Source organism: Mesorhizobium sp. dw_380, from assembly GCF_018588885.1.
Lineage (GTDB): Bacteria > Pseudomonadota > Alphaproteobacteria > Rhizobiales > Rhizobiaceae > Mesorhizobium.
Genome location: NZ_JAFFIW010000012.1, coordinates 1 through 57,124, shown reverse-complemented (window position 1 = coordinate 57,124; position 57,124 = coordinate 1). Strand labels below are relative to the sequence as shown.

Here is a 57,124-nt window from a genome sequence, read left to right as displayed (position 1 = left end):
CCGAATCCGGTCGCGGCGTTGAACCAGCCGCCTGGCCGGTCGTGATCGTAATAGAGGTTGGCAGCGTAGACCGGCTGGGTCGAGTCGCCGACGATGATGGCGCCCGGCAAGGCGTCGCGGATCATCTCCACGGCATGCACCTGCGCTGCGTAGGCTGGGCTGAGTTCGGCGAGCGCCGCCTTCCGTGCCGCAGCCGCTCGCCCTTCACCGCCCGGCGCGGTCACATGGGCGGAGCCGATCGCGGCGAGCAGGGCTTCGATTGCCTCGGCGCAGTCGGCCTGGATGCCAACGGTCACCGGGCGCCGCGCAAGCTGGTCGGCGCCGATGTCGATGCGGATCAGGTTGGCTGGCAGGACAAAACCACCATCGCCATAGCCATCATAGTCTGTCGGGCCGAATTCGGTGCCGGCTGCAATCACCAGATCGGCGTCCGCCATCAGCGCCCGGACCGCCTTCAGGCTTGGGCTGGCCGGCACGCAGAGCGGACGGCGGTGCAGCAGGCCGCGCGCGTTGGTGGTCTCCACCACCGGCGCGCCCAGTTTTTCCGCCAGGCGCCGCAATGGCGCTTCTGCACGCTTGGCGCCACCACCCGCCAGGATCAGTGGGCGACGTGCGGCAGCGATAAGTTCGGCAGCATTGGCAATAGCCGCGCCGTCCGGCGTCGGCGACGCCGCGTTGCTCAGCAGGGCAGCGATGCCGTCCGCCGGCTTGACCATGACATCGGTCGGGATCTCGATATGCACCGGGCCCGGCCGTGACGATGAAAACAGGGCGAAGGCCTGCGCCAGCGCACCGGGCAATTCGCTGGCCTCGGTGACGCGCCGCGACAACAGCGCCACCTTTTCCATCATGCCGCGCTGGTCGGGCAGCTCATGCAGGTAGCCCAGCCCCTTGCCCAGCGTCGGCATGGCGTTGACGCCCGAGATGACCAGCATCGGCACCGAATCGGCGCGCGCCTGGCCCATGGCGGTGATGGTGTTGGTCAGCCCCGGTCCGGTGATGACGAAGGCTACACCCGGCCTGCCGCTGGCGCGGGCGTAGCCGTCAGCCATGAAGCCGGCGCCCTGTTCGTGGCGCGGCGTGACATGGCGGATTTTCGAGCGCGCCAGTCCACGGTAGAGCTCGACCGTGTGCACGCCGGGAATGCCGAAGACGGTATCGACGCCGTGGGCCTCGAGCAGCGTGATGAGGGCTTCGCCGATGGTCGGCCGCCCAGGGGTTGTCCCAGTGGTCATCCCGGTGGTCATCATTGGCGCAGCACCGGTCGTGTCAGGCAGGTGGGACCTCCCTCGCAAGCGATGCACAGCGCATCGGCCTCGAAGGTGGAGACCGTGCAGCCGGCCGCTTCCATGGCAGCCGCTGTCCTGGGAAAGCCGGCAACGGCGATCACCTGATGGGGCGCGGTCGGCAGCACGTTGAGGCTGAGCCCGTTGGAGGCCATGAACTCATCTGCATCGCCTTCGACCAGCTTGATGCCGCGCGTGCGCAGCATCTGGTAAAAAGGCGCCGGCAAGAGCGGCGAATAGACCAGGGCCAAATCGTCGGCTAGCGGGCTGATCACCGACATCAGATGAAGGCAGGCCTCCTCGCCATGCCACAGCGGCAGATCGAAGCCATAGACCTGTATGCCCTTGGGCGAGAGCAGGTTGGCGAGCTGCTGGATGCCGTCCTGGTTGGTGCGCACGCCTCGGCCGACGGCCAGCGTGCTGGCATCGACCCAGACGCAATCGCCGCCTTCGATCTGGCCGGGATGCTCTATGCGGCCGAGAACGGGAATATCCATACGCTTGTAGGCGGCCTCATGCAGGCCGGGCTCGGGCCGGCGCAGCGCCTTGCCCATGGACAGGATGATGGCGCCATGATCCGTCATCAGAGATGGATCATGCGTGAAGACGGAATCGGCCAGCCCGTCATCGGTATCGGTCAGCCATTCGATCTCGGCGCCCGAGGCTGCGACAAGCTGCGTCAAATGGTCGTGCTGGGCAGCCGCCCTTTGCGCTTCGAAGCCCGGACCATAGTGCCATTCCGCTGCGCCAGCATGGCGCATGGCGCTCGACGCGGACCGCATCAGCACGCGTTTGAGCGGCCCTGCCATGGACTGCGACCCGTATGTTTTGCCCACTAAATTCTCCCGAAACATGCCTGCCGCCACTAACCACTACAGCAAGCCGTGATCAATGGTCCAAAAACCATGGTTGACGGAGGCAAGCGGAACGGTCCATCTTGAGAATGGGAACTCTGTCAGTGACGGGTAATGGGTAAAATAATCCAGCAGCGATGGGCTCGACCGCTCCGCGGAGTGCCGAAGGGATGATGGCGCAGGGCGCTGCACCCGTCCTCAAACACACGGCGCAGGACGGCGCCGCCGAAGCCATCCATGTCGAGAACCTGCACAAGAAGTTCGGTGAACTGCATGTGCTGAAGGGCGTGTCGCTGTCGGCGCGCGACGGCGAGGTGATCGCCATCATCGGCGGCTCCGGCTCCGGCAAATCGACGCTGCTGCGCTGCATCAACTGTCTTGAGAACCCGACCAGCGGCATCATCCGCGTCAATGGGGAGGAGATCAAGCTGAAGGCGGACAGCCATGGCCACACGGTTCCGGCGGACCGCAAGCAGATCGAGCGCATCCGCTCCAAGCTCGGTATGGTGTTCCAGAATTTCAACCTGTGGAGCCACATGACGCTGATCGAGAACGTCATCGAGGTTCCGGTGCATGTGCTCGGCGTCAAGCGCGACGAGGCGATCGCCCAGGCCGAAAAGCTGCTGGCGCGCGTCGGGCTCGCTGAAAAGCGCGACGTCTATCCAGCCTACCTGTCAGGCGGCCAGCAGCAACGCGCCGCAATCGCGCGCGCGCTCGCCATCAATCCACGCGTCATGCTGTTCGACGAGCCGACCTCGGCGCTCGATCCGGAACTGGTCGGCGAGGTGCTGAAGGTCATCGGCGACCTGGCGCGCGAGGGCCGCACCATGGTGCTGGTCACGCACGAGATGAAGTTCGCCCGCGAGGTCGCGACCCACGTCGTCTATCTCTACAACGGGCTTGTCGAGGAAGAAGGCCCGCCGGAGCAGATCTTCGGCGCGCCGAAATCCGAAAGGCTCAAGCAGTTCATCCGCAACATCGGCTAGGGACAGGCCGGGACGGAAGAAAACCGGGAACCAACAACAAACTGGGAGTCGTGAAAATGAAGACTGTTCTGAAGACGTTCGCCGCAGCGCTGCTGCTCGGCGTCGCCGCCATGGGCGTGGCCAAGGCTGATCCGGTCAAGATCGGCGTCGCCGCCGAGCCCTATCCGCCCTTCACCTCGCCTGACGCCTCGGGCAAGTGGGTCGGCTGGGAGATCGAGTTCATCGACGCCGTGTGCGCCGAGGAGAAACTCGACTGCGTCATCACGCCTGTCGCCTGGGACGGCATCATCCCGGCGCTGACGACCAAGAAGATCGACCTCATTGTCTCGTCCATGTCGATCACCGACGAACGCAAGAAGACCATCGACTTCTCGGACAAGTACTACAACACGCCGACGGCAATCATCGGGCCGAAGGACCAGAAATTTGGCGCCACGCCCGAAGACCTCAAGGGCAAAGTGCTCGGCGTCCAGGTGTCGACCACCCATGCCGTCTATGCCAAGAAGCATTTCGGCCCCACGGCCGCCGAGATCAAGGAATACCAGACGCAGGACGAGGCCAACCAGGATCTGGCCGCCGGTCGCCTCGACGCCGTGCAGGCGGATTCGATCGCGCTCGACGCGTTCCTGAAATCGGACCAGGGCAAGGCCTGCTGCGACCTGAAGGGCATGGTGGCGCCAGATCTCGAAGTGCTAGGACCGGGCGTCGGTGCCGGCGTGCGCAAGGAAGACACCGCCCTGAAGGAAAAGATCAACGCTGGTATCAAGGCGATCCGCGCCAACGGCAAGTATGAAGAGATTTCGAAGAAATATTTCGATTTCGACATCTATGGCGCCGACACCCAGTCGAACTGACGCCCTGCGCACGGCCCCGGAGAGCATGAGCTGATGTCATGCTCTCCGGGACTGCCTTTTCCATGCACGCTTGCCGCCGGCCGCTGGCGCCGGCGGATTGAGCCAGCACTTCGGGGGCGAAGCTGATCGACGCATTCCTTTCGGCCTCGGCGGCCGGCATCATCGAACTTCTCTCGCCCTACCCGCCGGGCTGGGGCGGAACCCTTTTGCTGGGACTGCTCCATTCGATCGAAATTGCGCTCGGCGCCACCTGCCTTGGTCTCTTGATCGGGACCGGCGGCGCCTATGGCAAGCTCTATGGCGGTCCGGTGGTACGCGATCTGTTGGCCGTCTACACCACAATCGTGCGCGCCGTCCCCGAGCTGGTGCTGATCCTGCTGCTCTATTATGCCGGAACCGACCTGATCAACCAGGCGCTGACGGCAATAGGCTATCAGCGCATCGACATCAGCGGCCTTGCCGCGGGCATTGCCGTGCTCGGTTTCGTCCAGGGCGCCTATTCGACAGAAGTCATACGCGGCGCGATCCTGGCTATTCCGCAGGGCCAGATCGAAGCCGCCCGTGCCTACGGAATGTCCCCCAGCCTGATGCTGCGGCGCATCACCTTGCCGGCCATGCTGCCGTTTGCCATACCGGGCCTTGCCAATCTCTGGTTGATCGCCACCAAGGACACCGCACTGCTGGCGGTCGTCGGTTTCTATGAACTGGCGCTGGCGACGCGGCAGGCCGCGGGCGTGACCAAGGCCTATTTCACCTTCTTCTTCGCTGCGGGCGTGCTTTACCTGCTGCTGTCGCTGTTTTCCAACTTCCTGATCGGCCGCGTCGAGGCCTGGTCTCGACGCGGCATGCCTTCGCTCAAGGAAGCGCGCTGATGGCCAACGAGGCAGCCATCATCAACGTTGCCGCGCGAACGTCGCTGTGGCTGCAGCCGCACCGCATCGTGCTGATCCTGGTCGCGCTGGGGCTGGTTCTGGGCGCCATATTCTACATGCGTTGGGACTGGCTGCCGCAATATTACGAGATGGGCCTGCTCGGCATCTGGCGGTCGCTGTGGATCCTGGCCGTCACCTGCGTGCTGGGGTTCCTGCTCGCCGTGCCCTTGGGGCTGGCGCAGGCGACAGGCTCGTTCTGGTTCGCCGCGCCAGCCAAGGTCTTCTGCACCGTCATCAGGGGAACCCCCCTGCTGATCCAGCTGTGGCTGCTTTATTACGGCCTGGGATCTTTGTTCCCGCAATATCCGTGGATTCGCGAATCCTGGATGTGGCCGTATCTCAGACAAGCCTGGCCTTATGGCGTGCTGGCGCTGACCTTGTCATTCGCCGGCTATGAGGGCGAAGTGATGCGCGGCGCCTTTGCCGGCGTACCCAAGGGACAACTCGAGGCCGCTCGCGCGTTCGGCATGAGCCGCTGGAAGATTTTTCGACGCATCTGGCTGCCGCAAGCCTTCTACAGGGCGCTGCCGACCCTGACCGGAGAGACCGTGCTGCAGCTGAAATCGACGCCGCTGGTGGCAACCATCAGCGTCATCGACATCTTCGCCGTCTCGTCCAAGGTGCGGCAGGACACCTATCTCACCTATGAGCCCTTGCTGCTGCTGGCGCTGATCTACATGACGATCACCGGTATCCTGGTCTTCGCCTTCAGCAGGATCGAGGCGCGGATCCCGAACAAGGTCGGCTAGGTTTCAGTGAGTAGCGAATAGCGAGTAGTGAGTAGCGAACGGCTCGCTGCTATGCTTGTTCCCTATCCCCTACTGACTACTGACTACTCGCTATTCGCTACTCACTCAGGAATTCGCAGGACGGCCACGATGCAACTCAGTCTCGATCAGGCAAGAGGACTGTGCCGGATGGCGGCACTCGGCGCCGGCGCCAATGAGGAGGCGGCAGAGTCGCTTACCGCCTCGATCATCGCCGCGGAGGCGGAAGGGCTTTCGACCGTCGGGCTTTCGCATTTCATCGACTATCTCGAGGCCCTCGAGGCTGGGCGCATCGACGGCAATGCCGATCCGGTGATCACAAGGCCGGCTCTGGCCGTCTATCTTTCCGACGCACGCCGCGGGCTGGCGCATACCGGCTTCGACCGCACCGTCGACGACCTCGCCAAGGCGGCAAGGCTGTTCGGCGTTGCCATCTTCTCGCAGAAGAATGCCTATACGTGCGGCGCGCTGGGCTATTTCACCGGGCGGCTGGCGGCGCAGGGGCTGGTTTCGTTCGCCGCCACCAACGGGCCAGCCGTGCTGGCCGGCTCGGGCTCGGTCAAGCCGGTCTATTGCACCAACCCGATGTCGTTTGCCGCCCCCGCCGCCGACGGCGCGCCGCTGGTCATCGACCAGTCGTCGAGCGCCACCGCCTTCGTCAACATCCGCAAGGCGGCCGAGGACGGCCAGAAAATCCCCGAAGGCTGGGCGCTGGACGCCAGCGGCAATCCGACCACCGATCCGGCCGCCGCCATGAAAGGCGCCATGCTTGCCTTCGGCGGCCAGCGCGGCGCCAACATCGCGCTGATGGTCGAAGTGCTGGCGGCAGGCCTGTCTGGCGCCAACTGGTCGCTCGATGCGCCATGGTTCAGCGGCGGGCCGGACAGCCCGGGAACCGGCCTGTTCGTGCTGGCCGTCGAGCCCAAGCTGCTCGATCCGGATTTCGAACAGCGGATGAAGGACCAGCTCGATCGGCTGCGCCGCCGCTATGGCGTGCATGTGCCGGGCCGTGCCCGGGCCGAGGCGGCCGAGAAGGCGCAAGCGCGCGGCATCAGCGCGCCCAAGGCGGTGGTGCAGCGCATTTCCGAATTCGCCGAGCGCTATTCCGCCTGAAGAAATCGACGATTTTTGCCGCCTCGGTGAACCTTCTTGCGCGTTCCGACGACGAACAGCTGTCCGGGTCGGGTTTGCCCGGTCGGTGTCTTCTGTCGGATGCGTCCAGGGCTGGGGCGGGCGTCTCACGCCATGCCGATACCGTCTCAGGTCAGGCCGCCTCGTTGGACCCTGGTTTCGACACGAGCTTCACCCGGAAAACCCCGCTTCGGCGGGGTTTTCTGCGTTTCGTCTTTCACATACGACAAAACATGGTTGGCAAAGCGTCCTGACCGGCTGGAGTCAGTCCTTGTCCTGACGCAATTCCGGACGGAAAAACCGCTTCACATTTTTCCTGGAATTGCTCTCTTTGTCCTGACGCAATTCCGGACGGAAAACCGCTTCACACTTTTCCTGGAATTGCTCTCTTTGTCCTGACGCAATTCCCAAGGGAAAGCGCCATGCGCTTTTCCCGGGAAACCGCTTCACATTTTTCCTGGAATTGCTCTGAAAACCGGAGTGACGTGACGACGCGTCACCCTTTGCCTTTGGCGCAAAACGGACTATGAAACGGCTTCAGCCAAGCCATCTGGAACGTGCGCCGGAGCCCGCCATGACCGAAATCCTGCAGACCCCGAAGCTCGTCGTCGTCTTTGGCGGGTCAGGATTTGTCGGCCGCCATGTCGTGCGCGCGCTGGCCAAGCGCGGCTACCGCATCCGGGTCGCCTGCCGGCGGCCCGATCTTGCCGGCCATTTGCAGCCGCTCGGCAATGTCGGCCAGATCCAGCCGGTGCAGGCCAATGTGCGCGTGCGCTGGTCCGTCGACCGTGCCGTGCAAGGTGCCGACCATGTCGTCAATCTCGTCGCTATCCTGCATGAGAGCGGCCGGCAGAAATTCTCCGCCGTGCATGAATTCGGCGCCCGCGCCGTCGCCGAGGCCGCGCGCTCCGTTGGTGCCGGGCTCACCCATATTTCGGCGCTTGGCGCCGATCCGAACTCCGAATCGGACTACGCGCGCACCAAGGCGCTTGGCGAAAAGGCCGTACTGGAGACGATCGCGGATGCCGTGATCTTCAGGCCGTCGATCAATTTCGGGCCGGAAGACAGCTTCTTCAACCGCTTCGCCAACATGGCGCGCTATTCGCCGGTGCTGCCGCTGATCGGCGGCGGCCAGACCAAGTTCCAGCCGGTCTATGTCGGCGACGTCGCCGAGGCGGTGGCGCGCTCGGTCGACGGCAAGATCAATGGCGGCCAGATCTACGAGCTTGGCGGACCCAACGTGCTCACCTTCAAGGAGTGCATGGAGGAGCTGCTCACCGTGGTCGAGCGCAAGCGGCTGCTGGTCCCGGTGCCGTGGTGGGTGGCCAACATCCAGGCCTCGATCCTTGGCCTGTTGCCCAATCCGCTGCTGACCAAGGACCAGGTGTTGCTGCTGCGCGAGCACAACATCGTGTCGGAAGCCGCCGCCAAGGCCAACCGGACACTCACCGGGCTTGGCATCCAGCCGCAATCGATCGCGACGATCCTGCCGAGCTACCTCTGGCGTTTCCGCGCCGCCGGCCAGTTCCAGCAGCGCAAGCCCGCGGCATAATTTTACACAGGGATCTTGCCTCTCAACGATGGCGAGGCGTGGCCTGCATGGGCAACCCGCCTTGCGGCTGCGTCGTCAGCTTCTGCACTGGCCAAGGCTTGGTCTCGGCGGTGGTATCGAAGCGGAAACGCGACAAAAGGATGGCGAGCGCGATGATCGCCTCCTGCATGGCAAAGCTGGCGCCGATGCAGACACGCGGCCCGGCACCGAACGGCAGATACTGGAAACGGTCGATCTTTTCGCGGTTCCCCGGGTGGAAGCGCTCGGGCAGGAAGGCATCTGGCCTGTCCCACAGCTTCCTGTGGCGATGGACGACCCACGGCATGACAAGCACGGCCGCGTGCCTGGGGATATAAAGATCCTTCCACATTTCCGGCACGATCGGCTCGCGGTTGATCGATGGCGCCGGCGGATAGAGCCGGAGCGCCTCCTCGAAGGCGGCGCGTGTGAACGGCATGGCGTCGAGCCACTTCGTCGGATCGGGTTCGCGCGCCAGCACCTGGTCGATCTCCTGCTCGACCCTGTCGCGCTCCCATGGCGATTCGGCGAGGCAATAAAGCGTCCAGCCGAGCGCCCGCGCCGTCGTCTCATGGCCGGCGCCGATGAAGGTAATGATGTTGTCCTCGACTTCCGAGCGCGTCAGCCCCTCCGGGCCTTCGGCCTTGAGCAGCAGCGTCAGGAAATCCTGCGGCACGGCATCGGGATCGCGCCTGAATTTCTGTTCGCGCATCTTGACCGTATCGGTCACGATCTTGCGGAAATAGGCCATGGTCTTGCGGCCACGGATGCGGGTGAGCCGCGGCAGCCAGTCGGGCGCGCGCAACAGGTCGAGCGGATCGACGCGGCCCATCGTCTCGAACAGGCGGTCGATCTCGTTGGCGAAGCCGCCGGGCTCGCCTGCGATTTCGCCCGAGAACAGTGTCTCGGCCAGGATGTCATAGGTGAGCAATGTCATGTCATCGGCGATGTCCGATATGCCGCCCTGTTCGTAGCGGGTGACGAACTCCAGCGTGCGTTTCAGCATCGGCTGGCCAAAGCCGAAGATGTGGCGCGGCGTGAACATTGGCGCCATCGCCTTGCGCGACCGCTTCCAGACCTCACCCTCGGCGGTCAGCAGGCCATCGCGCAGGATTGGCCGCAGGATCTTCTGGCGCACCGTCGCCATCTTGTAGTTCTTGGCGTTGTCGACCAGCACATGGCGGATGAGGCCGGGATCGTTGGCGATGACCAGCGGTCCGCCGGCGCCGTTGGCCGAAATCCAGGGCTCGTTGTAGGTCGGCTCGCCCCACAGTTCGAGCGGGTTGCGGTAGACGATGCGGATCATCTCCAGCGTCGAAGGCGGCGACGTGCGCGGCTTCGGTGCGGGCGGAACGAAAGGGGCGGGCTGCGTGTCCATGAAATGCTCCGCTATCGCCTCCAATGTAGTGTCTGCCGGTCCGGGCGTCCATGTGGCCGAAAGGCAGGCCGGACCACGACAGCGGGAGACGCGAAGGCTGACAGTCCGTTCATCCGATCGTGACCGCTCCGACGGGTGTCCAACCTTGTCCACCGGGACGCGCTGCCGTAGTTGCCAACAGATACTGCCTGACAAAGGAGCCCGCCTTGAAGCACCAGTTGAACATCATCATCGGCAGCACGCGGCCCGGCCGCGCCGGCCCGATTTTCGCCGAATGGCTGGAGACGTTCGCGCGCGAGCACGGAAAATTCGAGCCGGTGCTGACTGACATCGCCGCGTTCAAGCTGCCGGTGCTAGACGAGCCGCATCATCCAAGGCTCGGCAATTATCAGAACGACCACACCAAGGCCTGGTCGAAGGCGATCGACGCCGCCGACGCCTTTGTCTTCGTGGCGCCGGAGTACAATTATTTCGCGGCGCCTGCGATCGTCAACGCGATCGACTACCTGCTTCGCGAGTGGAAATACAAGCCCGCCGGTATTTTCAGCTATGGCGGCGTCTCCGGCGGCTTGCGCGCGGCGCAGGCGCTGAAGCCGCTGTTGACTTCGGTGGGGATCATGCCGATCCCCGAGGGCGTCGCGCTGCCGATGTATCAGAAGCTGCTCGACGAGAACCGCGCTTTCAGCGCCAGCGAACAGGTGGTGGGCGGCACCAGGATCATGCTGGACGAGCTGTTGCGCTGGAGCGAAGCGTTGAAACCCATGCGCGCCGCCTGAAAACATGCGGCGTGCCGCGGTGCACGGCCATGATGAAGTTTCTCAAGGACCGTGTCGCCAAGGCGAAATAGAACTCGGCGAAGGCCTGTTGTGTCGAGCCGGCCCATTCGCTGGGAAATGCCTGCAAACCTTGGAAAAACCGCCTTTAGCGCCTATATCTATGACATATCAGACGCGCGATTCGGGGCCGATTTTTCGCGCTTTACAAGCGGCATCTAGACAACAGGTTTTCATGAGCGATCAGATCGAGAGCACCAACGGCGCCGAAGCCGAATACGGCGCCGATTCCATCAAGGTTTTGAAGGGGTTGGATGCTGTCCGCAAACGCCCCGGCATGTATATCGGCGACACAGACGACGGTTCGGGCCTGCATCACATGGTCTACGAGGTGGTCGACAACGCCATCGACGAGGCGCTGGCCGGCCACGCCGACCTCGTCACCGTGACGCTGAACCCGGATGGTTCTGTCACCGTCATCGACAATGGTCGCGGTATTCCCACCGATATTCATCCCAGCGAAGGCATTTCGGCGGCCGAAGTGATCATGACGCAGCTGCATGCCGGCGGCAAGTTCGACCAGAACTCGTACAAAGTGTCGGGCGGCCTGCATGGCGTCGGCGTCTCGGTCGTCAACGCCCTGTCGGCCTGGCTGAAGCTGAAAATCCGCCGCAACGGCCAGATCTTCGAGATGCGCTTCACGCACGGCAATGCCGACGCGCCGCTGCAGGCGACCGGCAGCTATGAGCAGAACAAGCAGCCAGGCACCTATGAAGGGCGCAGCGGCAGCGAGATCACGTTCTTTCCGTCGTCCGAGACCTTCACCATGGTCGAGTTCGACTTCGGCACGCTGGAGCACCGGCTGCGCGAGCTCGCCTTCCTCAATTCCGGCGTACGCATCGTGTTGACCGACGCCCGCCATGCCGACGTCGTGCGGCATGAACTGCACTATGATGGCGGATTGGAAGAGTTCGTCAGATATCTCGACCGGGTCAAGAAGCCGCTGATCGAGAAGCCGATTGCCATTAGGGCCGAGCGCGACGGCATCACCGTCGAAGTGGCGATGTGGTGGAACGACAGCTACCACGAAAACGTGCTGGCCTTCACCAACAACATCCCGCAGCGCGACGGCGGCACACATCTGGCCGGTTTCCGTGGCGCCTTGACGCGTCAGATCACCGGCTATGGCGATTCCTCGGGCCTGACCAAGAAGGAAAAGGTCTCGCTGATCGGCGACGATTGCCGCGAAGGGCTGACGGCGGTGCTTTCAGTCAAGGTTCCCGATCCGAAATTCTCCTCGCAGACCAAGGACAAGCTGGTTTCCTCGGAAGTGCGTCCGGTGGTCGAAGGGCTGGTCAACGAGGCGCTCGGCACATGGCTGGAAGAGCATCCGACCGAAGGCAAGGTGGTGGTCGAGAAGGTGATCCAGGCCGCGGCGGCACGTGAGGCCGCGCGCAAGGCGCGCGACATCACCCGCAAGACCTCGCTTGGCGTCACTTCGCTGCCCGGCAAGCTGGCCGACTGCCAGGAGCGCGATCCGGCAAAATCCGAAATCTTCATCGTCGAGGGTGACTCGGCAGGCGGCTCGGCCAAGGGCGGCCGCTCGCGCCAGAATCAAGCCATCTTGCCGCTGCGCGGCAAGATCCTCAATGTCGAGCGGGCCCGCTTCGACCGCATGCTCAGCTCCGACATGATCGGCACGCTGATCACCGCACTGGGCACCTCAATCGGCAAGGACGAGTTCAATGCCGACAAGCTGCGCTACCACAAGATCATCCTGATGACTGACGCCGACGTCGACGGCGCCCATATCAGAACCTTGCTGCTCACCTTCTTCTTCCGGCAGATGCCGGAGCTGATCGAGCGCGGCCATCTCTATATCGCCCAGCCGCCGCTCTACAAAGTGACTCGTGGCAAGAGTTCGCAATACATCAAGAATGAAAGCGCCTTCGAGGAATTCCTGATCGATTCAGGGTTGGAGGAAGCTTCACTTACGCTAGGTTCCGGCGAAGTGCGCACCGGGCAGGATCTGCACAATGCCGTCGACGACGCGCTGGCTGTACGCCAGCTCATCAACGGCCTGCATACGCGCTACAACCGCAACGTCGTCGAGCAGGCCGCGATTGCCGGCGGGCTCAACCCCGATGTCTTCAGCGATCTTGGCCGCGCCAACGCCATGGCGGAGCGGATTGCACAACGCCTCGACATCATCGCCGAGGACACCGAGCGCGGCTGGACCGGCCGCATGTCGACGTCGAACGAGGGCAGCGGCGGCTATGTATTCGAACGCACGGTGCGCAGCGTCAAGGAATACGCCCATCTCGACATGGCGCTGATCAATTCGGCCGACGCCCGCCAGCTCGACCGTTACGCGCAGCGCCTCAGCGACGTCTATGGGACGCCGCCGGTGCTGCGCCGCAAGGATGTGTCCGAAACCGTTTCGGGGCCGCTGGCGCTGCTCAACGCCGTCTTTGCGACCGGCCGCAAGGGCCTGACCATGCAGCGCTACAAGGGTCTCGGCGAGATGAATGCGGAGCAGCTCTGGGAAACCACACTCGATCCGAATGTGCGTTCGCTGCTGCAGGTCAAGGTCAATGATGCCACCGATGCCGACAGCCTGTTCTCGCGGCTGATGGGCGACGAGGTCGAGCCGAGGCGCGAATTCATCCAGGACAACGCGCTGTCAGTCGCCAATCTGGATATTTGAGGTCTCGGCAAGCTTTTTGAGACACTGGTGAGCCCGGGGGGCGCGCCAATCTCTGCTTGCACAATCAAATCATTGAGGAGCTGACTGAACGGAAGGCCTTCCGAGACATTGTGACGGCGCGACGAATAGGTTCTTTCTTAACCAGCCGCTGAACGCCGTCGTCCGTAGAAATGAGAGAGCCCGGCTTCGAAACCGGGCTCTTTTCTGTTTGTACGTCGAGACTTCTGCCGGCCGGATCAGTGATCCATGGCCTTGACGATTTCCTCGGTCATCTTCTTGGCGTCGCCGAGCAGCATCATGGTGCCGTCCTTGTAGAACAGCGTGTTGTCGATGCCGGCATAGCCGGAGCCGAGCGAACGCTTGACGAACAGGCAGGTGCGCGCCTTGTCGACGTCGAGGATCGGCATGCCGTAGATCGGCGACGACTTGTCGTCACGGGCCGACGGATTGGTGACGTCGTTGGCGCCGATGACATAGGCGACGTCGGCCTGCGCGAATTCGGAGTTGATGTCCTCGAGTTCGAAGACTTCGTCATAAGGCACGTTGGCCTCGGCCAAGAGCACGTTCATGTGGCCGGGCATGCGGCCGGCGACGGGGTGGATGGCGTATTTGACGTCGACGCCGTTGGCCTTGAGCTTGTCGGCCATCTCGCGCAGCGCGTGCTGCGCCTGGGCGACTGCCATGCCGTAGCCGGGCACGATGATGACTTTCTGGGCGTTCATCATCAGGTAGGCGGCGTCGTCGGCCGAACCCTGCTTGACCGTACGCTCGATGCCGTCATCCGCGGCAGCGGCCGTCTCGCCGCCGAAGCCGCCGAGGATGACCGAGATGAAGCTTCGGTTCATGCCCTTGCACATGATGTAGGACAGGATCGCGCCGGACGAGCCGACCAGCGCGCCGGTGATGATCAGCGCCAGGTTGCCGAGCGTGAAGCCAAGTGCGGCGGCCGCCCAGCCCGAATAGGAATTGAGCATCGAGACGACGACCGGCATGTCGGCGCCGCCGATCGGGATGATCAAGAGGATGCCGAGCACCAGCGAGGCGGCGACGATCAACCAGAAGACCAGCTTCGATTCCGTGGCGACCAGAAGCACGATCAGCACGATCAGTGCCACGCCGAGAGCGGCGTTGATGACGTGGCGGCCGCCGATCATGATCGGCTTGCCGGACATGCGGCCATCGAGCTTCAAAAAGGCGATGACCGAGCCGGTGAAGGTGATGGCGCCGATGGCGACGCCCAGGCTCATCTCGACCAGGGCCTGGGCATGGATGTCGCCTGCCGTGCCGATGCTGAAGCTTTCAGGCGCATAGATAGCCGCGGCGGCCACCATGACGGCAGCGAGGCCAACCAGCGAGTGGAAGGCGGCGACCAGCTGCGGCATCGAGGTCATGGCGATGCGGCGTGCGGTGACGGCGCCGACGCTGCCGCCAATGGCGAGGCCCAGCACGATCAGGCCGAAGCGACCGGCCGACGGGGTTGCCAGTGCCAGCGTGGTGGCGATGGCGATAGCCATGCCGATCATGCCGTAGAGATTGCCCTGGCGGCTGGTGGTCGGGTGCGACAGGCCGCGCAACGCCAGGATGAACAGGATGCCGGAAACGAGGTAGAGGAAGGATGCCAGATTGACGGTCACGTCACTTGTCCTTCTTCTTGTACATGGCCAGCATGCGCTGGGTGACGAGGAAGCCGCCGAAGATGTTGACCGACACCAGCATCAGCGCGACGAAGCCGAAGCCCGCGGCAATGCCGGAAGCCGCGATACCGACGGCGAGCAGCGCGCCGACGACGATGACCGAGGAGATGGCGTTGGTGACCGCCATCAGCGGCGTGTGCAGCGCAGGGGTCACCGACCAGACGACGTAGTAGCCGACGAAGATCGCCAGCGCGAAGATGGCGAATTGGAAGACGAAGGGATCGATGGCGCCGCCGGTCAGCGCGTGCGCCGCACCACCCGCCGCACCGGCACCAGCCGGAGCGTTGGCCAGGTTCTGCACCGCCAGTCTGACGGCAGCGCTCGCCTGGTCGAGCTGGTCGAGGGCTTTCTGCAGGGTCTGATCCATCACGCTGTGCCTTTCGACTTGGACGAGGGCGACTTGGAGGCGGGTGACGACGAGGGCGACGATTGGGACGAGGGCGACTTGGATGCGGCGGCTTTCTTCTTGGGCGCAGCCGGTTCGGCCGAAGCGACCATGGTCTTGGCTGGGATCGCGGCCGGCTCGACATGCGGCTGCTGGTCGGCCTTGGCGAAGGCGGGATGGACGATCTTGCCGCCGTCGGTCAGCATGGTCGCCTTGACCAGTTCGTCATCACGCTTGATGACGAGCGTCTTGGTCGTCTTGTCGACGAGTGTCTCGAGAAAGGCGAACAGGTTCCTGGCATAGAGCAGCGACGCCGACGCGGCGACGCGGCCCGGCACGTTCAGATGGCCGACGATCTTAACCCCATTGGCCGTGGTCACCACCTTGCCTGCTTCGGCGCCCTCGACATTGCCGCCGCGCTCGACCGCGAGGTCGACGATCACCGAGCCCGGCTTCATCGAGGCGACCATCGCCGCCGAGATAAGCTTGGGCGCCGGACGGCCGGGGATCAGCGCCGTGGTGATGACGATGTCCTGCTTGGCGATATGCTCTGATGTGAGGGCCGCCTGCTTGGCCTGATATTCCTTCGACATTTCCTTCGCGTAGCCGCCAGCCGTCTCGGCGGCCTTGAACTCCTCGTCCTCGACCGCCAGGAATTTTGCGCCGAGCGAGGCGACCTGCTCCTTGGCGGCGGGGCGGACATCGGTGGCGGTGACGACCGCGCCGAGACGGCGCGCGGTGGCGATCGCCTGCAGGCCGGCCACGCCGACACCCATGATGAAGACCCTTGCCGCCGGCACGGTTCCCGCCGCGGTCATCATCATCGGCAAGGCGCGATCATATTCCGAGGCGCCGTCGATCACCGCCTGATAGCCGGCAAGATTGGCCTGGCTGGACAAGACATCCATCGACTGCGCGCGGGTGATGCGCGGCATGAACTCCATCGAGAAGGCGATGACACCGGCCTTGGCAAGGGCCGCGACGGCTGCATCGTTGCCGTAGGGATCCATGATGGCGATCACGGCGGCGCCAGATTTGTAGCTCTTCAGCTCGACTTCATCAGGCCGGCGAACCTTCAGCACGACATCGGCCTTGGCGACATCCGCCGCCTTGCCGATGGCAGCCCCTGCCTTGGCGAACTCTTCGTCGGGGATACGCGACCGCGTGCCGGCGCCGGTTTCGACAACCACATCGAGGCCAAGCCCCGCCAACCGCTTGACCGTATCGGGCGAAGCCGCGACGCGCGGCTCGTTCGCATCAAGCTCACGAGGGATGAAAACCGTCTGCCCCACCGCATGATCCTTTCGGCTGGAACCTGTCTGCGCAAAAATGTCGGCCGGAGCATCCGGCAACGTCAAGGCAAGAGGGTTTTGGAAGGTCTACCGCAGAATGAAGGTGCCGACGGCCATGATCAGGATGAACAGGATGGTCGCCGAGAAGAAGCCGCCCGCGAAGAAGCCGAAAGCCATCGCCAGAAGCAGCGCGCCGCAGAAAAGCGATCCGTATTTGGCCAGCCTGAGAAAACCCGCATAGGTGCGGTCATGCTCGGCATAGTCCATCTTCGCGCCCAGCTCGACAGGACCGGTCGGCGAGTGATCAGCCATAGGAATACCCCTTCGAAGACATCGTTCAGGCACATAGCGAAAAGCCGGGCCGAGGGCAATGGCGCTATTGCCGCATCGCAGCCGACAACTGCCTCAAGGGAAAATTGAAACCGCAGGGCCGGCGAGGACGGCTTTGCGCCAGACTTGCTCGGCTCAACTGGCCAGATGCGGGAAAAGCCCGAGCAGCCCAACGACGATCAGATAAAGCGCGACGATGTAGTTCAGCAGCCGTGGCATGATGAGGATCAGCACGCCGGCGATCAGCGAGATAAGCGGCGTGAGCGCGATCTGGGTAATATGCATGTCGGGTCCTCTGGCAGATCCGTTGGCATGACGACAAAGACGAAGCGGCGGCCCTCCGCCGTCATCAGAACGCGGATCCGGCCGGAAGGCTCCAGAGCTTCGTGAAAATCGCGGAGCCTCAGGCGGCGTCGCGATAATATTTCGCTGTCGGCACGATGGACAAAGGCGTCAGCCGGTTGATGGCCGGATTGGCGAACATCAGCCGCTGTTCCGTGGGCGTCGACCTGAAGAATGGGAACCGTTCGAGCGTGAGACGCATATTTTCGCCGGCGGGGATTTCGAACAGGGCGATCCGGGTAAGAACGCCCGGAAATTCCTTAGCCTCGGTCCTCTGCACGGCATTGAAATAACGAGAATAAAAATTGGAATGCTCGACCTTGACCGGCGTCAGCACCGAGTCCTGGCCAAAATAGAGCGAGGCCACCATGGCAACCCTGAGTGTCAGGAACGGCAGCACTCCGGGCGCCGGTGCGGCGTCGGGATCGGTTGCAAACCGGGTTCCGTCGATAAAGGTTTCTCCGCGGGCAAGTCGCTCGATCAATATTTCCGGATAGGCATCGACGGAGGGCGAATTCGGGTGCTCGCTAGAAATGTAATGGAAGCGGATCGTGCTCACCAATTCGCCATAGCAATAGACACCGAACCGGTAGGAATTGGGCAGGTTGTCCCAGCGATCCTCGAACATCCCGCTGGCGAGCGGGCCGCACATGCCTGAGCGCAGATAGGATTTATAGCGGAGCCGGTAAATCGCCTCCAAATCCTCGCCTCCGGTAATAAGGCGATAATCGACATGCTCCAGCAGTTGCATCATCGATCGGTTCAGCACCGAATCCCCGGCTGCCCTGACCGCGCCAGACGCATTCCTTGCAGCCCCTGCAGCATTCATTATCTATCCTCGAAATTCCGCCTACGGATAGGCTATTCGAGTCAAAATGAGACACAAGCAGAAATTTAGATGTTGTTGATTTACCTTCTGTTAACCTTAACAGCCGGGAACGCGTCCGAGAATATCTTGGTCAGCAAGAACACTCGCAACGCGATGGGGATCGTTGGCCTCTGAGAATGCGTTCTTTGTGAGCGCACCAGGCGGACTTCGAAACTACGGCACTAACCGGGCTGTCCGTTTGCCGGTGAGACGCAGGTCCGCGGCGAATGGCCAGGTGGCAGTCGACATCGTCTCGATGCCCGACGCACTAAGCGCGGCACCGAAGAGGAAGCCTTGCACGAGATCCGGTTTGACCTGCAAGGCCAGGATCTTGAGCTGCTCAAAGGTCTCGACGCCTTCGACGGTCACGGAAAGTCCCAGCGGGCGCGACAGGTTGACGATGCCCTTGAGCAGCTCCAGCGAACGGCTGTTCTGGGTGACGTCCATCAGGAACGAGCGGTCGATCTTGATCTTGTCGAGCGGCAGCTTGTGCAGGTAGCTCAGACTCGAATAGCCGGTGCCGAAATCGTCGAGTGCGATGCGCACACCGAGCTGCTTCAGCTCCTCGATATATTGGCGCGTCAGCGACTTGTCGTCGAGCAGCGCCGTTTCGGTGACCTCGATCTCCAGACGGCCGGCGGCAAGGCCGGAACTCGCCAGTGCATCGCGAACCTTCTGGACGACATCACGGCTGCGGAAGTCCTTGGCAGAGAGGTTGACCGAGACACTGGTCTGGTCAGGCCATTTGGCGCATTCGGCGCACGCTGCCTGCAGCACGAAGGTGCTGATTTCGGAAATGATGCCCATTTCCTCGGCCAGCGGAATGAAGATGCTGGGTGAGATCGGTCCGAGATCGGGATGGTCCCATCGGCACAGCGCCTCGCAACTGGCGATGCGCATGGTGTTCATCGCCACGATCGGCTGGTAGACCACCCGCAGGCTCTCGCTGTCCACCGCGCTGCGCAGATCCGCCTTCATCAGTTGGCGGTTGCGGAACGCAGCGTCCATGGCCGCCTCGAACAGCCGCCAGCCATTCTTGCCAAGCTCCTTGGCCTTGTAGAGTGCCAGGTCCGCCTTGACGATCATGGCGTCGACATCGCTGTCCCCGACCCGCGACAGCACCGCGCCGCCACTGGCCTGAATGCGCAGCCCGTGGCCGGCGACGTCGACTTCCCCCTGCAAGGCGGCAAAGATTTCGTCGATCTGGATGGTCAGATGGCTCTCGTCCTCGATGCGGTCGAAGAAGACCATGAACTCGTCGCCGCCGAAGCGGCTGACGGTGATGCCTTGCCCGGCGACGGCGGCAAGACGCTCGGCGACCGCATAGATCAACCCGTCGCCGATCGGATGCCCAAGCGTGTCGTTGACGCTCTTGAAATCATCGAGGTCGAGCACGGCCAGGCCGCAGAGACGGTCACGGTCGCCGGACGCCATCGCCTCGCCGACCAGTTCGTGGAAGTAGGCACGGTTGGGCAGGCCGGTGAGATTGTCGTAGCGCGCCATGAATCGGATCTTCTCTTCCGCCTCGACGCGCGCCGTCACATCCTCAAAGGTGATGACACCGAGTTCCTGGCTGCCTTCGCGGGCCGAGAATTCATAGTGCTGGCCGTTGGCCAGGGAAACCAGAACCTTGCGGTCGCGGCCCTCGCGCAAGGCGCGCGTCAGCTGAGCTTCGATGTAGCGGCAGTCCTTCGGCGCAAGCATGCTGCCGGCGACGCCGCGCATCAGGAGACCATGGATCGAGCGTCCGAGCAGCGCATCGGCCGACTTGAGTGACATCAGATGCGCGGCCTCGGCATTGGCGACCGCCACGCGACCGTCCGGACCAAGCATGACGAGGCCGTGCGACATGGTGTTGAGCGCGCGATCGAATCTGAGCGCGAGCTTCCTCGCTTCCTTGTGGCCGATGACCGCCGAGAAAAGCACGTCGCGGACGTGGTCGGCGCTGTTGATCGTGACGAACGTCAACGGGATGATCATCAACCCCAGAACGACCGAGGGCAAATCCATGCGCAGCAAGAGTGCAAGTGCTGCCGGACCAATGAAGGTCACGGAAAAAATCCTCACCATGAGCGGGGAGCCGTAATTCCGGCCAACCACCGTCACCAAGGTTGCGATGGCCAGCGACGTCGCGGCCAGTTCGGCAAAGGGATCGGGATACACATAGATCGATATGAAGCACAGCGCGCCCAAGCCGAGGCCCTGCATGCTGCCCTTGAGGATGTAGTTGCGCTCCCAGCGCTGCGCCTCCTGGACGTCGGCTATTACACGGCCCGCCTTCCGGAAGGCGCGAATGCCGAAATAACGGTAAAGGCAGATGGACAGCAGAACAAAAGAGAAACCCAGGAACAACGGGTTGTTCGTGCGCAAGTAGATCATGAATCCGAGGATCCAGTAGCACACGCCACCGATCACCAGCATGTGGGCGTTGTCGAACAACGACCGCACAAACTGGATATAAACATCCGCCGGGATGTTTTCGGTTTTTGTTCTGCCCATTCGTCGGCCCAACGCTAGGCCTCGTCATCCCACATCCGCCTTAAGAAAGGCTTAGAACAGCGGTTTTGGCTCGTTTGCCGAAGGCGCGAACAGGCAGGACAGACCGGGAAACCGAGTTTCAGGTAAACAAGGCCTCACTCGGCGGCCCGAAGTTCGAGCAGCGTCGGCGCCGCCGACAGGCGTTCGAGCAGTCTTTGGCGCTCGCCCGCGGCTGTTTCGGCGCTGGCCTGCCGGACATGGCCGTAGCCACGGATGAGCGCAGGGACCGAGACGAGAGCGATCGCCGCATCGGCCTTTTCTGGTGTAAGCGACTTGGCGACAAGCTCAAGATCGCCCTCATATTGTGCCAAAAGCTGCCGTTCCATGCGTCGTTCGGCGGTGTAGCCGAACAGGTCGAAGGCGGTGCCGCGCAGGCGCTTCATGGCCGCCAGCAGGCGAAAACCCTTCATCATCCAGGGGCCGAAGCTCGATTTCCTCGGTTTGCCGTCATTGCCGCGACGCCCCATGATCGGCGGCGCGAGATGGAATTCGAGTTTCTCGTAGCTCTGGAACTGCTTGCCAAGTTCGGCGGCGAAGGAGCCGTCGGTATAGAGCCGCGCCACCTCATATTCGTCCTTGATGGCCATCAGCTTGAACAGGTTTCTCGCCACCGCCTCGGTCACCGAGGTCGAGCCGGGAATGGCCTTCGTTTCGGCAGCGCGCAGCAGCGCCAGCCTGTCGGCATAGCGCTTGCCGTAGGCGGCGTTCTGGTAGGCGGTCAGGAAGGCGATGCGGCGGGCGATGATCTCGTCCAGCGTCTGCGTGACCGGGGCGGCCTGTCCCGCCTTGCCCGGCTGGGCGACGAGGCCGCGTACGAAATCCGGCTGGTGCGCCGCGCGGCGGCCCCAGCGAAAGGCGGAAATGTTCATCGCCACTGCTTCGCCGTTCAATTCTATAGCCTTTTCAACAGCCTCGGCCGAAAGCGGCAGGCCACCGTGCTGGAAGGCAAAGCCGAGCATGAACATGTTGGCGCCGAGCGAATTGCCGAACAAAGCGGTGGCGGTGCGGGTGGCGTCGAAGAAATGCGCCTTGTCGCCGGCAGCGGCGCGGATCGCCTTCTTCAGACGCTCGACCGGCAATGAGAAATCGGCCGAGCGGGCAAACTCGCCGGGCATGATCTCGGCGGTGTTGGCGAGGAAAATGGTATGGCCCTCGCGCACCGCGGTCAGCACCTTCTTGGCCCCCGAGACGACGAGATCGCAGCCAAGCACGAGATCGGCCTTCCCTGCAGAAACACGGATGGCATGGATGTCGTCCGGGGTGCGGGCGATGCGGACATGGGTGAACACCGAGCCGCCCTTCTGGGCAAGGCCGGCCATGTCGATCATGCCGCAGCCCTTGTCCTCGAGATGGGCTGCCATGCCGAGCACGGCGCCGACGGTGACGACGCCGGTGCCGCCGACGCCGTCGATGATCGCCGCCCAGCCCTCAGTGCCCAGCGGGAATTCGGCTGGTGTCGGCACGCCGTCGAGAGGATCGGACTTGCCGGCCAGGCCCTCGGCCTTGCGGATCTTGGCGCCGTGCACGGTGACGAAGGAGGGGCAGAAGCCGTTGACGCAGGAGAAATCCTTGTTGCAGCTCGACTGGTCGATCTTGCGCTTGCGGCCGAATTCGGTTTCGACAGGCTGGATGGAGACGCAGTTCGACTGCACGCCGCAATCGCCGCAGCCTTCGCAGACCAGCTCGTTGATGAAGACGCGCTTGTCGGGATCGGGAAAGGTACCGCGCTTGCGGCGCCGGCGTTTTTCGGCGGCGCAAGTCTGGTCATAGAGCAGGATCGAGACGCTCGTGACGTCGCGCAGCTCGCGCTGGACGAGATCGAGGTCGTCGCGGTGGTGGATGGTGGCGCCGGCCGGGAATTCGACCTTCCCTGCATATTTATCCGGCTCATCGGTGACGATGGCGATGCGGTCGACACCCTCCGCCCGCACCTGCCTGGCGATCATGTCGACGGTGAGGCCGCCCTCATGCGGCTGGCCGCCGGTCATGGCCACGGCGTCGTTGTAGAGGATCTTGTAGGTGATGTTGGCCTCGCTCGACAGCGCGAACCGGATCGCCAGCGTGCCGGAGTGGTTGTACGTGCCGTCACCGAGATTCTGGAAGATGTGGCCGCGCTTCGAGAATGGCGCCTGGCCGACCCATTGCGCGCCTTCGCCGCCCATGGCGGTGAAGCCGAGGGTGTTGCGGTCCATCCACAGAGCCATGAAATGGCAGCCTATGCCGGCGCCGGCGATCGAGCCATCCGGCACCTTGGTCGAGGAATTGTGGGGACAGCCGGAACAGAAGAAGGGCGTGCGCGAACCGATGTCGGTGGCGTCCGCCAGCATCGCCTGGAACTGGCGCAGCTTGCCCACCCGCGCCGAGATCTCCTCCGACGGACCGATGGTTTTGAGGATCCTCTCGCCAAGGGCAATCGCGATCTCGTTGGGGTCGAGCGCGCCCTTGGCCGGGAACAGCCAATCGCCGCGCTCGTCCTTCTTGCCGACGATGACCGGCTGCGTGGCGGTGCCGTAGAGGCTTTCGCGCAGCTGTACCTCGATCAGCGAGCGCTTCTCCTCGACGACGACGATGGTGTCGAGGCCGCGGGCAAAGTCGGCGATGTGATGCAGGTCGAGCGGCCAAGGGCAGCCGACCTTGAACAGCCGCACGCCGATGCGGTTGGCGGCCGCCTCGTCGACGCCGATATCCTCCAGCGCCTGGCGGACATCGAGATAGCTCTTGCCCAGCGTGATGATGCCGATCTTCGGGGTGCGGCCGCCCGAATAGACGATGCGGTTCAGCCCGTTGGCGTGGATGAAGGCCGAGGCCGCGGCACGCTTGTACTCGTGCAGCCGCTCCTCCTGGCCGAGCATGTCGATCTCGTGGCGGATGTTGAGGCCGCCCGGCGGCATGTCGAATTCCGGCACGACGATGTTGAGCCGTTCGAGCGAGGCATCGACCGAGGCCGTCGATTCGATGTTGTCCTTGACGCATTTGATCGCCGCCCAGGTGCCGGCGAAACGCGACATGGCAAAGCCGTACAGGCCGTAGTCGATGATCTCCTGGACACCGGCCGGGTTGAGGATCGGCACCATGGTGTCGACGAAGAGGAATTCGGTGGCGTGCGCATTGGTCGAGGATTCGGCCATATGGTCGTCGCCCATGAGCGCAAGCACACCGCCATGCTTCGACGAGCCGGCGAGATTGGCGTGGCGGAACACGTCTCCCGAACGATCGACGCCCGGACCCTTGCCGTACCAGACCGAAAAGACACCGTCATGGGTGCCCTCGCCCAGCAGTTCCGTCTGCTGCGATCCCCAGCAGGCGGTGGCGGCAAGCTCCTCGTTGAGGCCGGGCTGGAAGACGATGTCGGCCCCGGCGAGCTGCTTCTTCGCCTTCCACAGCTGCATGTCGAGGCCGCCAAGCGGCGAGCCGCGATAGCCGGAGACGAAGCCGGCCGTATTCAAGCCCGCGCGACGATCCCGCTCGCGCTGCATCAGGAGCATGCGGATGACCGCCTGCGCTCCGGACAGGAAGATGCGCTCCTTTCCAAGATCGAACTTGTCGTCGAGCGCGACATCATGCAGCGTCATCAGGCATTTCCTCTGCGAAGGCCGCGCAGGGCAGCAGCCAACGTCGGGATCGGATGACGCATCCTTTCTTCCCTTGCAAGGCAGGTCAAACAAAATCGAAGGGACCAGGCAACGCGCAACAAACGGACCGGCGGGCGCTGGACCGCGCACGAAACCGCGCACCGACAGTGCAACGGCGCACGAAAATTCCAGCCGAAATCGATACCCGTCGGCAGGTGTCAGCCGGCTTTCGAGCAGTCCGGCTTCGGCTCACCCGGCAGCTTGCCGTCGGGATGGCCGGCGAGGTCTGGATTGGCCGTATAGAGCTGGTCGATGACCAGCGGCCGATCGGGCAGGATCGACTGATCCTCCGTCGACATCAGCGTGGTGTCGATCTTCTGCAGGATCGCACCGTCGGGGCCCTTGATGCTGATGGCGATGGCATAGGGCTTGTTCTTGACGATACAGGTCAGCGCCGGGCTCTCCAGGCTGACCTTGTCGAGCTTCGGCCAGACCTTCTGCTCGACCACCAAAGGCGCCCCGCCGGCGGGATTCTGGAAGCTGGCAACCGCCACCTGCCCCTCGCCCATCGGCTGTAAGGGCCGAAGCGTCACGACATAGGTCGCCCGGGCCAGGCGGTAGTTGAAGACGAATATCTTGCCGGAAACCTCGAACAGCTTGCCTTCACCCCTGCCGGTGTCGCGACAGGCGCCGAGCGCGACGGCGGCAATCAGCATGGCGCCGGCGACCACCGAACGGGAAAATCCTCTAGGCATCCTTGACCTCATGGGCCGCCAAACGGCGGCGGCGATAGTGACGACTTGCCTTCTGCCGGTTGCCGCACACCGCCATATCGCACCAAAGACGGCTGGAATTGCGGCTTCTGTCGACGAACAGCCAGGTGCAGTTGGGGCAGATCCTGAGCCTCGCCACGGTGTCGTCGCGCAGCAGCGAAAGCGCCGAGACCGCGAGCGCCGCCTCGAAGGCGATCGGCCTCGCGGGATCACCGAACGGCCTTCCCGGCGCGCCGATCTCCGTCCGGCTGCCGGCCAGGCCCTGGGCGCAGGCCCGCAGGAATTCGGGCAGGTCGGCGGTGGCGACCGCGCCTTTCGACACCGCGCCGCGAAACAGCCGGTCGGTCGCCTCGCGGATCGACAGCACGACGGGCGCGATTGCCTCAGGCGAGGATACCTCCAGCCGCCTGTCACCGAGCTCGGCGGCCCGAAAGCCGCTCGCCGCATCGGCGAAGCGGGCGATTTCGGCCACATCGTCGAAACGGTCGAACGTGCGCTGCGGATCGCCGCGCAGCACGACGGTGTTCGCCGTGTCGAGCGCGAGCATGCCGCCAGTGAAGCGGTGCGGGGTCCAGGCAACTGTCATGCCCAAACCTAACCGATAAATCGCATTTGACAAGTTAGATTCCGGGATGCAAACCTTCTCAGGGATGCGGTCTCCGCGGCCTTTTTTGAACATGTCGTCGTCACAACCGTTGCTTCCGGACGGCATGATCCGAGGTTTGCATGCTCTATTTCTTCCAGCAGGTGCTGAACGGGCTGCATTCAGGTGCGCTCTATGCGCTGCTCGCCTTCGGCTACGTGCTGACCAACGGCATCCTGCACCGCACCAACCTCGCCTATGGCGCGCTGTTCGCCTTCTGCGGCCAGGCGATGATCCTGAGCGTCGCCTTCGGCTACCAGGTGCTGTGGCTGACGCTGTTGGCGTCGGTGCTGTTCGGCATCCTCGCGGCATTCCTCTATGCCGCGCTGATCAGCCATGTCCTGTCGCGGAGCGTCTTCGAACCGTTGGCCGACCGTTCGCCCAATGCCATCGTGGTGACGACCCTCGGCATCCTGCTCGTCCTGTCTGAAGCAAGCCGCATCGCTGCCGACACACATGATCTGTGGCTGCCGCCGATGCTGGCCCAGCCCATCGTTTTCGCCGAAGGCGCCGGCTTCAAGGCGACGCTGACGCTGATCCAGGTGCTCGACTGCGCGGTGGTGCTGGCGGCGGTGGCACTCGCCACCTCGGTGTTTGGCCGCTCCAACTTCGGCCGGGCCTGGCGCGCCGTCTCCGACGATCCCAGGGCCGCCGCCCTGTGCGGCGTCGACGTGCGCGGCGTGCTCAGGCGTGCGGTGCTGTTCGGCGGCTTCTGCGCCGCACTGGCCGGCGTTATGGCCAGCCTCTATTACGGCAATGTCAGCTTCGGGTCCGGCCTCGTCTATGGCCTGAAGATCCTGTTCGTGACGGCGGTCGGCGGCTATCTCTCGCCACCCCGGGCAGCACTCGGCGCCGCCGCCTTCGGCATGGCCGAATCACTGTGGGCCGGCTATTTCCCGGTCGAATGGCGCGATGCGTGGATGTATGTGCTCCTGGTGGCCATGCTGATCCTGATCGGCGCCGGCCGCGACACCGGCAAGGTCAATTGAGCCCATCAGACTTTGGTTGCATGACGCCGGGTCAGACCGTCAGCCTCCGGCGCTTGCTTTCATTTGATGCTGTTTGTTGCTTCCATGCTTGTTGACCCGTCAGTCCACGCGCGGCATACGGTTGGACCAAGCGGCGTGACGGAATAAGGGGAGCCGGCACGCCTCCGAAAAAGGGAGGAATGCATGGCAGGGCTTCTCGCTCTATCCAGGGCCATTGATCGCGCCAACGAACTCATCGGAAAATCGGTATCCTGGCTGATCCTGCTGGCGATCCTGGTGAGTGCGGCCAACGCCGTCATCCGCAAGATTTTCGATATCTCGTCGAACGCGTGGCTGGAGCTGCAATGGTATCTGTTCGGCGCCGCCTTCATGCTGGCGGCCGCCTATACGCTGAAACAGAACGAGCATATCCGCATCGATATCGTCTACGGGCTGTTTTCACGCCGCGTGCAGCATTGGATCGATCTCCTCGGCCACATCCTGTTCCTGATGCCGTTCGTGACGCTGATGGTGATCTATTTCGTTCCCTATGTGTCGCTGTCGTTTCGCAGCGGCGAGATGTCCAACAATTCCGGCGGGCTGATCATCTGGCCGGCCAAGGCCATCCTGCTGGTTGGCTTTTTCCTGCTCGCGCTGCAGGGGATTTCCGAAATCATCAAGAAGATCGCCATCATGCGCGGCATGATGGACGACCCCAATCCGTTCATATCGGCCCATGAGCAGGCCGAACTCGAAGCGAAGGCACTGGCCGACGAGGTGCGCTCGTGATGGAATTCATCGCCCAGAACATGGCGCCGATCATGTTCGCGTCGCTGATCATCTTCCTGCTGATCGGCTACCCCGTCGCCTTTTCGCTGGCCGCCAACGGCTTGATGTTTTTCTTCATCGGCGTGCTGCTCTCGCCCTATTCCGGCGGATCGATCAACCTCGCCTGGCCGCTTCTGCACGCACTGCCGGATAATTTCTACGGCAGCCGGGTGATGTCGAACGATACGCTGCTGGCCATTCCGTTCTTCACCTTCATGGGCATCGTGCTTGAACGATCGGGCATGGCCGAAGACCTGCTCGATACGATCGGCCAGCTGTTCGGGCCGATTCGCGGCGGCCTTGCCTATGCCGTGATCTTCGTTGGCGCCCTGCTTGCCGCCACGACCGGCGTGGTGGCGGCATCGGTCATCGCCATGGGATTGATCTCGCTGCCGATCATGCTGCGCTACGGCTATGACCGCCGGCTGGCGTCCGGCGTCATCGCGGCGTCGGGTACGCTCGCCCAGATCATCCCGCCATCGCTGGTGCTGATCGTGCTAGCCGACCAGCTCGGCCGCTCGGTCGGCGACATGTATGCGGGCGCGCTGATTCCGGGCCTCGTGCTCACCGGCCTCTACATGCTCTACATCCTGGTCATGTCGATCATCCGGCCGCATTCGATGCCGGCGCTGCCGCTCGAGGCCCGCACGCTCGGCCACGGCGTGCTGTCGCTGCTGGCGGCGCTGCTGGCGGCGGTCGCGATCTCCTATGCGGCATACCGCTATCTCGAGCCGGCGCATGGCGACAATGCCGACATCCTCGGCGCCTGCGTCGGCGTGATCCTGATCTACGCCGTGGCGATCGCCGACCAGCGCCTGAACTTCAACATGATGTCGAGGCTGGCGCAGCAGGTGATCATCGTGCTGATCCCACCGCTGGCGCTGATCTTCCTGGTGCTGGGCACCATCTTCCTTGGTATCGCCACGCCCACGGAGGGCGGCGCCATGGGCTCCGTCGGCGCACTGATCATGGCGGCGGCAAAAGGGCGGCTGTCGCTGGACGTGGTCAAACAGGCACTGGCCTCGACGACGCGGCTGTCGTCCTTCGTGCTGTTCATCCTGATCGGCGCGCGGGTGTTCTCGCTGACCTTCTACGGCGTCAACGGCCACATCTGGGTCGAACACCTTTTGATCTCTCTGCCGGGCGGCGAAGTCGGCTTCCTGATCGGCGTCAACATCCTCGTCTTCTTCCTCGCCTTCTTCCTCGATTTCTTCGAGCTGGCCTTCATCATCGTGCCGCTGCTGGCGCCGGCCGCCGATAAGCTCGGCATCGACCTGATCTGGTTCGGCGTGCTGCTCGGCGTCAACATGCAGACGAGTTTCATGCACCCGCCCTTTGGCTTCGCGCTGTTCTACCTGCGCTCGGTGGCCGCCCGCGTGCCCTATCTCGACCGCCTCACCGGCAAGAAGATCGCGCCGGTCACCACCGGGCAGATCTACTGGGGCGCCGTGCCCTTCGTCCTGATCCAGGTGATCATGATTGCCCTGACCATCGCCTTTCCGCAAATGGTGATGCACTACAAGGCCACGGCGATCGATTCCGGCACGATCGACTACACGGTGCCGGGTGTGCCTGGCATGTCGCCTCTTGGTGCACCGCCGGCCAACGGCACAGCACCGGCCAATGGTGGCGCGGCTCCAGCCGGTCCCGCCGCCCCCGACCTTTCGCAGCCGCCGAGCTTTGGCGACGCGCCGCCGGCCAAGCCGGCAACGCCTCAGCCGGACCTTTCGCAGCCGCCGAGCTTCAACTGATGGGAGTGACACCATGAAAGCGGTGCGGCTGGAAGCGGTGGGCAGCATCTCTCTGCGCGAGATCGAGAAACCTGTTCCCGGAGCGGATGAGCTTCTGGTGCGGATCGAAGCCTGCGGCGTCTGCGGCACCGACCGGCATCTGTTCCATGGCGAATTCCCGTGCAGGCCGCCGGTGACACCCGGACATGAATTTTCGGGCATCATCGAGGCTGTCGGCAACGCCGTCTCCGGCTTTGCGGTCGGCGACCGCGTCACCGGCGATCCCAACATCGCCTGCGGGCGATGCCCGCATTGCCATGCCGGCCGGGTCAACCTCTGCCGCAATCTCAATGCCATCGGCATTCATCGCGATGGCGGCTTTGCCGACTATGTCGTGCTGCCGCAGAAGCAGGCTTTCCTCCTGCCCGCCGGCTTGCCGCCGACGCATGGCGCGTTCTGCGAACCGCTCGGCTGTTGCCTGCATGGCGTGGATCTGGCCGAGATCAGGCCCGGCAGCTCGGTGGTCGTGCTTGGCGGCGGCGTGATCGGCCTGCTCACCGTGCAACTGGCGCGGCTGACCGGCGCTACGACCATCATCCTGTCGACCAGGCAGGCTTCGCGCCGTGCGCTTGCGCAGGATCTCGGCGCGACAGTGACGGTCGATCCCACCGCCGCCGATGTCATCGATACCATCGCCGGACGGGCGGGCCTGGTGCCAGGCGGCGCCGACGTGGTGTTCGAATGCGCTGGTGTGCGCGAGACCGTCGAGCAATCGATGCGGCTGGCAAGGGCCGGGGGTACGGTCGTCATCGTCGGCGTGACGCCGCAAGGCGTGAAGGCGGAATTCGAGCCCTTCGACCTGTTGTTTCGGGAACTGAAGGTGCTGGGCTCGTTCCTCAATCCCTACACACACCGCCGCGCCGCCGAGCTGATCGCGTCGGGAGCGATCGAGATCGACCGGCTGATCTCCAGGCAGGTGCCGCTCGAAGAGGCGGCTGATGTGATCGCCAATCCGCCGGCTCCGGGCGAGGTCAAGGTGCTGGTGGTGCCGGGCAGGAGCTGAAGTGTCAACGGCGCGGACTGTCAGTTACGAATGTTTGCGCCGCCCCTCATCGCCCTGCCGGGCACTTCTCCCCGTATAGTGACGGAGAGAAGGACGACTTCGCGGAGGATTTCGTCAATCGCCACCGTTGCAGAAATGGCGCCAAGCGTTGCTGCCTACCACCTTCTCCCCGTCACTATACGGGGAGAAGGTGCCGGCAGGCGGATGAGGGGCGGCGCAAACTTCGGTCATAGCCGGCGCGTACTAGACCTACAGCTTGCCGTTGCGCTGTTGCACCATCATGAAGGTGTCGTAATTGTACTCGGCCACCTGCGCCCAGAGGTAATGCTCCTTGCGGAAGCCCTTGATCGATTCCCAGATCTTCTTGAAGGGCGCGTTTGAGGCTTCCATCTCGGCATAGACTTCGTTCGCCTTTTCGAAGCAGGCGGCCATGATGTCCTGGCTGAAGGGGCGCAGCTTCGCCCCTCCTGCCACCAGCCGTTTCACCGCCGGAGGGTTCACATAGTCGTATTTCTGCAGCATGTTCGCATCGGCGGCCTGGGCCGCGGTGCGCAACAGCGATTTGTAAGTCGGCGAAAGCTCTTCATATTTCGCCTTGTTGAACATCAGGTGGACGGTCGGTCCGCCTTCCCACCAGCCGGGATAGTAGTAATAGGGCGCCACCTTGTAGAAGCCGAGCTTCTCGTCGTCATAGGGGCCGACCCATTCGGCGGCGTCGATAGTGCCCTTTTCCAGCGCCGGATAGATGTCGCCGCCGGCGATCTGCTGCGGCACGACGCCGAGCTTCTGCACCACCTTGCCGGCGAAACCGCCAATGCGCATCTTGAGGCCGGCGAGGTCGGCGACCGTGTTGATCTCCTTGCGGAACCAGCCGCCCATCTGCACGCCGGTGTTGCCGCCGGGCAAGCCGAACAGACCTTGCGTGGCGAGGAACTCGTTGAACAGGTCGATGCCGCCGCCATGGTAGTGCCAGGCATTCATGCCGCGCGCGTTGAGCGAGAAGGGAACCGCCGCACCCAGCGCCCAGGTCGGGTCCTTGCCCCAGTAATAATATGCCACCGTATGGCAGGCCTCGACCGTGCCGGCCGTGGTGGCATCGGCGGCCTGCAAGCCGGGCACGAGTTCGCCGGCGGCGAAGACCTGGACCTGGAAATTGCCGTCGGTCGCTTCCGACAGCATCTTGGAGAACACTTCGGCGCCGCCATAGATGGTGTCGAGTGACTTCGGGAAGGACGACGCCAGCCGCCATGTCACCTTGGGATTGGACTGGGCTATTGCTGGTGCGGCGAGCGTGGCAGCTGCCGCTGCGGCGCCGACACCGGTCACGCCGGCCTTGCGAATGAACGAACGACGATCCATGAAGTTCCTCCCGTTTGGACCAAAGACCGACGTTCGGGAAATCCTCGGCTCCCGTGTCGGTTGGCCGAACAATACACGGGCAAAAAGTCTAGTCCAGCACGGCGGCCGGATTTGGTAACCAAGCCATGCTACCCTGCAACTATAGTCTAACAAGCGATTTCGTGGCCCATGCGACGCGCTGAAACTTGGCATGGAAAAATACCCCGGGATCGCCTATTTTGAAGGCAGGACATTCCCTTGCCAGATGGAAAACAGACCCAAAATGCATCAGCCGCTCGTCGCCATATCGACCGACGTCCGTCAGTTCGACAACTACACCTGGCATGCCGCCCCGCAGCAATATCTCGAAGCGGCGGTTGTCGGCGCGGGTGTGTTCCCGTTGCTGGTGCCTTCTTTCGGCGACAGGCTCGATTTCGACGAGCTGCTGTCCTCGGTTGACGGCGTCATGGTCACCGGCTCGAAGTCCAACGTGCACCCCTCGCTCTATGGTGGCGACGCCAGCGAGGCCAATGGCCCCTATGACCCTGCGCGTGATGCCACGACGCTGCCGCTGATCCGCAAGGCGATCGAGCGCGGCGTGCCGCTGCTTGCCATCTGCCGCGGCATCCAGGAAATGAACGTGGCGCTCGGCGGCACGCTGGGCACCGAAATCCAGGAGCGCGAAGGTTCGCTCGACCACCGCGCGGCGGTGAGCGACAAGCAGGACGAACGCTTCGCCATCCACCAGACCATTTCGATCAAGGCCGGCAGTTGCCTGGCCGGCGTGTTCGGGGCCGGCGACATCAAGGTCAATTCATTGCACCGGCAAGCGATCGACCGGCTCGGTTCGAAGCTGCAGATCGAGGCGGTGGCCGGGGACGGCACGGTCGAGGCGGTTTCCGTGCGCGATTCGCGCGCGTTCGCCGTCGGCGTTCAGTGGCACCCCGAATATTGGGTCAAGTCGGACAGCAACTCAGCCAAGATTTTCCGCGCCTTCGGCGATGCGGTGCGCCTGCATGCCGCGGCGAAGGCCGGCGCCCGCGCCGCCGCGGAATAATCAGTCGTCAGCCTTCCGATCGCCCGCCAGCGACAGCAATGGCGTGGCCGGGGCATAGGATTCGTAGCCGTCGCCGTCGGCCAGGGCGAAGGTGACGATCGGATCGATGCCGTTGGCGCTGAAGGCGACCGTTCCGTCCTGTCCTTCGCGCCAGAATTTTGCCTGCTCGATGCCCGGCAGGAGCCGGTGGCAATTCGGCGCCACAGTCAACAGCGACAGTCCATCCGAAACCGAGGCGCCGCGCCTGACCGCGCAGGCGCCCTCATCGCCATTGGCGACCAGCCTGTAGGCGTTGCCGGATGACGCGCCTTCTTCGGCGACGCTTTCCCCGCTGCCGCCATGAAACAGCTGGATGCCGCCAAACAGCGCGGCGGCGGCGATCAATGCGGAAAGCGTTTTCATCCTGGTCTTCATCCAGTATGCGGGCAGGATGAAGAATGATTTCAAAGGGTTAATCAGACGTTAACAAATATGGCGGCTCGGCCACTCAGCTGCGAGCCTTCACATTCGCCGTCTCCGGCACCGGCGTCAGTGGACGGCGCGCGCTGAACCAGGACACCAGATTGTCGACGCACAGATCCGCCATGGCGCGGCGTGTGTGCTCGGAGGCCGAGCCGACATGCGGCAACAGGGACGTGTTTGGCGCGTCGAGCAACGCCCTGGGCACATTCGGTTCGTCGGCGAAGACATCGAGCCCGGCGGCGGCGATGGTGCCATTGGCCAGGGCTGCCGCTAGGGCTGCCTCGTCGACCGTGCTGCCGCGGCCGATATTGACGAAGACGCCGTTGGCGCCGAGCGCCGACAGTATCTCGGCATTGACCGCCTTCTGCGTCGAGGCGCCGCCGGGCGCCACCGAAATCAGCGTGTCGACCGCTTCGGCCAGCCCCTTCAGCGTCGGGTGATACTGGTAGGCAAGGCCTTCGACGCGACGCCGGTTGTGGTAGGCAACCGACAGTCCGAACGCCTCCAGCCGCTGGGCAATGGCTTGCCCGATGCGGCCCATGCCGAAAATGCCGACGCGGCGCGCACGCAAGGTCAGCCGGCTCAACGGATAGTTGCCCTTCTTCGCCCAACTGCCGTCGCGCAGCCAGGCTTCGGCGCGCGGCAGGTCGCGGATGGTGTTGATGAGCAGCCCGATCGCGGTGTCGGCGACCTCCTCGGTCAGCACGTCGGGCGTGTTGGTGACCATGATGTTTTTCGCGGCCGCATGGCCGACATCGACCGAATCATAGCCGACGCCGAAGGAAGCAATGACTTCGAGATTGGGCAAAGCATCCATCATCGCCGCGCTGATGCCGGCAAACGAGGCGATGCCACGAACCGCGTCGCGCATCTCCTCACTAACCAGCGCCGGATCGGCGCGCTCGATGCCGACGCGTCTGAATGTCCGCTCGATGCGCTCCACCGCATGGTCGCTGAAGTCGGCCGGCACCAGAATGGCGACGGCTTGCAGCTGGTCGGCCTTGGTCATGCGCGCTCCACCGGCTTGCCGGTCGACTGGCGCACATGCAGTTCCGGCTTGATCAATTCCTGCGAGGGCCGCACCATCTGCCCGTTGAGCTTGTCGAGCAGCGCGCTGGCGGCGCGGCGGCCGACCTCGCGCTGGCCGTTCCAGACCGTGGTCAGCGCCGGCGTGGCGATCGCCGCTTCCTCGAGATCGTCATAGCCGGTGACGGAAATGTCGATGCCCGGCACCAGGCCGGCGCGGGCAATGCCGTTCATCAGGCCGATGGCGACGAGGTCGTTCCAGCAGCAGGCGGCTGTCGGCTTGTCCTTCAGCGCCAGGAACTGCCCGGCCGCCTCGAAGCCCGCCTGCTTGGTGCGTGGCCCGGCAATGCGCCAGGACGGCTTGACTTCCAGCCCTGCCGCTTCCATGGCGTTGACATAGCCCTGGTAGCGGTCGCGGCCGGTCGAGGTCTGGTCGGTGCCGCCGATCATGGCGATGCGCTTATGGCCGAGCGAGATCAGATGGTTGGTGGCAAGCCCGGTGCCATAGGCGTCGTCGCCGCGAAAGACCGGCACGTCGGCACCCTCGACCGTGCGGGCGATCAGCACTGCCGGCAGGCCGTTCTCCTCGGCCATCAGGATATCGGAAGCCGGCGTGCCGATGGCCGGCGACATGATGACGCCGTCGGCACCGAGCTGCAGCAGCGTATCGATGAAGGTGCGCTGCTTCTCGAGCTGATCGTAGTGGTTGGACAGGATGAAAGTCTGCCGGCTGCGGTCGAGCTCGCTTTCGATCGAGCGCAGGATTTCGGCGAAGAACGGGTTCATGATGTCGTGCACGACGACGCCGACAATGCCCGAGCGCGAGGTGCGCAGGCTGGCGGCGCGGCGGTTGTAGATATAGCCGATGGCGCGCGCATGTTCCTTGATGCGGTCACGCGTGCCGCCGGCAACCAGCGGGCTGTCGCGCAACGCCAGTGACACGGTGGCCGTGGACACGCCGAGCGCATCCGCGATCGTCGAAAGCTTGATCTTCTGTGCCAGTGACCTGTGCTCCCCGACCGGCTTCAGTCCGACATGTATTAAACAGTTTAAAGGCGGCCTTATGCCATCGATCGGGACCAAATCAAAGTTTTTTTGCCAGCGCTTCCGCCTCGACATCGGAGGCCGCGCGGCTCTGCAGCCGGAGCCGGTGCTCGCGATGGACGATATAGAGACCGCTGGCGACGATGATGGCGGCGCCGACCAGCGTCCAGCGGTCGGGAAACTGCTTGAAGACGATCCAGCCGGAAAGGATCATCCACACCATCTGCGAATAGGGATAGGGCGCCAGCGCCGTGGTCGTCGCCCGCCGATAAGCCTGCACCAGCAGCCAGTGCCCGACGCCGCCGAACACGCCAAGCATGAGCAGCACGAACCGGTGCCAGCCATCATGCGGCAGCGAGAAGGAAAACGGCAGCATCGGCAAAAGCAGCACCGCCGGCGCCAGCGCCGAGAACAGGATCAGGCTTTCCGGGGTCTCGGTTGCCGACATGCGGCGCGTCATGATGACATAGAAGCAGTTCGACAGCATCGAGCCGAGCGCGAAGAGATGCCCGACGCCGAAAACGCCGACACCTGGCCTTGTGATGATCAGAACGCCGGCGAAGGCGGCCAGTATGGCCAGCCAGCGCCGCCAGCCGGCCCATTCGCCGAGCAGCGGGCCGGCAAGTGCCGTGATCACCATAGGCCCGAAGAAATAGATCGACGTCGTCTCGGCCAGTTGCAGGGAGCGCAGCGCCAAGATGTTGCACATGGTCGATCCGAACAGGAACACACCGCGCAGCACATGTGCCGGCAGGTTGACCGGGCGAAACCGCATGGGTTGGCGCCAGCCGCGCAACAGCGTGCCGACCAGCACGACATGCACGGCAAAGCGCACCCAGGCGACGATCAGCGCGGAAACGCCGGCCAGGACGAGATATTTGCTTGAGGTGTCGAGGAAGGTGAAGCAGACATAGGTGGCAAGCATGCACAGGATCGCCACTGGCGGCGTTGCGCTTTCGACATGTTTTGGGAGAACGTTCACTTGCAGGCCGAGGAAAGCTGGGCTGAGGCCCACCTTTGCGGGAATTGTCGCTTGCCGGCAAGCCAATTGTAGCTCAATGGCGCGCCCAAGCCTGCTGGCATAACAACAGAAGCCGCCAGGCTTAGTCCACGCCTGCGTCGCTAAGCGTGCATACGGGCGCCCTTGGTGATCTTGTCGACCACCTTCTTCTCGGCGCGCAGCGCGATGCCGACCACCTTGGCGTCATCAGGCGCGAACTCGGCAAAGACGGCGCGATTGGCCGCGTCGAAGCCGGTCGAAAACATCTCCTCGACGTAGACGGAGGTCGTCACGCCACGCTCGAGCGTGCGCCGGTGGATCGCGGCGAGCGTCGCCTGGTCGGCCGACAGCACGATGACCGGCTGGATCGACAGCGGATTGTAGAGATTGCCGGAGCGGTCGCGATAGGGTTCGCCGATGATGTCGGGAAACTGCGCGACGACGCCGCTGGTCAGGAAAGCGGTGACGTTGAGCTTCTGCCAGATGGGCAAGTCTTCGCGCAGCACGATTGCAAACTTCGTATCGAACATGAAAAATAGGCCATTCGAGGTTGTGCCCCGATGCCGGGGCTGAAGGAGACGATGTCGCACGATCTAGGCAGCCAGGCCTTCGAGGGTCTTGGACGTTTGTGCGCCGATGCGGCTGAAAACTGCATCATCTCCGCTCCCGACCCTGCGGGCATGGAGCGGATCGAGGCGCGGTTCCACGGCAGCGCCTTCGATCTGCATCGCCATGACACCTATGCGATCGGGGTTACCCTGCAGGGCGTGCAGACCTTTCGCTATCGCGGTGCGACGCGGCTAAGCCTGCCCGGCCAGATCATCGTGCTGCATCCCGACGAATTGCATGACGGCGGCGCCGGCACCGAGGACGGATTGCGCTACAGGATGCTCTATCTCGAACCGTCGCTGATGCTGGACTGCTTTGGCGGGGCGTCATTGCCCTTCGTCAGGGATGCGGTGGTGAGGGACGACGCCTTCCGCGCCACGCTGCTTTCAGCGCTGGGGCCGCTGCAGCAGGAGCTCGACGAGCTGTTCGTCGACGATTTCCTTGCGCAATTGATGCAGAGCCTGTCGCGGCATGCCGGCCAGCCGGGCAAGCCGATGGCCGGAACGGCATGGCGGGCGGTGGCGCTGGCGCGTGACTATCTCACGGAGAACGCCACTCGCCCCGTCCGCTCCGGCGAATTGGAGGCTGTCACCGGGCTCGATCGCTATGCCCTGTCACGGCATTTCCGCGCCGCTTTCTCGACCAGCCCGCATCGTTTCCTGGTGATGCGCCGGCTTCAGCGCGCGCGGCGGATGATCGCCGCCGGCGAACCCTTGGCGCAGATCGCGGTCGAGGCCGGCTTCACCGACCAGAGTCATTTCAACAGGCAATTCAAGAAAGCGTTCGGCATGACGCCCGGACGTTGGTCGTCGCTGATCCGGGAATCGGCTGAGGCCGCGGCCTGAACGCTGCGATCATTCGTCCGACTCGGCGTCGTCGTCGATCAGCACCAGTTCCTCGTTGGAGAGGTTGGCCTCTATGCGGGCAAGCAGCTTGAACAGCGCCTTCTGATCCTTCTTGTCGAGGCCTTTCAGCGCCTGCTTCTCGGTCTTCTTCACCGATTTCTCGATGGCGCGAATGGTTTCGCGGCCGGTGTCGGTCAAGAAGATATGCGCCTGGCGGGCATCGGCCTCGGAGGCGCGCTTTTCCAGAAAACCCTGCGCCTGCAGCCTGTTGATGGTCTTGGTGATGGTGGGCGGGCGCACGCCGAGGCGACCGGCCAGATTGCCCGGGGTCTGGCCGTCCTCGCGGTCGAGCGCCAGCATGATCTGGTCCTGGCCGGCATAGAAGCCGTGCGCAAGAAGCCGGGCCGCCAGCGCGGTTCTTGCCAGCCTTGCCGCGGAATGCAGCCGGCTCATCGTTGCAGTCTTGTCCGCCTTGGCCATGGTCATCCCTCTTCGGCCGTACCGGTGCGTGCAGCATAGACGCAGCCGGCCGGTTGGCAATCGACGATCAAAAAGATTCCGGCGCTCCAAACAGCTTTGCCGGCAAGCATTGCGGTGTCCGCCGTGGCTAATGCCAGATGTTTATTTCAGTTAGATGACAAACGAGTTTCTGAAGCGATGGATTCAGGGCAACCATGGCGCGACCGCGATTGGGACGCTTCGCGCCCCCAGTCCGGATACGCTCTTTGCCGGAGGCGAAGACCCTTCCGCCGCCAACACCCGCAGGGCAGTCCCGGCCGGCCGCTTTGGTCCATCGTTTTGCCCCGTGCAAAAGCCCGGCACACATCCTATATGGAGCCGACAATCCCTTTTCGCGGCCTGGATTTTCAAGGCCCAGTCATTTCGAGGCAAGCCATGAGCGACGCACAGACGCAGATTCCCGTAACGGTTCTCACCGGCTATCTCGGCGCCGGCAAGACGACGCTGCTCAACCGCATCCTGTCGGAAAACCACGGCAGGCGCTACGCCGTGATCGTCAATGAATTTGGGGAAATCGGCATCGACAACGACCTCATCGTGGAGTCCGACGAGGAAATCTACGAGATGAACAATGGCTGCGTCTGCTGCACGGTGCGCGGCGACCTGATCCGAGTCGTCGAAGGCCTGATGCGCCGGCCCGGCCGCTTCGACGCCATCGTGGTCGAGACCACGGGGCTCGCCGATCCGGTGCCGGTGGCGCAGACCTTCTTCATGGACGACGACGTGCGCTCCAAGACCAAGCTCGACGCGGTGGTGGCGCTGGTCGACGCCAAGCATCTGCCGCTGCGACTCAAGGATTCCAAGGAAGCCGAGGACCAGATCGCCTTCGCTGACGTCGTCGTGCTCAACAAGACTGATCTCGTCACACCGGATGAACTCGCCAAGGTCGAGGCGACGATCCGCGCCATCAATCCGGCGGCGAGGATCCACCGCACCACCCGCGCCGGCGTCGCTCTGTCGGAAGTGCTCGACCGTGGCGCCTTCGACCTGTCCCGGGCGCTGGAAAACGATCCGCATTTCCTGGAAGCGCATGATGACCATCATGACCACGATCATGATCATCACGACCATGATGGCCACCATCACCACCATGATCATGACGGGCATGACCACGCGCATCCCTCGGACATCCACGATGTGACAGTGCAGTCGGTGTCGCTGCGCGGCGGCGAGATGGACCCGAAGAAATTCTTCCCGTGGATCGAGAAGATCACCCAGATGGAAGGCCCGAACATCCTGCGGCTGAAGGGCATCATCGCGCTCAAGGGGGACGACGAGCGCTACGTCATCCAGGGCGTGCACATGATCATCGAGGGCGACCACCAGCGCGCCTGGAAGGACGGCGAGAAGCATGAGAGCCGGCTGGTGTTCATCGGCCGCGAGCTCGACGCCGAGCGGCTGAAGAAGAGTTTCGAGGCCTGCCAGGCTGCTTGATTTTCGGACTTTATAGCGCTAGCGCTGCCCGCTCTTCCTTCTCCCCTTGTGGGAGAAGGTGGCCTCGCGAAGCGAGGTCGGATGAGGGGTGCTCCAGCTTGGCATCGACGGCAATCCGTCCAACACCCCTCAACCGTCTCGGCGCTACGCGCCGATCCACCTTCTCCCACAAGGGGAGAAGGCGGAGCGCACCCAGCCGCGCTGGCGGCTTCCGAGACGACCGGCAGAAATCTCGAATGGAATTGTCCTTACATGCCCACAGTCGCCCCGCTTGATCTCGAAGGCCATTGCGTCACCGCCGTCTTCGTCGGCGACGTGCCGCATTTCGCGCTGGCAGACGGCACCGTTCATCGGTTGGACAATGGCCACAAGACCGTGCAGGCCAATGACGGGCTGCTCGCGGCCTTCCATGATGCGGCGAATGACAGGCTGATCACCGGCGGTGAGGACGGCAAGGTGTTTGCCGTGAAGGCGGGCGGCGAAGTTACCGATCTGGCGAGCGCCGGGAAAAAATGGATCACCAGCGTCGCGGCCGGACCGCAAGGCGCCATTGCCTATGCGACGGGAAAAACCGCCTTCGTGCGCTTCGCCGATGGCAAGACCAGGGAATTTGCCCATCCGCGCTCGGTCGAGGGACTGGCTTTTTCGCCCAAGGGCATGCGCTTCGGCGTCGCCCGCTACAATGGCGCGACGCTGCATTTCCCGGCAGCCGAGGGCAAGCCGGTGGAACTCGAATGGGCCGGCGCCCATACCGGCATCACCTTCTCGCCGGACGGCGCCTTCCTCGTCACCACCATGCAGGAAAACGCCTTGCATGGCTGGAAGCTCGCCGACGGCAAGCACATGCGCATGACCGGGTATCCCGGCAAGGTCAAGAGCCTGTCATGGAGCGTCAAAGGCAAATGGCTGGCCAGTTCCGGCGCGCCGGCGGCGATCGTCTGGCCGTTTTCGGGCAAGGACGGGCCGATGGGCAAGGCGCCGCTGGAACTCGGCACGCGCGGCAATGCCATGGTGACAGCGGTCGCTTGCCACCCGAGCCAGGATGTCGTGGCCGTCGGCTATGACGACGGCATGGTCATGGCTGTGCGTTTTTCCGACGCCAAGGAAGTGCTGTTGCGCAGGCCGGGCAAAGGCGCCATCACCTCGATGATGTGGGACAAGGAAGAACGCCGTATCGCCTTCGGCAGTGCCGCCGGCGACTGCGGCGTCATCGACATCACGGCGTAGTTGTCTACCTCTCTGTTTTACGCAATTCCGGACGGAAAACCGCTTCACACTTTTCCTGGAATTGCTTAGCCAGCGGATCACTCGGCGCCGCAGGAGATCTTGCCGGTCAGATCTGATGTCTTGCCATCGCTGTCCGTGTCGTCTCTGCTGTCGTAGACGGCAAGCTTGTATTCCCCATCATAGACGCCTTCATCTCTGGCCCTGGTCAGGATCGTCAGTTCGACAGAGCTGTAGGTCTTGGAGACCTCCTGCTCGCGGTAGATGTTCAGCCGCAGTTCCTTGTTGTCGAGCCAGTACTGGGTGAGGTTGGAATTCTCGAACGTGGTCTTTTGCAGTTGGTCGCCGTCGGGCCTCGCCTTGATTTCAAGGTCACCGCGAAAGTTGAAGGTCGGGCCGCCCATGCCTGTGGTGACGCCGGCATCGACCTGGAATTTCACCGCCGCATCGTCGACCGAGCACCAGATGCCGCCAGTCGCGAACGCCATGCCGGTCGAAAGAACCAGCGTCGTTATGCAGATGATTGTCCGCATTTTTCCCCGCGCCGCCATTGCCGACAGCATTGGCGCTGACTTCGTCAGCATGGTCAAGCTTCGCTGAGCCAATGCAGGACAGACGCGCGGCCAATTGCGGTCGCCGACCTGGATTGGCTAAGAGGAACCTATCAGAGGGGTTTCCATGCACAGCAGCGACAGCTCAAAGACGTCCATCGGCGGCATCAGTCGAGAGCGCATCGCCGAATTGCGCGAGACCGAGGGTGAGGTTTTCCGCAAAGCACGGCCCAAATCGCAATCCAAGGTCGGCAACGGCCTGCCCGGCTTCTTCGGCGGCGTGCCGATGCACTGGATGAACGATTGGCCGACGCCGTTTCCGATCCTGGTCGACAGCGCCAGGGGCGCCACCATCACAGACATAGACGGTAACAAGCTCGACGATTTCTGCCTTGGCGACACCGGCTCGATGTTCGGCCACTCGCCGCCGCCAGTGGCGCGCGCGATCCGCCGGCAGGCCGGACGCGGCCTGACCTATATGCTGCCTTCGGAAGACGCGCTCGCCATCGGGCCGCTGCTGCAACGGCGTTTCGGCCTGCCATTCTGGCAGATCGCGACGACGGCGACCGACGCCAACCGCTTCGCACTGCGCGTTGCCCGCGCCGTCACCTCCCGGGAAAAAATCCTCGTCTTCAACGGCTGCTATCACGGCTCGGTGGATGAGACGATGGTGCGGCTGATCGACGGCAAGCCCGTCAACCGGCCAGGGCTGGCTGGCGAATTCCGCGACCTGACCCGCACCGCGAAGGTCATCGAGTTCAACGATGTCGCAGCACTTGAAGCCGCGCTCAGGGACAGGGATGTGGCCTGTGTCATCGCCGAGCCGGTGCTGACCAATTCCTGCATGGTGCTGGCCGATCCGGGCTTCCATGACGCGCTGCGAAAGCTGACGCGGGCGGCCGGCACGCTGCTGCTCATCGACGAGACGCATACCATCTCGACCGGTCCGGGCGGCTACACCAGGAAATATGGGCTCGAGCCGGACTTGTTCGTGCTGGGCAAGCCGATCGCCGGCGGCGTGCCGGCAAGCGTGTGGGGCATGAGCGATGAGGTCGCCTCGCGCTATGCCGACTACAACAGGACGAAGGAGCCCGGCTATTCCGGCATGGGCACGACGCTCTCGGCTAACCCACTACAGTTCGCCACCATGCGCGCCACGCTCGAAGAGGTGATGACGCCGGAGAATTATGACCGCATGGACCATCTGGCGCGGCGTCTGGATGCCGGGCTGACCGGCGTGATCGGCCGCTATCGTCTGCCCTGGCATGTCGCCCGCGTCGGCGCCCGCGTCGAGTTCATCTGCGCGCCTGGCCCGTTGCGCAATGGTGCCGAGGCGGAAGGCGCGCATTCGCCGGAACTGGAAGCCGCCATCCATGTCGCGCTGGTCAATCGCGGCGTCTTGATCGCGCCGTTCCACAACATGATCCTGATCTCGCCGGCGACGTCAGGCACCCAGGTCAACCGGCTGATCGCCGCCTTCGGCGCAGTTGCGGCGAAGCTTGCGGCATGAGACAAGCGGCCATGGACAATGCCATCGTGACCTCACCTTCGGGCTCCTCGCCCACCGAGGCGCAAGCCTTTCTCGACGCCCATCCCGAGATCGAAGCCTTCGATATCGTGCTGACCGACGCCAATGGCGTCGGCCGCGGCAAGATCGTGCGCCGGCATGAGCTGAAAAGCATTTTCGAGGGTGGCCGGCACATGCCGATCTCGATCCTCGGCCTCGACATCACCGGCGAGGATGTGCACGAGACGGGGCTGATCTGGACGACCGGTGACGGCGATCTCAGGGCTTGGCCGATCCCCGGCACGGTGGTGCCGCTTTACGGCACCAACCCGCCGCGCGGCCAGGTGCTGATGGCGATGTATCATCTTGACGGCCAGCCTATGTCATCCGACCCGCGGCTTGCGCTGGCCCGGCAGGTGGACATACTGGCGGCCAAGGGCCTCTACCCGGCCGGCGCCTTCGAGCTCGAATTTTTTCTCCTCGCCAACGAGCGTGACGCCGAGGGCAAGGTGCAGCCGGCGCGCGCGGTGCTCGATGGCCGCGTCTCAGGCAAGACCGAAGTCTATTCCGTCGACCATCTGCACGGCATGGAACCGCTGTTTTCCGACATCTATGCGGCGGCGAAGGCGCAGGGCATTCCGGCCGAGACGGTGATCTCCGAATATGCGCCTGGCCAGTACGAATTGACGCTGAACTACCGCAAGGACGTGATGCGGGCGGCCGACGACCTCGTCATGCTGAAGCGGCTGGTGCGGGCGCAGGCGCGCCGCCATGGCGTGACTGCCTGTTTCATGGCGAAGCCCATCGAGAAATATGCCGGCTCCGGCATGCATTTCCACGTCTCGCTGCAGGACAGAGCGGGCAAGAACGTTTTTTCCGAAGCCGGTGGCGAAAGCTGGTCGCTGCCGCTGCTGCGCGGGCTTGGCGGCCTCATCCAGACGATGGCGGAATCGATGCTGGTGTTTGCGCCGCACGCCAATTCCTGGCGGCGCTTCGTCTCGCAATCCTATGCGCCGGTGGCGCCGACCTGGGGCGTCAACAACCGTTCGGTGGCGCTGCGGGTGCCCGCGGGCGACGCCAAGAACCGGCGCATCGAGCACCGCCCGTCCGGTGTCGACGCCAACCCCTACCTGATCGCCGCGACAGTGCTCGCCGGCATCATCAAGGGCCTGGACGAGGGTCTCGATCCCGGTCCTGAAACGACCGGCAATGGCTATGAGGCAGCCGTCACGCGCACGACGATGCCGGCCGATTGGCGCGCCGCCATCGAGGCGGCGAGGACATCCAGCTTCCTGAAGGGTGCGCTCGGCGAGGATCTGCACCGCACCTTCGTGGCGATCAAGCAGTCCGAATATTTGCGCGTGGCGCGCACGGTCAGCGAACTGGACTATCATCTCTACCTGCACGAGGTGTGAGGAAGGAACCATCGTCTGCTTCGACCATTTCAATATCGGAATGGACGAGGCAAGATGATGGCGACCACAGGCCTTCCGCGCGATGCGAAGATGCCAGCCCGGCGCGTTTCCGTGTCACGCGCCGAGTTGATATCGGACGAAACCAATGCCAACTCTATCCCCGAACTGCGCGAGGCGGCACAAGGCTGCCGCCGCTGTCCGCTGTGGCGCAATGCAACACAGACCGTGTTCGGCGAAGGGCCGGACGACGCCAGCGTGATCTTCGTCGGTGAACAGCCCGGCGACCAGGAAGATCTCGCTGGCAAACCTTTCGTCGGTCCGGCCGGCAAGGTGTTCGATGCGATCCTCGATGACGCGGGTGTGGATCGGCAGAAGGTCTACGTCACCAACGCGGTCAAGCATTTCAAATTCGAGCCACGCGGCAAGCGGCGCATCCATTCCAAGCCGAATGCCGGCGAGGTTCAGGCGTGCCGCTGGTGGCTCGACCAGGAGTTCGATCTGATCAAGCCGAACCTCGCCGTGGCGCTCGGCGCAACGGCGGCATTGTCGCTGCTGGGCAAGGCGACACCGGTGATAAAGATGCGCGGCCAGGTGATAGCGCGCGAGGACGGCCTGCGTGTGTTCATCACCATCCACCCCTCCTTCATCCTGCGCATCCGTGAGGCCGCGGACAAGGCGGCCGAGCGTGACCGGTTCCTGCAAGACATGAAGCAGGTGAAGCAGCTGATGGCGGCTTGATCAGGTTGGTTAGGGATCGTCGGTCCGCGCCGCCCCTCATTGTCCTGCCGGACATTTCTCCCCGTATAGTGAGGGGGAGAAAGACGCTGTCTTCGGTGTTTTCGCCAATCACCAACGCAAGAAGAGGCCGAGGCTAGCCTAGTCTCCTTCTCCCCGTCACTATACAGGGAGAAGGTACCGGCAGGCGGATGAGGGGCAGCGCTCGCGCTGACGCGACGCGCTTTAACGAACGAGAATGGCCCTCAGATCATTCACATTCGTGCCGGTCGGGCCGGGCACGAAAAGATCGCCTACGGCATTGAATGCCGTCCAGGCATTGTTGACGGCCAGCATGGCCTTGGCGTCGACGCCGGCCGTGCGCATGCGCGATACGGTCGAACCGTCGGCGAAGGCGCCGGCATTGTCTTCCGAACCGTCGATGCCGTCGGTGTCGGCGGCCAGGGCGTGAATGCCTTGGACACCGCTGATGCCGATGGCGAAGGCGAGGAGGAATTCCGAGTTGCGCCCGCCCTTGCCTTTGGCGCGCAAAGTCACTGTTGTCTCGCCGCCGGACAGGATCAGCACCGGCTTTTGGAATGGCCGGTTGCGCGTCGCGACTTCACGCGCGATGGCCGCATGGACGCCGCCGACCTCGCGCGCCTCACCCTCGATGGCATCGGAGAGGATGACGGCCTCGACGCCTTGCCGCCTGGCTTCGACCGCTGCTGCTTCCAGCGACACGCCGGCCGAGGCGATCAGGTGCACCTCGTTGTGCGAAAAGCGCTGATCGCCGGGGTTTGGTGCATCGGCCGCCGGTGAACCGATGTGCGCTATCACCGCCTCCGGCAGCTTCATGCCATAGGCCGATATCGATGCCAGCGCGTCTTCACGGCTGCCGGTATCGGGCACCGTTGGGCCGGAGGCGACGAGTGCCGGATTGTCGCCGGGAATATCGGAGACGACCAGCGACACCACCTTGGCCGGCCAGGCGGCGGCGGCCAGCCGGCCGCCCTTGATGGTGGAAACATGTTTTCGGATGGTGTTCATCGCCGCGATCGGCGCGCCGCAGGCAAGCAGCGCCTCGTTGACGGCGATCTCATCGGCCAGCGTCAGGCCGGCCGCCGGCGATGGTAGCAGCGCCGAGCCGCCGCCGGAGATCAGCGCCACGACCAGATCGTCCGCAGTCAGCCCCCGGACCTTCTCCAGCAGTCGCCGCGAGGCTTCAAGCCCGGCGGCGTCCGGCACCGGATGCGCGGCCTCGATGATCTCGATGCGCTCGCATTTGGCGCCATAGCCGTAGCGGGTGACGACTAGCCCTTCTATCGGGCCGTCCCAGACTTTTTCGAAGGCCGCCGCCATCTGCGCCGAGCCTTTGCCGGCACCGATGACAATGATGCGACCCCTAGGTTTGGCCGGGAGATGATCCCTGATCGTCCGCTCTGGATCGGCGGCGGCGACGGCAGCGTTGAAGACCGCGGTGAGGAAGGATTTGGGATCGAACACGGTCATTCGGCTTCCGAATGCAGTGTCAGAGCACGCTTATCGATACCCAGATAATCACACAGCGCATCGACCACGACGCCGTGGTCCTGGCGTTCCGGCAGGCCGGACACCGCGATCACGCCAATGACCCCGGCACCCTTGACCGTGACCGGAAACCCGCCGCCGGCCAGCACATAGTCCGATATGTCGAGGGCTTCGCCGATCTTGAAGGTGCGGTCTGGGCGCTGCTGTTCCAGCACCATGCGGTAGGTGCTTCTCAGGAACCGCCTGACGACGTTGATCTTGCGCCGCGCCCAATCGGGATTGGAGGCGTTCGAACCCGGCATGGCCGCATAGAAGAGCGGCCGGTCGAAGGTCCTGATATCGACGACAACAGGCAGGTGCTCCGCGAGCGCACGCTTGCGGATGGCCGAGCCGATCTTGAAGGCAACCGCCTCATCGAAGGCGGGAAAGACAAGGGTTTCTTCCTGTCTCTTGATCAGAGCGATGTCTTCGGCAATGGCCATATCGTTCCCCTGTCAACTTCGCCGCACGCTTTGACCGATGGCTGCCGCGGGGTCAAGCGAGGAACATGCCGGAGCGATCTAAATCGCCATGTCGCTCTTAGATCGCCGTCCGGCGACATAAACCTCGCGCACGGCGCGGTCGTCGCCCAGCGTCTGCAGGAGAAATAACTCCTGCGCCAGTGTCTCGACCGTCTCCATCCTGAGCCGCATCGCCGGCGTAGCGTTCGCATCCAAAACGACGATATCGGCGTCGGTGCCTTCCTCCAGCGTGCCGACCTTGTCGGCCACCGACAGCGCCTCGGCATTGCCGCGCGTCATCTGCCAGAAGGACTGCAACGGGTTGAGCTTCTCGCCATTCAGCGCGATCACCTTGTAGCCTTCGTCCATGGTGCGCAGCATGGAATAGTTGGTGCCGCCGCCGACATCCGTTGCAGCGGCAATGCGCAGAGCTTTGTCCCGCGTGCGGTAGCGCTGATAGTCGAAGAGGCCGGAGCCGAGGAACAGGTTCGAGGTCGGGCAGAACACCGCCACCGATCTGCTGTCCGAAAGCGCGTCCGCCTCACGCTCCGACAGATGGATGCAGTGGCCGAACAGGCTTTTTTTGCCCAGCAGCCCGTAATGTTCATAGACGTCGGTGTAGTCGCGCGACCACGGGTAAAGCTGTTGCGTGAAGGCGATCTCGGCGTGGTTTTCCGACAGATGCGTCTGCATGTGCAGGTCTGGATATTCGCGGCTGAGCGCGCCGGCCATCTCCATCTGCTCCGGCGAGGAGGTGATGGCGAAACGCGGGGTGATGGCATAAAGTTGACGGCCCCTGCCGTGCCATTCCGCGATCAGCGCCTTGGTGTCGTCATAGCCCGATTGCGGCGTGTCGAGCACGCCGTCGGGGGCATTGCGGTCCATCATCACCTTGCCGGCGATGTTGAGCATGTTGCGGTCATGCGATTCGGCGAAGAAAGCTTCGGCCGAGGCTTTGTGCACCGAGCAGTAGGCGACAACGGTCGTCGTGCCGTGGCGCAGCATTTCGTCGAGGAACAGCCTGGAAACGCGGCGGCCGTGCTGCGCGTTAGCGAACTTCGTCTCTTCCGGGAAGGTGTAGGTGTTCAGCCAGTCGAGCAGCTCGGCGCCGTAGGAGCCGATGATCTGCATCTGCGGGAAATGCACATGCGCATCGATGAAGCCCGGCAGCAGCAGATGCGGCCGGTGATCGATCTTTTTTGTCCCCTCGCCGGCCTGTTTCTCGACATCGCCATAAGCGCCGGCGGCAACGATCCTGCCGTCGCGGATCAGCAGGCCGCCATCCTCCTCGTAGCGCCAGGCGGAATGGTCGTCGATGGTCTCGGGCCAGCGCAGGAAGGACAGCGTGCGGCCGCGCAGAAGTGTCGAGGTCATGCTACTTCCCTGCGCCTTCGAACCAGGCCACCAGCAGCGCCCGTTCCTCGTCTGATATCTGCGAGACGTTGGCGGGCGGCATGGCATGGCTGCGGCCGGCCTGCAGATAAATCTCGCGGGCGTGGTTGGCGATGTCTGCGTCGGTGTCCAGCATCACGCCCTTGGGCGCGTGATAGATGCCTTCATAGACCGGTTCGGCCGCATGGCACATCGAGCAGCGGCCGAGCACGGTGTCGCGCACCGCCGGGAAATGGGCAGAGGCGATATAGACTTCCGCGGAGGCGGAGGCTTTGGGTTCGCCGGTCAGCACCTTCGGCACGGTCGACAGCCAGATGATGATGATGAACAGGACAAGGGCGCCCAGCCAGGTCCAGGTCGGGTTACCCTTGCGTGCATGGACGCTGTTGAAATAGTGCCGGATCAGCACGCCGATGATGAACACCAGCGAGGCGATGACCCAGTTGAACTGCGTGCCAAACGCCAGCGGATAATGGTTCGACAGCATCAGAAACAGCACCGGCAGCGTCAGATAGTTGTTGTGAAGCGAGCGCTGCTTGGCGATCTTGCCGTATTTCGGGTCGGGCTTGCGGCCGGCGATAAGGTCGGCGACGACGATCTTCTGGTTGGGGATGATGACCATGAAGACGTTGGCCGACATGATCGTGGCGGTGATGGCGCCCAGATGCAGGAAGGCGGCGCGGCCGGTGAACAGGTGCGTCAGCCCCCAGGCGATGAACACCAGCACGCAGTAGAGCACGAGCATCAGGCCGGTGTCGCTTTTGCCAAGCGGCGAGCGGCACAAGAGATCGTAGACCACCCAGCCGACGCCGATCGTCGCCAGCGACAGCAGGATACCAACCGGGACCGACATGGGGAGCACATTCGGATCGATCAGGAACAGATCGGCGCCGGCGTAGTAGACGACGCACAGCATGGCGAAGCCCGACAGCCAGGTGGCGTAGGATTCCCATTTGAACCAGGTCAGGTGTTCGGGCATCTCGGCCGGCGCCACCAGATATTTCTGGATGTGGTAGAAGCCGCCGCCATGGACCTGCCATTCCTCGCCGAAGGCGCCGACAGGCATGCCGGGTCGCTGGCGCAGGCCGAGATCGAGCGCGACGAAATAGAAAGACGAGCCGATCCAGGCGATGCCGGTGATGACATGCAGCCAGCGCACGGCGAAGCTCAGCCAGTCCCAGAAAATCGCGAAATCCATCATTGAAGTCGTCCCTGCCGATTGGGTGACTTTACGGTGTGGCGCGCAAACGAAAAGAGGCGAGGTGTACGATGACTTTCAAAAAAAAATGGAAAATACTAGGTTGACCCCATAAATCCTTTTGAGAGCCACGAAGCCGCATGGCCTACCTCGACAACATCGCCGTCTTCGTCCGCGTCGTCGAACTCGGCAATCTGTCGGCGGCAGGCCGCGACATGCGCATTTCGCCGGCGGTCGCCTCCAACCGCATCAAGGAGCTGGAGAAGCATCTTGGCGTGCGGCTGTTCAACCGCACCACACGGCAATTGATGCCGACCGAGCACGGCACCGTTTTTTACTCCGGCGCCAAGCAGGTGCTGGAGGCGATCACCGAAGCGGAGGCCGCCGTCTCGGCGCTGTCCGGCCAGCCGCGCGGCACTATACGGGTGACCGCGCCCCTCGGCCTCGGCCGCAGGCTGGTGGCCTCGGGCATTCCCGATTTCCATGACAAATACCCCGATATCGAGGTGCGGCTGAGGCTCTCGGACCACAATGTCGACATCATGAAGGAAGGCATCGATGTCGCCTTCCGGCTCGGCATCATCGAGGATTCCAGCCTCAGGATGCGCGGCATCATGGAATGCGAACGCGTGCTGGTGGCGGCACCGAAATATCTGGAGGCACGCGGCGAGCCGATGGAGCCGCAGGAACTGATCGGCAAGAAGCATGACTGCCTGATGCTGCGCTATTCCGGCGCGCGCGAATATGTGTGGACGCTGCAGACGCCGGCCGGGCCACAGAAATTCGAGGTGCATGGCCCCTACGACACGGACGATGGCGACGTACTGACCGGCTGGGCGCTGTCCGGTCGCGGCATCATCAACAAGCCGCGCTTCGAGGTCGAGCCGTTCATCCGCGACCAGCGGCTGAAGGTGATCCTGGCCAACACGCCGCCGACGCCGGTGCAGTTCGCCGCCGTCTATCCGCACAAGAAGCTGCAGGACCCCAAGGTGCGGCTGCTGCTCGACTTCATGGCCGAGCGCTGCCAGCGGCTGATCAAGGATATTCTTGCGGGAAAATAGAACCACCTGCGGCGCGGAGGCACCGGTCGATCCCTGAACCATCGCCAACATTCGAAATTGGCTTAAGCCTCCCAATGTCGTCATCCCTGGGCGAAGCAGGAGCGAAGCTCCGTCGCGGAGACCCTGGGATCCATTCCGTGACCTCGGCAGAGGAGTGCAGCGGAGCAGAATTCTGCACCGTGGCAACGCTTTGAAATCGCGGCATGGATCTCGGGTCTGCGCCGTGTCGCTACGCTCCTTGCTTCGCCCGTGGATGACGAAGTGATTGATATTTCCGCTAATCGTCGGTGCATGTGATCCGCCAACGCAAGCATATACGACGTGTCCAGACATCAAAACCCGGCCCAGCCGGGAAGTAATTGCTGGCCGGCATGTGAGCGGCGGTTGGCCCAGCGTCGGCGGTTGCCATCGCTGCAGGCGGCGAACATAGTTCTGGCTCTGTTTCGCCTTGCAGGGACTACCAATGGACAACGGCGCCACAATGCATCTTGCCGTTTCGCTGTTTTCGGGAATCGCCGATCGCGGGGTCGAGCCGGAATTCAGCCGCCTGGCCAGTTTTGTGCAAAGGGCTGAAGCGGCCAAGCTGGACATGGTGCTGCTTGCCGATTCCGCGCCGGCTGCCGGTGGCGGTGCAGTGAACAGTCCGATGGCCTTCGAAGCGACAACCTTGCTTGCCGCGCTGGCGACGGTGACGAGCAGGATCGGGCTGGTCGCTGCGGCCTCGACCGTCGCCCACCAGCCCTACAATCTGACGCGCCGTTTTGCTTCGCTCGACATCATCAGCCATGGCCGCGCCGGGTGGCACGCGACGATGGCGCAGGCGCCGCGCGAGGCAGCCAATTTCAGCCGGCCGGATGGATTTTCCAGCGACGATTTTCGCCGCCGAACCGAGGAATATATCGGCATCGTCCAAGGCCTGTGGCGGGGCTGGGACGCGGACGCGCTGCTGTTCGACAAGGCCGGCGGACGCTTCCATGATCCGGACAAAATGCACCTGCTCGACCATCAGGGCGAATTTTTCTCCGTGCGCGGACCGCTGAATGTCGCGCGGTCGCCGCAGGACACGCCGGTGCTTGCCCTGTCGGGTCTGTCGGAGCCCGACTTCAATATTGCAGCCCGCACCGCCGATGTCATCCTGCTGGACGACGGACCGGCCGAAGACACGAAAGCACGCTTTGATGATCTGAAGCGCCGCGTCGTCGCCTGCGGACGCGAACCGGATGCCGTGAAGGTGCTGACGAACGTCTCGCTTGAGGATGGGCCGACCCTCGCTGCCGACAGGCTGGACCAACGGTTCCGCTCGAAAAGTTGCGACGGGTTCAACCTCCTGCTGCCGGCGCGGCCTTCCGCGCTGGACGATTTCATGGGATTGGTCCTGCCGGAGTTGCGGCGACGCGGCCTGTTTCGGGAGGGTTATCGCGGTACGACCTTGCGCTCGCATCTTGGCCTTGCCGGCGGAGGTGACCAATGACCGCCCAGATGAAGCTCGGCGCCTTCCTGTGGGCGACGGGCCACCACATCGCCGCCTGGCGCCATCCCAAGGCGCATGTGACCGCAGGCATCGACATCGATCATTACATCCAACTGGCGCGGACGGCGGAAGCGGCGAAGTTCGACATGATCTTCTGCGAGGATGCCGCCGGCCTGCGCGAAGCCGATATCGGCATCGCCAGCCAGACGTCGCGGTCGATCGGCTTCGAGCCGATCAGCCTGCTCTCGGCGCTCGCGGTGCAGACCAGCCGCATCGGTCTCGTGTCGACGGCGTCGACAAGCTACAACGAACCTTACGGGCTGGCGCGGACCTTCCTGTCGCTCGATCAGCTGAGCGGCGGCCGCGCCGGGTGGAACCTGGTCACGTCGGCGAGCCCCATCGAAGCCGCCAATTTCGGCGCGACCGGCCTCAAGCCGCATGCCGACCGCTACGAGCGGGCGCGCGAATTCGCCGAGGTGGTCACCGGGCTGTGGCACGGCAAGCTCGGCGCCTCCGGCCATGACGGCCAGAGCTTTTCGGTGCGTGACCCGCTCGACCTGCCGCGTTCGCCGCAGGGGGCGCCAGTCATGGTCCAGGCCGGCGCCTCGGATGTCGGCCGCGACCTTGCCGCCCGCACCGCCGACGTGGTGTTCACGGCGGCGCAGACCTTCGAGGAAGCGAAGGCCTTTTATGACGATCTCAAGGGGCGCATGGCGGCCTATGGGCGCGGGCCGGACGACATCAAGATCATGCCCGGCGTGGCACCCGTGGTGGCGGAAACCGAGGCCGAAGCCCGCGAAAAACACGAGGAGTTGCAGGAGTTGATCCCCGACGATGTCGGCCTGGCGCTGCTGTCCAGCTATCTCAGCATCTCCGATCTGTGGCGCTATCCGATCGACGGACCGCTGCCCGACCTGCCGGAGAGCGAAGGGATGAAAAGCCGGCAGGCGCTGGTCATCGAGCAATCGCGCCGCGACGGCCTCTCCATCCGCCAGCTTGCCCGTCATTTCGCCGGCGCGCGCGGCCATTGGCGCATCGTCGGCACGCCAGCGCAGGTCGCCGACGAGCTGCAGGCGCGGTTCGAGGGCGGCGCGGCCGACGGCTTCAACGTCATGCCGTCCTATTTCCCGGGCGAACTCGATGCCTTCGCCGCGCTGGTGGTGCCGGAACTGCAGCGGCGCGGACTATTCCGACGGGACTATGAAGGCCGAACATTGCGCGACCATCTGGACTTGAAACGTCCGGCTTGAGCCGGCACAGCTTAGCTGGCCATCATCTTGCCGCGCGGGACCGGATGGCCGGCATTTGACGCCGTATTGTGAACGACCAGCGCCGTCATGATCTCGGCGGCGGCAAGCGCTGCGATGACTTGCGGACGCTTGTCCTTGACGGCATCGCCGCCAATCGGCGAGACGAGGCGGGCGAATTCCGCTTCCGCGCCATCTGCCGACTTCAGGAACCAGTTCTTGAAGGTCGCCTTCTTGGTCTTCGAGCCGATCATGCCGACATAGACCGCGTCGTCGCGCTTCAGAGCCTCGGCGACGATCAGGAAATCCAGTGCGTGATCGTGGGTGAGGACGGCGAAAGCCGTGCCGGCCGGCGCGTTGCGCACCTCCGCCTCGGGCATCGGCGTCAGCCGCGTCTCGACGGTGTCCGGCATGCCTTCCAGCGCCTCGGCCCGTGTCTCGATGACGACGCCGCGCACCGGCAGAAGCGCGATCGCCGACGCCAGCGCCTGGCCGACGTGGCCGCCGCCGAAGATGTAGACATGCGGCAGGTGCGCCTCTTCGGCTTCCGCCGCCGCAACCAGCTCGGCGGCAAGTGCGGCATCGACAAGCCGGATCAAGACTTCGACGCGCCCGCCACAGCATTGGCCGATCTCGGGGCCGAGGGGCACATCGAGCGTGGCGCAGACTTCATCAACCTCGATGCGGGCTTCTTCACCCTCCCCCTTGTGGGGAGGGTCGGTGAGTGGACGCCGCGTAGCGGCGTTCGCGAACCGGGGTGGGGGTCGCCTGGTGCGACCGGCCGCACCCCCACCCCGGCCGGCTTCGCCGGCCGACCCTCCCCACGAGGGGGAGGGTGAAGATCCGAGCATCTGACGGGCCTTGTCGATGGCCATGTATTCGAGCTGGCCGCCGCCGATGGTGCCCAAAATCGCCGACGCCGAGACGAGCATGAAGGCGCCCTTCTCGCGCGGCGTCGAGCCCTTGGTGCCGGCCACCTCGACCAACGCGGCCCGGCCAGCGCTGGCGAGAAAGGCTTTCAGGCTTTGCACTTTCGAGTTCATTTTTTGCATTCCCAACTGGGAAATATAGGCTTTTCGCGCTGAATTTGCACGTTTGCCGGATTTCAGGCTGCCGATCCGGCCTCCCGCTTCAGCCGCTCGATCGTCATCAGGACGCGTTCCGGCGTTGCCGGGGCATCGAGACGCGGGCAGATCTTGTGGTCGGCGACGCTGGCCACCGCATCCGACAATGCGTGCAGCACGGACATGCCGAGCGGGAAGGGCGGCTCGCCAACGGCCTTGGAGCGGTGGATCGTCGGCTCGCTCGCCTCGGGCCAGTCGGCCAGGGTCACGTTGAAGATCTTCGGCCGATCGGAGGCGAGCGGAATCTTGTAGGTGGACGGCGCATGGGTGCGCAGCCGACCCTTGTCGTCCCACCATAGTTCTTCCGTCGTCAGCCAGCCCATGCCCTGGATGAAGCCGCCCTCGATCTGGCCGAGATCGATGGCGCGGTTCAGCGAACGGCCGGTTTCGTGCAGGATGTCGGTGCGCTCGACCACATATTCGCCGGTCAGCGTGTCGACCGAGACTTCCGAGCAGGAGGCTCCATAGGCGAAATAGTAGAAGGGGCGACCCTGTCCCTTGTCGCGGTCCCAGTGGATTTTCGGCGTCTTGTAGAATCCCGCCGCCGAGAGCTGAATGCGCGCCATGTAGGCTTGCTTGACGAGGTCGGCGAAGGCGATCTCCTGGTTGCCGATGCGCACCCGGTTGGGCAGGAAAAGCACCTGGTCGCGCGGCACCTGGTACTTTTCGGCGGCGAAATTGGTCAGCCTGTCCTTGATCTGACGGGCACCGTTTTGCGCTGCCATGCCGTTGAGATCGGAGCCGGACGATGCCGCGGTGGCCGAGGTGTTCGGCACCTTGCCGGTCGTGGTCGCCGTGATCTTCACCTGGTCGAGGTCGATCTGGAACTCTTCCGCCACCACCTGCGCGACCTTGAGGTAGAGGCCCTGCCCCATCTCGGTGCCGCCATGGTTCAGATGCACCGAACCATCGGTGTAGACATGCACCAGCGCGCCGGCCTGGTTGTAGTGCGTGGCGGTGAAGGAAATGCCGAACTTGACCGGCGTCAGCGCCAGGCCGCGCTTGATGAAACGACTGTTGGCATTGAAGGCCGATATCTCGCGCCGCCGCCGCGCATAGGAGGCGCTTTCCTCCAGTTCGCCGACGATGCGCTGGATGATGTTGTCCTCGACCGTCTGGTGATAGGGCGTGATGTTGCGGTCCGAGGTGCCGTAGAAATTCCTCTTGCGGATTTCCAGCGGATCCCGGCCGACCGCGAAGGCTACCTCGTCGATGACGCGTTCGGCACCGACCATGCCTTGCGGGCCGCCAAAGCCGCGGAAAGCGGTGTTCGACACGGTGTTGGTGTAGAGCGGTGCCGACTGCGCATGCACCGCCGGCCAGAAATAGGTGTTGTCGCAATGGAACAGTGCGCGATCGGTCACCGGACCTGACAGGTCCGACGAGAAACCGCAGCGCGCCGCGAACATGAAATCGACACCGAGGATGTTGCCTTCGTCATCGAAGCCGACCTCATAGTCGACGAGGAAGTCGTGACGCTTGCCGGTGGCGATCATGTCGTCGTCGCGGTCGGGCCGGATTTTCACCGTGCGATGGTGCTTCTTGGCGGCGATCGCGGCCAATGCGGCAAACTGGTTGCCTTGCGTTTCCTTGCCGCCGAAGCCGCCGCCCATGCGGCGGATCTCCACCGTGACGGCGTTGCTGGGCACGCCGAGCGCGTGGCTGACCATATGCTGGACTTCGCTCGGATGCTGGGTCGAAGAATAGATGGTGACGTCCTGGTCCTCGCCTGGAATGGCCATGGCGATATGGCCTTCAAGATAGAAATGCTCCTGGCCGCCGACGCGCATCTTTCCCTTCAGCCGGCGCGGCGCCTGACGGATCGCAGCCGCCGCATCGCCGCGCTTCAGCGTGAGAGGCGGCGTGACCAGCTTGTCCTTCATCGGGTCGAGATCGCCGATATCGGTGACGAAAGGCAATTCCTTGTATTCGACCCTGGCCAGCCTGGTGGCGCGGCGGGCCTGTTCGCGGGTCTCGGCAATAACGCAGAAGATCGGCTGGCCGTAGAACTCGACCTTGCCGTCAGCCAGGACCGGCTCGTCATGGCGGCCAGTCGGCGAAATGTCGTTCTCGCCCGGTACATCCCTTGCCGTCAGCACATCGACGACGCCCGGCGCGGCGCGCACCGCCGAAAGGTCCATCTCGACGATGGCGGCATGGGTCGCCGTCGAAAGGCCGAGGCAGCCATGCAGCGTGCCTGCCGGTTCCGGCATGTCGTCGATATAGACGGCTGTGCCGCTGACATGCTTGTGGGCGGAATCGTGCCGCTGGTCGGCGGCGACGCCGCCGGCGATCTTCTCGGGCTTGAGATTAGTGGTCGCGTGCTCGTTCATCAAACGCCTCCCTTCCCTTCTCCCCGTTGGCGGGGGGGGGGGGGCCGGGGGGGCGGGGGGGGGGGGGGGGGGGGGGGGGGGGGGGGGGGGGGGGGGGGGGGGGGGGGCGCGCGGGCGGGGGGGGGGGGGGGGCGGGGACGGGCGCGCGCCCGCCGCGCCCCCCCCCCCCCGTCCCCCGCCCCCCCCCCCCGCGGGCCCCCCCCCCCCCGCCCACCCCCCCCCCCCCCCACCCCCCCCCCCCCCCCCCCCCCCCCCCCCT

General features: G+C 63.9%; 49 protein-coding genes (1 of these 49 cut by a window edge). 22 read left to right on the top strand and 27 right to left on the bottom strand.

Annotated elements, in window-relative coordinates; translation table 11 throughout:
- Both JT360_RS14545 and JT360_RS14540 read right to left on the bottom strand, forming a co-directional pair.
- A protein-coding gene (locus JT360_RS14545) for a 5-guanidino-2-oxopentanoate decarboxylase (RefSeq protein WP_250888818.1) crosses the window boundary here: on the bottom strand, nt 1-1,250 show its 5' portion. The gene continues 370 nt to the left of window position 1, outside the view; 1,250 of the gene's 1,620 nt are visible here — the first part of the coding sequence; the start codon lies at nt 1,248-1,250; its stop codon lies off the left edge, out of view.
- Nucleotides 1,247-2,095 carry a dimethylarginine dimethylaminohydrolase family protein gene (locus tag JT360_RS14540; RefSeq protein WP_214472454.1) on the bottom strand — a complete coding sequence of 283 codons (849 nt, stop codon included), beginning with the start codon at nt 2,093-2,095 and terminating at the stop codon, nt 1,247-1,249. Before JT360_RS14540 ends, JT360_RS14545 begins: the two co-directional genes overlap by 4 nt.
- A gap of 215 nt (nt 2,096-2,310) precedes the next feature.
- Between JT360_RS14540 and JT360_RS14535 the strand changes: the two genes are divergently transcribed.
- The 6 genes from JT360_RS14535 (at nt 2,311) to JT360_RS14510 (ending at nt 8,362) form a co-directional block, all read left to right on the top strand.
- Nucleotides 2,311-3,126 carry an ABC transporter ATP-binding protein gene (locus JT360_RS14535; RefSeq protein ID WP_502845467.1) on the top strand — a complete coding sequence of 272 codons (816 nt, stop codon included), beginning with the start codon at nt 2,311-2,313 and terminating at the stop codon, nt 3,124-3,126.
- 56 nt (nt 3,127-3,182) lie between these two features.
- Entirely contained in the window at nt 3,183-3,980 is a 798-nt protein-coding gene (locus JT360_RS14530; protein ID WP_214472352.1) for a transporter substrate-binding domain-containing protein, read from the top strand.
- Nucleotides 3,981-4,138: 158 nt separating this feature from the next.
- Nucleotides 4,139-4,852, top strand: a complete 714-nt coding sequence (locus JT360_RS14525; RefSeq protein WP_214472452.1) for an ABC transporter permease — start codon at nt 4,139-4,141, stop codon at nt 4,850-4,852.
- Complete coding sequence (locus JT360_RS14520; protein WP_214472351.1) at nt 4,852-5,661, top strand: ABC transporter permease; 810 nt, start codon at nt 4,852-4,854, stop codon at nt 5,659-5,661. Before JT360_RS14525 ends, JT360_RS14520 begins: the two co-directional genes overlap by 1 nt.
- Nucleotides 5,662-5,790: 129 nt before the next feature.
- Nucleotides 5,791-6,792: an Ldh family oxidoreductase gene (locus JT360_RS14515; protein ID WP_214472350.1), complete on the top strand. Its 1,002-nt coding sequence runs from the start codon at nt 5,791-5,793 to the stop codon at nt 6,790-6,792.
- Between the two features lie 592 nt (nt 6,793-7,384).
- Complete coding sequence (locus tag JT360_RS14510) at nt 7,385-8,362, top strand: complex I NDUFA9 subunit family protein (RefSeq protein ID WP_214472349.1); 978 nt, start codon at nt 7,385-7,387, stop codon at nt 8,360-8,362.
- Between the two features lie 22 nt (nt 8,363-8,384).
- On the opposite strand, the gene JT360_RS14505 is transcribed toward JT360_RS14510, so the two are convergent.
- Nucleotides 8,385-9,758 carry a cytochrome P450 gene (locus JT360_RS14505; RefSeq protein ID WP_214472348.1) on the bottom strand — a complete coding sequence of 458 codons (1,374 nt, stop codon included), beginning with the start codon at nt 9,756-9,758 and terminating at the stop codon, nt 8,385-8,387.
- 206 nt (nt 9,759-9,964) lie between these two features.
- Between JT360_RS14505 and JT360_RS14500 the strand changes: the two genes are divergently transcribed.
- Both JT360_RS14500 and gyrB read left to right on the top strand, forming a co-directional pair.
- On the top strand, nt 9,965-10,534 hold the full coding sequence (locus tag JT360_RS14500) for an NADPH-dependent FMN reductase (protein ID WP_214472347.1): 570 nt from the start codon (nt 9,965-9,967) through the stop codon (nt 10,532-10,534).
- A 232-nt stretch (nt 10,535-10,766) separates the two neighbouring features.
- Nucleotides 10,767-13,238, top strand: a complete 2,472-nt coding sequence (gene gyrB / locus JT360_RS14495; RefSeq protein WP_214472346.1) for a DNA topoisomerase (ATP-hydrolyzing) subunit B — start codon at nt 10,767-10,769, stop codon at nt 13,236-13,238.
- Nucleotides 13,239-13,474: 236 nt separating this feature from the next.
- Here gyrB and JT360_RS14490 read toward each other — a convergent pair whose 3' ends face one another.
- From JT360_RS14490 to JT360_RS14445, 10 genes are all read right to left on the bottom strand, one after another.
- A complete protein-coding gene (locus JT360_RS14490) occupies nt 13,475-14,872 on the bottom strand; it encodes an NAD(P)(+) transhydrogenase (Re/Si-specific) subunit beta (protein ID WP_214472345.1) in 1,398 nt (465 codons plus the stop codon).
- A gap of 1 nt (nt 14,873) precedes the next feature.
- On the bottom strand, nt 14,874-15,299 hold the full coding sequence (locus JT360_RS14485) for a proton-translocating transhydrogenase family protein (protein WP_214472344.1): 426 nt from the start codon (nt 15,297-15,299) through the stop codon (nt 14,874-14,876).
- Complete coding sequence (locus JT360_RS14480; RefSeq protein ID WP_214472343.1) at nt 15,299-16,609, bottom strand: Re/Si-specific NAD(P)(+) transhydrogenase subunit alpha; 1,311 nt, start codon at nt 16,607-16,609, stop codon at nt 15,299-15,301. The genes JT360_RS14485 and JT360_RS14480 overlap by 1 nt, the downstream gene beginning before the upstream one ends.
- Nucleotides 16,610-16,696: 87 nt before the next feature.
- The gene (locus JT360_RS14475) at nt 16,697-16,921 is read right to left on the bottom strand and encodes an aa3-type cytochrome c oxidase subunit IV (protein WP_214472342.1); all 225 of its coding nucleotides are present in this window, start codon (nt 16,919-16,921) and stop codon (nt 16,697-16,699) included.
- A 153-nt stretch (nt 16,922-17,074) separates the two neighbouring features.
- Entirely contained in the window at nt 17,075-17,224 is a 150-nt protein-coding gene (locus JT360_RS14470) for a DUF3096 domain-containing protein (RefSeq protein ID WP_214472341.1), read from the bottom strand.
- 118 nt (nt 17,225-17,342) lie between these two features.
- Nucleotides 17,343-18,110: an N-acyl amino acid synthase FeeM domain-containing protein gene (locus JT360_RS14465; RefSeq protein ID WP_250888816.1), complete on the bottom strand. Its 768-nt coding sequence runs from the start codon at nt 18,108-18,110 to the stop codon at nt 17,343-17,345.
- Between the two features lie 213 nt (nt 18,111-18,323).
- On the bottom strand, nt 18,324-20,648 hold the full coding sequence (locus JT360_RS14460) for a putative bifunctional diguanylate cyclase/phosphodiesterase (protein ID WP_214472340.1): 2,325 nt from the start codon (nt 20,646-20,648) through the stop codon (nt 18,324-18,326).
- Nucleotides 20,649-20,782: 134 nt separating this feature from the next.
- A complete protein-coding gene (locus JT360_RS14455; protein ID WP_214472339.1) occupies nt 20,783-24,259 on the bottom strand; it encodes an indolepyruvate ferredoxin oxidoreductase family protein in 3,477 nt (1,158 codons plus the stop codon).
- 218 nt (nt 24,260-24,477) lie between these two features.
- A complete protein-coding gene (locus JT360_RS14450; protein ID WP_214472338.1) occupies nt 24,478-25,014 on the bottom strand; it encodes a hypothetical protein in 537 nt (178 codons plus the stop codon).
- Nucleotides 25,007-25,618: a CGNR zinc finger domain-containing protein gene (locus JT360_RS14445; protein ID WP_214472337.1), complete on the bottom strand. Its 612-nt coding sequence runs from the start codon at nt 25,616-25,618 to the stop codon at nt 25,007-25,009. The genes JT360_RS14450 and JT360_RS14445 overlap by 8 nt, the downstream gene beginning before the upstream one ends.
- A gap of 140 nt (nt 25,619-25,758) precedes the next feature.
- Here JT360_RS14445 and JT360_RS14440 point away from each other — a divergent pair, with 140 nt between their 5' ends.
- From JT360_RS14440 to JT360_RS14425, 4 genes are all read left to right on the top strand, one after another.
- On the top strand, nt 25,759-26,664 hold the full coding sequence (locus JT360_RS14440) for a branched-chain amino acid ABC transporter permease (protein WP_214472336.1): 906 nt from the start codon (nt 25,759-25,761) through the stop codon (nt 26,662-26,664).
- Nucleotides 26,665-26,847: 183 nt separating this feature from the next.
- Entirely contained in the window at nt 26,848-27,432 is a 585-nt protein-coding gene (locus tag JT360_RS14435; protein ID WP_214472335.1) for a TRAP transporter small permease subunit, read from the top strand.
- The gene (locus JT360_RS14430) at nt 27,432-29,222 is read left to right on the top strand and encodes a TRAP transporter large permease (RefSeq protein WP_250888815.1); all 1,791 of its coding nucleotides are present in this window, start codon (nt 27,432-27,434) and stop codon (nt 29,220-29,222) included. Before JT360_RS14435 ends, JT360_RS14430 begins: the two co-directional genes overlap by 1 nt.
- A gap of 13 nt (nt 29,223-29,235) precedes the next feature.
- Entirely contained in the window at nt 29,236-30,264 is a 1,029-nt protein-coding gene (locus tag JT360_RS14425; protein ID WP_214472333.1) for a zinc-dependent alcohol dehydrogenase family protein, read from the top strand.
- A 249-nt stretch (nt 30,265-30,513) separates the two neighbouring features.
- On the opposite strand, the gene JT360_RS14420 is transcribed toward JT360_RS14425, so the two are convergent.
- On the bottom strand, nt 30,514-31,623 hold the full coding sequence (locus JT360_RS14420) for a TRAP transporter substrate-binding protein (RefSeq protein ID WP_214472332.1): 1,110 nt from the start codon (nt 31,621-31,623) through the stop codon (nt 30,514-30,516).
- 262 nt (nt 31,624-31,885) lie between these two features.
- Here JT360_RS14420 and JT360_RS14415 point away from each other — a divergent pair, with 262 nt between their 5' ends.
- The gene (locus JT360_RS14415) at nt 31,886-32,659 is read left to right on the top strand and encodes a gamma-glutamyl-gamma-aminobutyrate hydrolase family protein (RefSeq protein WP_250888814.1); all 774 of its coding nucleotides are present in this window, start codon (nt 31,886-31,888) and stop codon (nt 32,657-32,659) included.
- On the opposite strand, the gene JT360_RS14410 is transcribed toward JT360_RS14415, so the two are convergent.
- The 5 genes from JT360_RS14410 to JT360_RS14390 form a co-directional block, all read right to left on the bottom strand.
- On the bottom strand, nt 32,660-33,061 hold the full coding sequence (locus JT360_RS14410; protein ID WP_214472330.1) for a hypothetical protein: 402 nt from the start codon (nt 33,059-33,061) through the stop codon (nt 32,660-32,662).
- A gap of 85 nt (nt 33,062-33,146) precedes the next feature.
- Complete coding sequence (locus tag JT360_RS14405; protein WP_214472329.1) at nt 33,147-34,130, bottom strand: 2-hydroxyacid dehydrogenase; 984 nt, start codon at nt 34,128-34,130, stop codon at nt 33,147-33,149.
- Entirely contained in the window at nt 34,127-35,149 is a 1,023-nt protein-coding gene (locus JT360_RS14400) for a LacI family DNA-binding transcriptional regulator (RefSeq protein ID WP_214472450.1), read from the bottom strand. Before JT360_RS14400 ends, JT360_RS14405 begins: the two co-directional genes overlap by 4 nt.
- An 82-nt stretch (nt 35,150-35,231) precedes the next feature.
- A complete protein-coding gene (locus tag JT360_RS14395) occupies nt 35,232-36,116 on the bottom strand; it encodes a DMT family transporter (protein ID WP_214472449.1) in 885 nt (294 codons plus the stop codon).
- A gap of 197 nt (nt 36,117-36,313) precedes the next feature.
- Entirely contained in the window at nt 36,314-36,721 is a 408-nt protein-coding gene (locus JT360_RS14390; RefSeq protein WP_214472328.1) for a DUF2000 family protein, read from the bottom strand.
- 51 nt (nt 36,722-36,772) lie between these two features.
- On the opposite strand from JT360_RS14390, the gene JT360_RS14385 reads away from it, so the two are divergent.
- Nucleotides 36,773-37,645, top strand: a complete 873-nt coding sequence (locus JT360_RS14385) for an AraC family transcriptional regulator (RefSeq protein ID WP_214472327.1) — start codon at nt 36,773-36,775, stop codon at nt 37,643-37,645.
- Between the two features lie 9 nt (nt 37,646-37,654).
- Here JT360_RS14385 and JT360_RS14380 read toward each other — a convergent pair whose 3' ends face one another.
- Nucleotides 37,655-38,125 carry a MarR family winged helix-turn-helix transcriptional regulator gene (locus JT360_RS14380; RefSeq protein WP_214472326.1) on the bottom strand — a complete coding sequence of 157 codons (471 nt, stop codon included), beginning with the start codon at nt 38,123-38,125 and terminating at the stop codon, nt 37,655-37,657.
- Nucleotides 38,126-38,539: 414 nt separating this feature from the next.
- Between JT360_RS14380 and JT360_RS14375 the strand changes: the two genes are divergently transcribed.
- Nucleotides 38,540-39,598 (top strand): CobW family GTP-binding protein, encoded by a 1,059-nt coding sequence (locus JT360_RS14375; RefSeq protein ID WP_214472325.1) that lies wholly within the window; start codon nt 38,540-38,542, stop codon nt 39,596-39,598.
- A gap of 252 nt (nt 39,599-39,850) precedes the next feature.
- Nucleotides 39,851-40,825 (top strand): WD40 repeat domain-containing protein, encoded by a 975-nt coding sequence (locus JT360_RS14370; RefSeq protein WP_214472324.1) that lies wholly within the window; start codon nt 39,851-39,853, stop codon nt 40,823-40,825.
- A gap of 77 nt (nt 40,826-40,902) precedes the next feature.
- On the opposite strand, the gene JT360_RS14365 is transcribed toward JT360_RS14370, so the two are convergent.
- Nucleotides 40,903-41,355 carry a hypothetical protein gene (locus tag JT360_RS14365; RefSeq protein WP_214472448.1) on the bottom strand — a complete coding sequence of 151 codons (453 nt, stop codon included), beginning with the start codon at nt 41,353-41,355 and terminating at the stop codon, nt 40,903-40,905.
- Between the two features lie 145 nt (nt 41,356-41,500).
- On the opposite strand from JT360_RS14365, the gene JT360_RS14360 reads away from it, so the two are divergent.
- From JT360_RS14360 to JT360_RS14350, 3 genes are read left to right on the top strand one after another with little or no spacing between them, the layout of a single operon-like run.
- Nucleotides 41,501-42,883 (top strand): aspartate aminotransferase family protein, encoded by a 1,383-nt coding sequence (locus JT360_RS14360; protein ID WP_214472323.1) that lies wholly within the window; start codon nt 41,501-41,503, stop codon nt 42,881-42,883.
- 11 nt (nt 42,884-42,894) lie between these two features.
- On the top strand, nt 42,895-44,295 hold the full coding sequence (locus tag JT360_RS14355) for a glutamine synthetase family protein (RefSeq protein WP_214472322.1): 1,401 nt from the start codon (nt 42,895-42,897) through the stop codon (nt 44,293-44,295).
- A 57-nt stretch (nt 44,296-44,352) separates the two neighbouring features.
- Nucleotides 44,353-45,033 carry a UdgX family uracil-DNA binding protein gene (locus JT360_RS14350; RefSeq protein WP_214472447.1) on the top strand — a complete coding sequence of 227 codons (681 nt, stop codon included), beginning with the start codon at nt 44,353-44,355 and terminating at the stop codon, nt 45,031-45,033.
- 222 nt (nt 45,034-45,255) lie between these two features.
- Here the strand turns inward: JT360_RS14350 and JT360_RS14345 are convergent, their stop codons facing one another.
- From JT360_RS14345 to JT360_RS14330, 4 genes are all read right to left on the bottom strand, one after another.
- The gene (locus JT360_RS14345; RefSeq protein WP_214472321.1) at nt 45,256-46,521 is read right to left on the bottom strand and encodes a glycerate kinase type-2 family protein; all 1,266 of its coding nucleotides are present in this window, start codon (nt 46,519-46,521) and stop codon (nt 45,256-45,258) included.
- A complete protein-coding gene (locus tag JT360_RS14340; RefSeq protein ID WP_214472320.1) occupies nt 46,518-47,021 on the bottom strand; it encodes a heme-degrading domain-containing protein in 504 nt (167 codons plus the stop codon). Before JT360_RS14340 ends, JT360_RS14345 begins: the two co-directional genes overlap by 4 nt.
- A 78-nt stretch (nt 47,022-47,099) precedes the next feature.
- Nucleotides 47,100-48,413, bottom strand: coding sequence for a guanine deaminase (gene guaD / locus JT360_RS14335; RefSeq protein WP_214472319.1), 1,314 nt, complete (start codon nt 48,411-48,413; stop codon nt 47,100-47,102).
- Between the two features lies 1 nt (nt 48,414).
- A complete protein-coding gene (locus tag JT360_RS14330; RefSeq protein ID WP_214472318.1) occupies nt 48,415-49,632 on the bottom strand; it encodes a urate hydroxylase PuuD in 1,218 nt (405 codons plus the stop codon).
- Nucleotides 49,633-49,769: 137 nt separating this feature from the next.
- On the opposite strand from JT360_RS14330, the gene JT360_RS14325 reads away from it, so the two are divergent.
- The 3 genes from JT360_RS14325 (at nt 49,770) to JT360_RS14315 (ending at nt 53,411) form a co-directional block, all read left to right on the top strand.
- Nucleotides 49,770-50,690, top strand: coding sequence for a LysR family transcriptional regulator (locus JT360_RS14325; RefSeq protein ID WP_214472317.1), 921 nt, complete (start codon nt 49,770-49,772; stop codon nt 50,688-50,690).
- 463 nt (nt 50,691-51,153) lie between these two features.
- Nucleotides 51,154-52,161 carry an LLM class flavin-dependent oxidoreductase gene (locus JT360_RS14320; RefSeq protein WP_250888813.1) on the top strand — a complete coding sequence of 336 codons (1,008 nt, stop codon included), beginning with the start codon at nt 51,154-51,156 and terminating at the stop codon, nt 52,159-52,161.
- Complete coding sequence (locus tag JT360_RS14315; RefSeq protein ID WP_214472316.1) at nt 52,158-53,411, top strand: LLM class flavin-dependent oxidoreductase; 1,254 nt, start codon at nt 52,158-52,160, stop codon at nt 53,409-53,411. Before JT360_RS14320 ends, JT360_RS14315 begins: the two co-directional genes overlap by 4 nt.
- An 11-nt stretch (nt 53,412-53,422) precedes the next feature.
- Here the strand turns inward: JT360_RS14315 and xdhC are convergent, their stop codons facing one another.
- Both xdhC and xdhB read right to left on the bottom strand, forming a co-directional pair.
- On the bottom strand, nt 53,423-54,451 hold the full coding sequence (xdhC, locus tag JT360_RS14310; protein ID WP_214472315.1) for a xanthine dehydrogenase accessory protein XdhC: 1,029 nt from the start codon (nt 54,449-54,451) through the stop codon (nt 53,423-53,425).
- Between the two features lie 62 nt (nt 54,452-54,513).
- Nucleotides 54,514-56,865, bottom strand: a complete 2,352-nt coding sequence (gene xdhB, locus JT360_RS14305; RefSeq protein ID WP_214472314.1) for a xanthine dehydrogenase molybdopterin binding subunit — start codon at nt 56,863-56,865, stop codon at nt 54,514-54,516.
- Nucleotides 56,866-57,124: the final 259 nt, after the last annotated feature.

Excerpts from the sequence above, each read along its gene's own strand:
- JT360_RS14505 (WP_214472348.1), bottom strand. The coding sequence starts at position 9,758 with ATGGACACGCAGCCCGCCCCTTTCGTTCCGCCCGCACCGAAGCCGCGC.
- JT360_RS14535 (WP_502845467.1), top strand. The coding sequence starts at position 2,311 with ATGATGGCGCAGGGCGCTGCACCCGTCCTCAAACACACGGCGCAGGAC.
- JT360_RS14460 (WP_214472340.1), bottom strand. The coding sequence starts at position 20,648 with ATGGGCAGAACAAAAACCGAAAACATCCCGGCGGATGTTTATATCCAG.
- JT360_RS14425 (WP_214472333.1), top strand. The coding sequence starts at position 29,236 with ATGAAAGCGGTGCGGCTGGAAGCGGTGGGCAGCATCTCTCTGCGCGAG.
- JT360_RS14420 (WP_214472332.1), bottom strand. The coding sequence starts at position 31,623 with ATGGATCGTCGTTCGTTCATTCGCAAGGCCGGCGTGACCGGTGTCGGC.
- JT360_RS14345 (WP_214472321.1), bottom strand. The coding sequence starts at position 46,521 with ATGACCGTGTTCGATCCCAAATCCTTCCTCACCGCGGTCTTCAACGCT.
- JT360_RS14375 (WP_214472325.1), top strand. The coding sequence starts at position 38,540 with ATGAGCGACGCACAGACGCAGATTCCCGTAACGGTTCTCACCGGCTAT.
- JT360_RS14350 (WP_214472447.1), top strand. The coding sequence starts at position 44,353 with ATGGCGACCACAGGCCTTCCGCGCGATGCGAAGATGCCAGCCCGGCGC.
- JT360_RS14520 (WP_214472351.1), top strand. The coding sequence starts at position 4,852 with ATGGCCAACGAGGCAGCCATCATCAACGTTGCCGCGCGAACGTCGCTG.
- gyrB (WP_214472346.1), top strand. The coding sequence starts at position 10,767 with ATGAGCGATCAGATCGAGAGCACCAACGGCGCCGAAGCCGAATACGGC.
- JT360_RS14370 (WP_214472324.1), top strand. The coding sequence starts at position 39,851 with ATGCCCACAGTCGCCCCGCTTGATCTCGAAGGCCATTGCGTCACCGCC.
- JT360_RS14395 (WP_214472449.1), bottom strand. The coding sequence starts at position 36,116 with ATGCTTGCCACCTATGTCTGCTTCACCTTCCTCGACACCTCAAGCAAA.
- xdhB (WP_214472314.1), bottom strand. The coding sequence starts at position 56,865 with ATGAACGAGCACGCGACCACTAATCTCAAGCCCGAGAAGATCGCCGGC.
- JT360_RS14390 (WP_214472328.1), bottom strand. The coding sequence starts at position 36,721 with ATGTTCGATACGAAGTTTGCAATCGTGCTGCGCGAAGACTTGCCCATC.
- JT360_RS14445 (WP_214472337.1), bottom strand. The coding sequence starts at position 25,618 with ATGACAGTTGCCTGGACCCCGCACCGCTTCACTGGCGGCATGCTCGCG.
- JT360_RS14440 (WP_214472336.1), top strand. The coding sequence starts at position 25,759 with ATGCTCTATTTCTTCCAGCAGGTGCTGAACGGGCTGCATTCAGGTGCG.
- JT360_RS14405 (WP_214472329.1), bottom strand. The coding sequence starts at position 34,130 with ATGACCAAGGCCGACCAGCTGCAAGCCGTCGCCATTCTGGTGCCGGCC.
- JT360_RS14330 (WP_214472318.1), bottom strand. The coding sequence starts at position 49,632 with ATGATGGATTTCGCGATTTTCTGGGACTGGCTGAGCTTCGCCGTGCGC.
- JT360_RS14315 (WP_214472316.1), top strand. The coding sequence starts at position 52,158 with ATGACCGCCCAGATGAAGCTCGGCGCCTTCCTGTGGGCGACGGGCCAC.
- JT360_RS14430 (WP_250888815.1), top strand. The coding sequence starts at position 27,432 with ATGGAATTCATCGCCCAGAACATGGCGCCGATCATGTTCGCGTCGCTG.
- guaD (WP_214472319.1), bottom strand. The coding sequence starts at position 48,413 with ATGACCTCGACACTTCTGCGCGGCCGCACGCTGTCCTTCCTGCGCTGG.
- JT360_RS14360 (WP_214472323.1), top strand. The coding sequence starts at position 41,501 with ATGCACAGCAGCGACAGCTCAAAGACGTCCATCGGCGGCATCAGTCGA.
- JT360_RS14455 (WP_214472339.1), bottom strand. The coding sequence starts at position 24,259 with ATGACGCTGCATGATGTCGCGCTCGACGACAAGTTCGATCTTGGAAAG.
- JT360_RS14355 (WP_214472322.1), top strand. The coding sequence starts at position 42,895 with ATGGACAATGCCATCGTGACCTCACCTTCGGGCTCCTCGCCCACCGAG.
- JT360_RS14485 (WP_214472344.1), bottom strand. The coding sequence starts at position 15,299 with ATGGATCAGACCCTGCAGAAAGCCCTCGACCAGCTCGACCAGGCGAGC.
- xdhC (WP_214472315.1), bottom strand. The coding sequence starts at position 54,451 with ATGAACTCGAAAGTGCAAAGCCTGAAAGCCTTTCTCGCCAGCGCTGGC.
- JT360_RS14530 (WP_214472352.1), top strand. The coding sequence starts at position 3,183 with ATGAAGACTGTTCTGAAGACGTTCGCCGCAGCGCTGCTGCTCGGCGTC.
- JT360_RS14435 (WP_214472335.1), top strand. The coding sequence starts at position 26,848 with ATGGCAGGGCTTCTCGCTCTATCCAGGGCCATTGATCGCGCCAACGAA.
- JT360_RS14340 (WP_214472320.1), bottom strand. The coding sequence starts at position 47,021 with ATGGCCATTGCCGAAGACATCGCTCTGATCAAGAGACAGGAAGAAACC.
- JT360_RS14515 (WP_214472350.1), top strand. The coding sequence starts at position 5,791 with ATGCAACTCAGTCTCGATCAGGCAAGAGGACTGTGCCGGATGGCGGCA.
- JT360_RS14380 (WP_214472326.1), bottom strand. The coding sequence starts at position 38,125 with ATGGCCAAGGCGGACAAGACTGCAACGATGAGCCGGCTGCATTCCGCG.
- JT360_RS14510 (WP_214472349.1), top strand. The coding sequence starts at position 7,385 with ATGACCGAAATCCTGCAGACCCCGAAGCTCGTCGTCGTCTTTGGCGGG.
- JT360_RS14470 (WP_214472341.1), bottom strand. The coding sequence starts at position 17,224 with ATGCATATTACCCAGATCGCGCTCACGCCGCTTATCTCGCTGATCGCC.
- JT360_RS14320 (WP_250888813.1), top strand. The coding sequence starts at position 51,154 with ATGGACAACGGCGCCACAATGCATCTTGCCGTTTCGCTGTTTTCGGGA.
- JT360_RS14450 (WP_214472338.1), bottom strand. The coding sequence starts at position 25,014 with ATGCCTAGAGGATTTTCCCGTTCGGTGGTCGCCGGCGCCATGCTGATT.
- JT360_RS14415 (WP_250888814.1), top strand. The coding sequence starts at position 31,886 with ATGCATCAGCCGCTCGTCGCCATATCGACCGACGTCCGTCAGTTCGAC.
- JT360_RS14540 (WP_214472454.1), bottom strand. The coding sequence starts at position 2,095 with ATGGCAGGGCCGCTCAAACGCGTGCTGATGCGGTCCGCGTCGAGCGCC.
- JT360_RS14410 (WP_214472330.1), bottom strand. The coding sequence starts at position 33,061 with ATGAAAACGCTTTCCGCATTGATCGCCGCCGCCGCGCTGTTTGGCGGC.
- JT360_RS14385 (WP_214472327.1), top strand. The coding sequence starts at position 36,773 with ATGTCGCACGATCTAGGCAGCCAGGCCTTCGAGGGTCTTGGACGTTTG.
- JT360_RS14475 (WP_214472342.1), bottom strand. The coding sequence starts at position 16,921 with ATGGCTGATCACTCGCCGACCGGTCCTGTCGAGCTGGGCGCGAAGATG.
- JT360_RS14465 (WP_250888816.1), bottom strand. The coding sequence starts at position 18,110 with ATGAATGCTGCAGGGGCTGCAAGGAATGCGTCTGGCGCGGTCAGGGCA.
- JT360_RS14325 (WP_214472317.1), top strand. The coding sequence starts at position 49,770 with ATGGCCTACCTCGACAACATCGCCGTCTTCGTCCGCGTCGTCGAACTC.
- JT360_RS14365 (WP_214472448.1), bottom strand. The coding sequence starts at position 41,355 with ATGCGGACAATCATCTGCATAACGACGCTGGTTCTTTCGACCGGCATG.